The sequence below is a fragment of the Faecalibacterium sp. Marseille-Q3530 genome (assembly GCF_017377625.1).
Taxonomy (GTDB): domain Bacteria; phylum Bacillota; class Clostridia; order Oscillospirales; family Ruminococcaceae; genus Faecalibacterium; species Faecalibacterium prausnitzii_E.
The window spans coordinates 1-57,671 of record NZ_JAFREH010000004.1; the positions used below are offsets into that span (position 1 = coordinate 1).

The window sequence follows — 57,671 nt, forward strand, 5'->3', positions numbered from 1 at the left end:
AGCGTTCGTCCTGAGCCAGGATCAAACTCTTTATAAATGATATTTATCACTTAAAAAGTGTTAAATCTTTTTCGCTCAGCACGCAATCGCTTGCGTCCTGTGTGAATTACTTTGTTTGGAATTGTTTTACGTGTTTTTCCAATACGAAAATAGGTTCCGTTACAAGTTTTTCGATATTGTTCAATTTTCAAGGTCCTGTCTCTCAACCTCAGCGGCTGACAGCTTAAACATTTTACCAGATTTGGTTTTGAATGTCAAGCATTTTTTTCAGAAGTTTTTGAATTTCTTGGAAGAACTCGTGGAACTTCGTACTTTTTCATCCGTTTTTGTTGAGATTTATCTGTCAGACGTCCGCCTGACAGTAATGTATTTTAGCACAGCCCCGGACAAAAAGCAAGCCCTTTTTTCAACTTTTTTCAAGAAAATCCAATTTTCTTACTCTTCCAGCAATTTTGCCCGCATCAGCTTGAGGAGCTTGCGCTCCCGCCGGGAGATCTGCACCTGGGTGGTGTGCAGGATCTTTGCCGTTTCGCTCTGGGTGCGGTTCGCATAAAAGCGCAGTCGGATGAGGCGCTGGTCTTCCTCCGGCAGCGTCCCCAGGACCTCTGCCAGACCGATCTTATCCGCCAGCGCCTCTTCGGGCGATTCTACCGGGATGTCGATCTGGCGGTCCGGTTCATCCCGATTCTCCGGCGTCAGGCTCATGACAGGCTGCGCTGCCTGAACGGCCAGTGTGATGTTCTCCACGCTCTCCCCCAGCTCTTCCGCCAGCTGCGAAAGCGTCGGCTCGGTGCCGCAGAGCTTCCGGTGATGCTCCCGCGCTGCGTTGATCCGCAGATTCAGTTCTTTCAGCGACCGGCTCACCTTGACCGTGCCCCCATCCCGGAACAGTTTTTTGATCTCGCCGAGGATGACCGGCACCGCGTAGGTAGAAAAGCAGACGCCGCGCTCCGGGTCAAAGGCATCGCAGGCTTTGACAAGCCCCATGCAGCCTGCGCTGTAAAGGTCGTCGTATTCGATGCCGCGCCCCCGGAAGCGTCCGGCGCAGGAATGCACCAGCCCCAGGTTCTGTTCGATAAATTCACTGCGCCGGGTCTTGTCCGTTACCATCGTATCCCCTCGTTTTCTTTTTTATGTAGAGGGCTTTTCCTCCAGTCGCTTGGTCAGGGTGACGCGGGTGCCGTGCCCCGGCGTGGAGCTGACCCGCACCTTATCCATAAAGCTCTGCATGACCGCGAAGCCAAGGCCGGACCGCTCTTCGGGGTTTCCGGTGGTGAACAGCGGCTCCATCGCCTTGGGGATATCCGGAATGCCGACGCCCCTGTCTGCCACCGTGATCTTCACCAGCCGCCCCGGATAGACCGCCAGCGTCATCACGATCGGGCCGACCCGGTCCGGGTAGGCGTGAACGATGCAGTTGGTGACCGCCTCGGACACGGCCGTCTTCAGGTCTGCCAGCTGGGGCACAGTAGGGTCGTACCGGGCCAGAAAGGCCGCCGCTGCGCCGCGGGCATAGGCCTCGTTGACGCTGAGAGAGTCAAATTGAATTTTTGTGGTGTTTTCCGCTTTCATCCTCATTCCTCCTGTTCTTCCCGGCCGGGCTCGTCCGCACACGGAATGCCCGCAAGCCGCAGCACACGGCGCAGCTGTTCCGGGGCGTGCTGGATGCGCAGGATCCCGCCGAGGCTCCGCGCACAGCGCTGCCGCCCCAGAATGAGCCCCACGCCGGACGAATCCATAAAGCCCACCCCGCCCAGATCCAGCACCAGCGTGTGGGGTGTGCGGGTGAGCAGCGCATCGTCCAATTGGATGCGAAGGTCCTGCGCGGCATCGTGGTCGATCTCGCCCGCCAGATAGGCATAGAGCAGATCGTCCGCCGCGCTGAAGGTCACAGTCGCCATGTTATCAACTCCTTGATGGCATAAAAAAGAGCCTGTACACAGCTTCAGTGTACAGGCTCTTCGGGGTAGATTTTAGAAAACGGTGTCGCTCAGCGGACTTCCAGCTTCTGTTCGGCTTCCAGCGCGATGGCTTCGCTGCCGCAGATCAGAAGACCGCGGCGGCTGTTGGCTCTGGCCAGACCGATGGCTTCGTCCAGGCTCGTGCAGCGCTCGGCGTCGAAGTGATACCGGGCCTTTTCCAGCAGGCGCTCGGTCAGGGCGTCGTCGATGCCCTGCGGCGTGACGAGGAACACCTTATCAAAGGGGCTGTCGCTCATGCCAGGCATGGACTGTTTGTCCTTCTTCTGCTCATCCGGGGTCAGGCCGGTCTCCAGCGCAGTGAAGAACGCCTCAGCGCCTTCTTCCTCGGTCAGGCCGATGACGGCGCTCAGATGGCGCACCTTGGCCATATTGAGGACGCGGAGCAGGGCCATGGCCTGCTGCGGGGTGCGGCAGGCGTCCAGAATGATGAGCGGGCGCTGCGACAGCACCCGGATGCTGCTGCGGTTCTCGACGGCAGCAAGGCCTTCGAGGATGGCTTCGTCCGGGATGTCGAGGCCCTTTTTGCAGAGGGCCAGCGCCGTCTCGACTGCAATGGCCGCGCTGCCCGCCGCATGACGGCCCAGAAAGGCCAGCGGCACGGTATAGCCGCCGTAATCCACCCTGCTCGTGAATTTCTCGGCTTCGAGGAAGGTGATGTCGTCCGGGTCCGGCACGACCAGTTCACAGTCCTCGCGGCCAGCCGCCACGATGAGCTCGCTCAACGCGGCCTTGGGCTGCTCCGGTGCGGTGACGCAGATGGCACCTTCCCGCATGACGCCCGCAGCCAGAGCCGCCGAGCGCTCCACCGAGCGGCTCACGCCGTCCGGGCCGATGGAGGTCACCACGCAGACCGGCATGTGGGAGAGCGCTTCGGCCAGACCGGCATCCGGCAGCTCCACCACAGCCAGCCTGCAGCCCGCAGCCCCAAAGCAGGCGGCTGCTGCGGCCAGCTCTGCCGCCGCGCGGGGCAGCGGCTTTGCACGGCTCAGCGTTTCCGCTGCGGCGCAGAGCAGGGCATCTGCCACCGGCTCGCCGTTGATGCGGACCCGCTGTTCCAGCGGCTCACAGCCTGCACGGTACAGGCCGGTGACGAAACCGGCAGCCCGAAGCACGGCTGCCGTCAGGGCGGCGGCAGCGGTCTTGCCCGCCGTGCCGGCCACGCCCACATAGGCCACCTGCTGCGCCGCTGCGGGCAGCGCCGCGCGCAGTTCTTCCGCCGGGGCGAACCCCTCCGGCAGAGCAGCAAAATATTGATTTGCCTGTTCGATGGTCATTGCGTCAATCCTCGTTTCGATGTTTATAGAGCAGGATGCACATCCGGATGAGCCCCAGCAGGATCAGCCCCACGATGAGGCCGGTCATCACGCCGGAAAAATCGATCCAGACGTCTGTCACCTGGCTGCTGCGCCCCGGCACGAACAGCTGGATGGTCTCATCGGTCAGCGCCGTGAGCAGGCCGCCCAGGATGGGCCACGAGACATGCTTGAGCACATGTTTGGTGTAGACCCGCAGGCAGAGCATGAACAGGAAGCCCTCCAGCAGATATTCCGAGAAGTGCGCCAGCTTGCGGATGATGTGCATCGTGAGATGGTTTGCCGCGCCGGGCATGCCCAGCTTGCGCAGGACCTTCTGCATGAAGTCCAGCACCCGTCCGCTGGCTCCCTCGGAGACAGCCGCCACCTGCATCGAGTTCGAGAAGATGAAGACGATGCAGCCGATGAGCGCAAAGGTAAAGATGACCCGCCAGGCGATGAGCCAGGGCGAGGTGCGATTTGATGTTTCTGCCATTGTATTTAACCCAGCGCCTGGATGCTCTGCTCGATGTTGGCCAGCTTATCCTGGCTCTTTGCGTGCTTTGCACGGATATCCTCGACCAGAGCCGCCGGGGCGCGCTCCACGAACTTAGGGTTGTTGAGCTGGTTTTCGAACATGGCCAGTTCCTTTTCGGCCTTGGCCTTTTCCTTGTTCAGGCGGGCCAGCTCCTTCTCGCGGTCGATGAGCTCCATCATGGGGATAAAGCCGCGGGCCGCGTGGGTGGAGACCTGCACCATGCCGTCGGTGCTGCCCTCGTACTTGGCGGTGAAGGTCACCTCGGTGGCAAAAGCGAACTTTGCCAGATAGACCTGTGCGTTCTGGAACGGGGTCGCGTCGGCGGTCTCGATGATCATGCTGGTCTTCTTGGCGGGGTGGACGTTCATCTCGGTGCGCATGGTACGCACCGCCTTGATGTAGTCCATGACCTTCTCAAAGGCTTCCTCTTCCTCCGGCCAGTTGTGGGCCTCGTCCACGGTCGGCCAGGCCTGGGTCATGATGGTCTCGGCAGAGCCGGGCAGCGCCTGATACAGCTCCTCGGTGACGAAGGGCATGAAGGGATGCAGCAGCTTGAGGGCCTTGTCCAGCACATACACCAGCACACGGCGGGCGGTGTCAGCCTGCTCGGCATCACCGGAATTCAGGCGGGGCTTTGCGATCTCGATGAACCAGTCGCAATAGACATCCCAGATGAAGCTGTTGATCTTGGCAGCGGCCAGACCCATCTCGTAGTGGTCGAGGTTGTCGGTCATGGCACCGGCCACCTGGTTCAGTTTGGTCAGGACCCACTTGTCGCTCATGTCCAGCCGGTCGTCGGCGGGCAGGCCCGGCTCAAAGTCTTCGGGCAGGTTCATCAGCACGAAGCGGGTGGCGTTCCACAGCTTGTTTGCAAAGTTGCGGGCAGCCTCCACCTTCTTCTCGCTGTAACGCATATCGTTGCCGGGGGTGGAGCCGTCCAGCAGCATGAAGCGCAGGGCGTCCGCGCCGTACTTGGCGATGACCTCCAGCGGGTCGATGCCGTTGCCCAGGCTCTTGGACATCTTGCGGCCCTGGCTGTCGCGGACGATGCCGTGGATGCAGACGGTGTCGAACGGTGCCTTGCCGGTATAGGCCAGACCGGAGAAGATCATGCGGCTGACCCAGAACCCGATGATGTCGTAGCCGGTGACGAGGGTGTTGGTGGGGTAGAAATACTTCAGGTCGGCGCTGTCCTCATCGGGCCAGCCCAGCGTGCTGAAGGGCCACAGCGCAGAGGAGAACCAGGTATCCAGAGTATCCGGGTCCTGGGTGAACTTGCTGCCGCCGCACTTGGGGCAGGTGCAGGGGGCGTCCTTGGCGACCACGGTCTCGCCGCAGTCATCGCAGTAATACGCCGGGATCTGGTGGCCCCACCACAGCTGGCGGCTGATGCACCAGTCGCGGGTGCCCTTCATCCAGTTCATATAGTTCTTGGTGAAGCGCTCCGGCACGAACTTGATCTCGCCCTTTTCCACGCTTTCGATGGCGGGCTTTGCCAGCGGCTCCATCTTGACGAACCATTGCTTGGAGACCATCGGCTCGATGGTGGAGTGGCAGCGGTAGCAGGTGCCGACCTCGTGCTTCAGAGGCTCGATCTCCTTCAGGAAGCCGCCCTCCTTCAGGTCGGCCAGAATGGCCTTGCGGGCTTCGAGGGTGGTCATACCGGCATACTTGCCGCAGTCCAGCACTTCCGGCTCGTTCACGGTGTTCTTGCCTGCGGCGAAGATGGCATCGGCCGCCGCCTTGTCGGCAGCGCCGGTCATGCGGCCGTCGTAGGTGAAGACGCGGACGATGGGCAGGTCATGGCGGAGGCCGACCTCAAAGTCGTTGGGGTCGTGGGCCGGGGTGATCTTGACGACACCGGTGCCCTTGGTCATGTCGGCGTGTTCGTCGCAGACGATGGGGATCTCCTTGTTCAGCAGCGGCAGGATGACATGGCAGCCGTGCAGGTGCGCATAGCGGGGGTCCTCACCGTTGATGGCGACGGCGGTATCGCCCAGCATGGTCTCCGGGCGGGTGGTAGCCAGCTCCAGCATCTCGCCGGTCTCCTTGACCGGGTAGAGCAGGTGCCAGAAGCTGCCGTCCTTCTCCTCATACTCGACCTCAGCGTCCGAGATGGAGGTGTTGCAGTGCGGGCACCAGTTGACCATGCGGTTGCCGCGGTAGATCAGCTGCTTGTCGTACAGGCGGACGAACACTTCCTTGACGGCATCCGAGCAGCCTTCGTCCATGGTGAAGCGTTCCCGCTGCCAGTCGCAGCTGGTGCCGAGCTTCTTCAGCTGGCTGACGATGCGGTTGCCGTACTTGGTCTTCCAATCCCAGGCGCGCTCCAAAAAGCCGTCGCGGCCGACCATCTCCTTGGTCAGGCCCTCGGCGCGCATGGCCTCCACGACCTTGGCCTCGGTGGCGATGGACGCATGGTCGGTGCCGGGCACCCACAGGGCAGCGTAGCCCTGCATCCGCTTGGTGCGGATGAGGACATCCTGCATGGTGTTATCCAGTGCATGGCCCATGTGCAGCTGGCCGGTCACGTTCGGCGGCGGCATCACGATGGTATAGGGTTTCTTGTCGGGGTCTGCTTCCGTGTGGAAGTAGCCGCCGTCCAGCCAGAACTGGTAGATGCGGTCTTCCACCTGGCTGGGGTCGTACTGTTTTGCGAGTTCTTTCATAGGGGTTCCTCCCAAACTGTTGATGACGTGGGACGAAAAAAGCCGTCCCACGGAACGTTCCATGGGACGGCTGTAAATCAATTACACCGCGGTACCACCCAAATTGCACAAAAAGCGCCTTGCATTTTTGTGCCCCTTGATGCCCCGATAACGTGGGACAGGCCCGGAGGCGACTACTGATTTCCCCGCCTCTGCTCAAAAGCGACAGCGCATCCCCGCACACTTACCGGCTTTCACCTGCCCCGGCTCTCTGGAAAGCTGCCTGCGATGCACACTCTTTTTCATTGCATTTATACAAAGAATATAGCCGTTTTTGGGCGTTTTGTCAATCTCTTTTTTCAGAAACCGATCTTGTTCATCCAGCTTTTGGTCAGCAGCGCCGCACGGTACAGCGTTGGAGAGCAGAGGAACAACCGGAACTTGATCCGGTCGGCCCGCGAGCCGCCCCCGCTTTTCAGCAGAGTCTTTGCCAGCGCGTTCATCCGGCCGCGCATCTCTGCGCACCACCGCCGCTGCGCCGGCTGCAGGTCCTTCCGCCTGTGGGCCTGCGCAAACACCAGCATCGACGTCTTGGCTGCTTCTATGGCAAGCCTGGTGAGCTGCTGCTCCTGCTCGAAGCAGGCCCGCTGGAAAATGCCTTCTGCCAGATTCATCGTTTTCTGGGGCGAATCGGTATGGATGATGCTGCCGCCCCGCTGCACATAAAAATACAGCGGCTTTGCTGCAATCGTGATCCGTTCACACTGCCAGTAGAACTGATGCGCCGTGTATTCATCCTCGTGGATCTTCCCCACCGGAAAGCGCACCGTTTCAAAGAGCTCCCGCCGGTACAGCCGGTTCCATGCCACTTTGAAGTGGCCCCGGTTCATCTGTTCCAGCGCCCCCACACGGTCGAGCACCTTGTCTTCCTCCAGACGATACGACGACGGAAGCGGTTCTCCGGCTTCCGTCACCAGCAGGTAATCGCAGACCGCGATCTGTGCCCCGTCCCGCCGGGCGTAGGTGAGCAGTGTCTCGTACATCTCCGGGGCGATGCTGTCATCGCTGTCCACAAAACCGATCCATTCCCCGCGCGCAGCCTCCACCCCGGTGTTCCGCGCAGCGGAAAGTCCGGCGTTCTTCTGGTGGATGACCCGGATGCGCGGGTCGCGCGCTGCTGCTTCCTCGCACAGCGCCGGGCAGTTGTCCGGGGAGCCGTCGTCTATGAGAAGGAGTTCAAAGTCCCGGAAGGTCTGCGCCAGAATGGAATCCACACATTTTTCGAGGTAGGCTTCCGTTTTATAGACCGGGACAATGATGCTGATGGTCGGTTCTGCCATAGACTGTCGCTCCTTTCATCGAATCGTTTTGCCGTTTTCCTCTTCAGGACTCCTGCAGCACCTCGGTGCGGAGCCGGGCGATGAGCCGTTCCATCAGGGCGACCCGGTTGAAGGGGGTCATCAGATAAAAGCCGTCGGCATAGGGCAGGGCCTCCCGCGCCATCTTCAGCGAGATGGCAAGGCCCAGCTCCTCGCCCTGAGCGCGGTCCAGCCCAGCAAACTGCCGGATGATGTCCTCCTCCACATGGATGCCGTTGATCTCGTTCTCCATGAAGATGGCGTTCCGCTGGCTGACCACCGGCATGATGCCCGCCAGGATCCTGGCCCGGCTGCCCAGCACCTCCCGCGCATGGCGGAGGTTCTCCACCGCCTGCCCGGACAGCACCGGCTGGGTCAGGAAGCCGGACATGCCGTGTTCCAGCTTCTCACCCGCCCGGCGCAGTTCCACTTCAAAGTTGCGGGCATTCAGGTTCAGCGCACCAAAGACGGTCATCGCCGACGGCATCTCGCGTCCCTCGCCTGCCAGCGAGACGATGTACTGCGCCAGCTTGCGGGAGTTGAACTGATAGACGTTCTTCACCTCGTCCCGCTCTGCCGTGGGGATGGGGTCGCCGGTGATGGCCAGCACCTCCCGCACCCCCTCGGCATACAGCCCCAGCAGCAGCGCCTTGGTGGCGTTCAGGTTGCGGTCCCGGCAGGTCATGTGGGGCAGGGTGCACATCCCCAGCTCCCGGTGCACCCGGCAGGCCACCAGTGAGGAATCCATCCGGGCCTGCGCGATGGGGCAGTCCGCAATGGTCAGCAGGTCTGCGCCCGCCGCCTGCAGCTTCCGTGCCCCCTCCAGATAAGCCGTCAGGTCTGCATTGCGGGGGGAGTCCAGCTCAATGGCAATGACCTTTTCGCCCGCGTTCAGCTTGCGCAGGAAGGCGTCCTCGTTTTCCACCAGTTTTGCCTCCGGTGTGGAAAATTCTTTCGTTCGCGCCGGAGCCGCCGTTTCGGGCAGGGCGTCCAGCGCAGCCCGCAGGGCCGCGATGTGGGCCGGTGTCGTGCCGCAGCAGCCGCCCAGAATGCGGACCACGCCGTCCGCCGCCAGCCCGCTCAGTTCCTGCGCAAAGTAGTCCGGCTTGCCCTGATACCGCACCTGCGTCCGGGTCACGACCGGGTAGCCCGCATTCGGCATCACCGACAGCGGCAGTGCACTGCTCAGGCTCCGGGCCAGCGTGCGCATCGCGCCGGGAGCCGACACACAGTTCAGGCCCACCGCATCCACGCAGCCGCTCTCGCTCATCCGGCGGACAAGGTCTTTGCAATACAGACCTTCGCGGGTGTAGCCGTCCGGCAGCACCGCAAACGAGACGAGCACAAAGGCGTCCGGCTCCGCGGCCTTGAGTGTGCGCACAGCCTCCAGAATGCCCGCATCCGAGCTCAGCGTCTCGAACAGGAAGTTCTTTGCCCCCAGCTTCCGGAACTGCTCGGCCACTGCCGTGTAGACCTGCGCCGCCGGGAGTGCTTCGGTCTCCGGAGCCGGGCCAAGGTCTGCAAACACGAAGGCACCGGCCGGTGCCGCTGCCGCCTCGGCCAGCTTCCAGCCCGCTTCGGCCAGCGCTTCCCAGCCCGGCGTATGCGCCGCCGCCATCCGGGGCAGGCCGAAGGTATTGGTCTTGATGGCATCCGCCCCGGCTTCCAGATATTCCCGGTGGACTGCCTGCACCCCGGCCGGGTCGGTCTGGTTCGCCCGTTCGCACTCAATGCCCGGTGCCGCTCTATAATAGGTACCCATGCCGCCATCGAACAGCAGCGGCCTGCGGGATAAGAATTCTCGAATATCGTTCATATAAAAGCCCCTTTTTCCTATTTCGCTTGCTTTTGTACAAAAATTCAGATATAATTTTGTTATAAGGGAGGTGTATTCTATGCCCAAGATCCGTTCCAGCGCAGACCTGCGCAACAACTACAACGATATTTCCACGTTCTGCCACACCTATGCCGAACCCGTGTTCATCACGAAAAACGGCAAGGGAGATCTGGCCGTGATGAGCATCGAGACCTACGAAGAGATGGTCGGCCGTTTTGAATTGTACGGCAAACTTCAGGAAGGCCTTGACGATGTCGCCGCCGGGCGGACGCGCCCACTGGAAGATGTTATTTCCGATCTGCGCAGCCGGAGGAATTTCCGATGAATTATTTCGTCCATGTAACCGACAAGGCCGACCAGGACTTGGGAGAGTCATTCGACTATATTGACCTTACTCTGAAAAATCCATTGGCTGCCGATGTTCTTGTCGATACCGCCGAAAAGAAGCTGGCACAGCTTTCCACTTTTCCCAAACGCTATCCCGTTGTCCGTGACCCATTTCTGGCCAGCCTTGGCATCCGGTTTGTGCCTGTGCAAAGCTACCTGGCCTTTTATCAGGTCGATGAAACTGCACAGACCGTCCATATCCTTCGGTTCCTTTACGGCAAAAGCAGTTGGGAATCCATCCTGAAGACCGATCTTGCACCTCATTGAACCCTCTCCCCGATCCTTCGGGGATTTTTTTCGTTCTCTCTTCAGTTTAATGAAGTTTTCGCCCTTGTCAAGCATTTTTTCGGCGCATGGGACGGTTTTTGCTTGCACCGGGGGCAATTTTGTGCTATCCTATGCGTAACTTTTATGGATGGGAGTGGAAGAACCATGCGCCATGCAGGCACACAGGAGATCGAAACGGAGCGGCTGATCTTGCGCCGCCTGACCCCGGAAGATGCCGGGATGATGTACACGAACTGGGCCAACGACCCACAGGTGACCAAATACCTGCGGTGGGAGCCGCACAAAAACGCCGAAGAGACCCGCGAACTGCTGACCGCATGGGCACTGCTCTACCCGAATGTAGATTACTATGAGTGGGGCATTGTGGAAAAGGCCACCGGGCAGGTGTTTGGGTCCATCGGTATTTTCACATCCAGTTCCGCCGAACCGGAGCGCGACCCCTGGCCCGGTTTCGACCACACGAACGGCGTGTGGGAAGTGGGCTACTGCATCGGCAGAGCGTGGTGGAACAAAGGGTTTACCACCGAAGCCCTCCGTGCAGTTGTAGAATACTGGTTCAAAAATACAGACAGTAACTGGCTGGCCTGCGCACACGCATTCGAGAACCCCGCCAGCGGCCGGGTACAGCAGAAGGCCGGCTTCGTCTACGACCATGATTCCGTATACCACAAATTCGACGGCACCCCGGTCCCCTGCAAGTGCTATGCTTTGACAAGAGAACATTACAACACCCTTGCCTGCCGGTAAGGGCAGCATTTTCTGCCCGTTTTTCGCAACATTTTGTTGAGTGAACGAGCAATTCAACAGAGAGGAACTATTTTGAGCGAACTTTACGATATTTTAGTCGAAACACCCCCGGCGAAGGTCATCCTTCTGGCACTGGATCAGGGCCTGTGGGACTGCGAGCGCAGCCTTGCCGAGCTGTCGGCCCTGTGCGAAGCCAACCACATGGAGGCCGTGGCTGAAGTGACCCAGAAGCGCCAGACCCCGGAGACCGGCATCGTGCTGGGCAGCGGCAAGCTGGAAGAAGCCCATCTCGCCGCCGAGGAGCTGGGTGCCGTGTGCGCCGTCTTTGACGGCGAGCTGACCGGCAGCCAGATCCGCAACATCTCCACCGCGCTGGGCGGGCTGGAAGTCATCGACCGCACCATGCTGATTTTGGAGATCTTCCGCAGCCGCGCTGTGACCAACGAAGGCAAACTGCAGACTGAACTGGCCCTGCTGCGCTACCGTCTGCCCCGCCTGCAGGGCATGGGCGAGAGCCTGAGCCGCCAGGGCGGCGGTGGCGGCGGCGGCGGCGGTGCCCGCCGCGGTGCCGGTGAGACCAAGCTGGAGCTGGACCGCCGCCACGTCCACGCCCGCATCGACGCATTGGCTGAGAAGCTGGCCGAGATGGAGAAGCGCCGGGGCGAGAGCCGGAAGGCCCGCGCCAAGACCGGGATGCCGGTGGTCAGTCTGGTGGGCTACACCAATGTGGGCAAATCCAGCCTGATGAACGCCCTGTGCGGCCCCAGCGTCGCCGAGGCCGACATGCTGTTCGCTACACTGGACCCCACCAGCCGGAAACTGGTGCTCCCCAGCGGCATGGCGGTGCTGCTGGTGGATACGGTCGGCTTCGTCTCCCGTCTGCCCCACAACCTGGTCGAGGCGTTCAAATCCACGCTGGAAGAAGCCGCCTGGTCGGACGTCATCGTCCGGGTGGCCGATGCTGGCGACGAACAGCGCGAAGAGCAGCTGGCCGTCACCGACGAAGTTCTGGACGGGCTGGACTGCGCCGACATCCCCCGCCTGACCGTCTACAACAAGTGCGACAAGCCCGGTGCCCTGTCCTTTGACCCGGATATCCTGCTGACCAGCGCCAAGACCGGCTATGGTCTGGACAAGCTGCTGCAAAAGCTGGATGAGACCCTCAGCGACCGGGTCCATACCCTCAAGGTCCTGCTCCCCTACGACAAACTCGGCCTCGCCGCCCCCATGCGGGAGCGCGGCAGCGTGCAGGTGGAGGAGTACCGGGAAGACGGCCTTTATCTGGAAGGCATCGTCAAGACCGAAGACCTCCACTGCTTCGAAGGGTATCTCGTCTGACGAACGGTTCTGTAGAAAGTAAAATAGGTACGGTCTGCCGGACCGTACGGACCGCAAAGCGCGGAGTTTTTGGCCGAAAGGCTGAAAACTCCGCGCTTTTTTCGTGTAATTGGAGGAGCCAAAGTGTGTCAGAATTGTAAAAGATAAAATATTTTAACTATTTTTCTTGACTTATCCAACGATTTGGGTATAATGGTCGTGTTCGCAAAAAAACTCAAATTATTTAGATAATCATTGAAACAATAAAGGAGAAACCTACCATGACGTTTGAAGAGATGAAGAAGATCGTTGTTGACACCCTGAACTGCGATGCCGACAAGGTGACCATGGAAGCCAGCCTGACCGAGGACCTCGAAGCCGACAGCCTGGACGCTGTGGAGCTGAACATGGCGCTGGAGGATGCCTGCGGCGTCTCCATCCCGGACGAGGAGCTGGCAAAGCTCAAGACCGTGGGCGACATCTACAACTACATCACCGCACACGTCTGAGGCTGAACGCTATGAACGATATCCGAGACCTGCTCCCCGGCCGGATGCGGGAGCGCACCTTTCAGCTGAAGGCCAAACGGGATGCCGGAGCCATCTGGCACGAACCGCAGTTCGTGGAGTGCAAGCAGTGCGGCCGCCGCGCCGCCCGCACCCTGTGGACGAAAAGCCTTTATGTCTGCCCCAACTGCGGCTATCACATGCCCATCGGCGGGTATTACCGGCTCAGCCTGGTGCTGGACCACGGCAGCTTCCGGGAGCTGGATGCAGATCTGGCCCCGCAGGATGTGCTGCATTTTCCGGAATATGAGGAAAAGCTGACCGCCGCCCAGAACAAGACCGGCCTGCGCGAAGCTGCTGTCACGGCAACGGGCCGCATCGGCGGGGTCGCCTGTGTGGCCGCCGTGCTGGACAGCCGGGTCTTCATGGGCAGCATGAGCACCGCTGTGGGCGATAAGATCACCCGCGCCGTAGAGTATGCCACCGCCAAGCGCCTGCCGCTGGTCATCTTTTCTGCCAGCGGCGGCGCCCGGATGCAGGAGGGCATCTTCAGCCTGATGCAGATGGCAAAGACCTCGGCCGCCATCCAGCGCTTTTCCGCCAAAGGCGGGCTGTACGTCAGTGTGCTGACCCACCCCACCACCGGCGGTGTGACGGCCAGCTTCGCCAGCTTGGGCGACATCATGCTGGCCGAGCCAGGCGCCCTCATCGGCTTTGCCGGGCCGCGCGTCATTGAACAGACCATCGGCGAAAAGCTGCCTGCCGGGTTCCAGCGCAGTGAATTTCAGATGGAGCATGGCTTTGTGGACCAGGTGGTGCCCCGCAGTCAGCTGCGGGATACCCTGATCCAGGTCTTGCAGCTCCATGCAGGAGGAAAACACGCATGATCAAAGAGATTTTAGAGCAGCTGGCCCCGCTGGATGCCCAGATCGCCGCGCTGAAAGGCAGCGGCAATGACATGGAGGCCATCACGGCCCATGCGTCCGAACTGGCCGAGCTGGCCGTGGAAGAGGACGAGATCCTGCGCTCCTGCGGCCCGCTGACCGCCGAGGACCGGGTCTTTCTGGCCCGGCACCCGGAGCGTCCCCACATCGACGAAACGGTCTCGGCTCTGTTCACCGATTTCTTCGAGCAGCGGGGCGACCGCCAGTGCAAGGAGGACAGCGCCATCCTGGGCGGCGTGGCCCGGTTCCATGGGCTGCCGGTGACCGTCATCGGCCACCGCAAGGGTTCCACGCTGGAAGAGAATCTGGCCTGCAACTTCGGGATGCCCGGCCCGGAAGGGTACCGCAAGGCCCTGCGTCTGATGAAGCAGGCTGAAAAGTTCGGCCGCCCCATCATCACCTTCATCGACACGCCGGGCGCATACCCCGGCAAGGATGCCGAGGAGCGCGGGCAGGGCGAAGCCATTGCGCGGAACCTGATGGAGATGAGCGGCCTGACCGTTCCGGTCATTGCCGTCGTCACCGGCGAGGGGTCTTCCGGCGGTGCACTGGCACTGGGCGTGGCCAACCACATCCTGATGCTGGAAAACGCCGTCTACTCGGTGCTCAGCCCGGAGGGCTTTGCCAGCATCCTGTGGAAGGATGCCTCCCGCAGCGGCGAAGCCTGCGAGATGATGAAGCTGACCGCGCAGGACCTGTACCACGACGGCATCGTGGAAGAAGTGATCCCGGAGCCGCTGGGCGGCGCACAGCGCGGCCATGCGGCCCTGTTTGAACACCTGGATACTGCTCTGCGCAACCACCTGCGGGAGCTGTGCCGCATGAATGGCCGGCAGCTGGCCGACCAGCGCTACAAAAAATACCGCCAGATCGGAGAAACGAGGAACGCATGAAGGGTTTGCAGCTGATCGCCACCGGCGGAGCACTGCCGGGCCGGACGGTCACAAACGAGGACTTGAGCCGCATGGTGGACACCAGCGATGAATGGATCACCAGCCGCACGGGCATCCGCACTCGGCACTGGTGTACAGATGAAGAATCGGCTGCAACGCTGGCCGTCCGGGCGGCAAAACAGGCATTGGAGCGCAGCGGCCTTGCCCCGGCGGACATTGCCTGCTGCATCTGCGCCACGCTGTCTGCGCCGGACGCCACCCCCAGTGTGGCCTGCCAGGTGCAGGCGGCGCTGGGCCTGCCCGAAGACCGGCCTGCGCTGGACGTCAACGCGGCCTGCTCCGGCTTCCTCTACGGCATGGGCGTGGCGCGGGGCCTGCTGGCAACACTGGGCGGGCAGTATGCGCTGGTCATCGGGTGCGAAGCACTTTCCCGCCTGATGGACCCGGCCGACCGCTCCACCTGTGTGCTGTTCGGAGATGGAGCCGGTGCCGCAGTCTTCCAGCTGGCGGACACCCCCTTTGCGCTCACGCTGGGCGCGCGCGGCAGCGATGTGCTCCACGCCGGCGGGCCGTCCCGCGCAGGCTCCGCACCCATCACGATGGATGGAAAGGCCGTCTTCCGTTTTGCCGTGGAGGCGCTACCCCACTGTCTGCACACCGTGCTGGACGAAACGCAGCGCACCCTCGACGATCTGTCGTGGGTGGTCTGCCATCAGGCCAACAGCCGCATCATCGACCACTGCGTCAAGGCGCTGCGGGCCGACCCGGCAAAGTTTTATAAGAACATGGACCGTCACGGCAACACCAGCGCCGCCAGCATCCCGGTCGCTCTCAACGAGCTGGCCGAAAGCGGGCAGCTGAAGCCCGGCCAGCTGCTGGCCTGCATCGGCTTCGGCGGCGGGCTGACCTGGGGCGGCGCGATTTTTCAATACAAAGAGTGCGTATGAAACTGTTGAATGAAATTTTAGGCACAAAATACCCCATCATCCAGGGCGGCATGGCCAACATCGCCACCGGCGAGTTTGCCGCTGCCTGCTCCAACGCAGGTGCGCTGGGCATCATCGGCGCAGGCGGCATGAACGCCGACACCCTGCGTGAGAACATCCGCCGCTGCAAGCAGCTGACGGACAAGCCCTTCGGCGTGAACATCATGCTGATGCACCCGCAGGCCGATGAATTTGCAAAGATCGTGGTGGAAGAGGGCGTGCAGGTGGTCACCACCGGCGCAGGCAATCCGGGCAAATATGTGCCCGCATGGAAAGCCGCCGGCATCAAGGTGATCCCCGTGGTCGCCGCCGCCGTTCTGGCAAAGCATCTGGAGCCGCTGGGCATTGACGCCGTGATCGCCGAAGGCACCGAAAGCGGCGGCCATGTGGGCGAAATGGCCACCATGGCGCTGGTCCCGCAGGTCGTGGACGCCGTCAATGTGCCCGTGATCGCAGCGGGCGGCATCGCCGACGGCCGTCAGCTGGCCGCCGCACTGGCACTGGGTGCCTGTGGTGTGCAGGTGGGCACCTGCCTGCTCGTGAGCGAGGAGTGCCCCATCCACGAAAACTATAAAGCGGCCCTGCTCAAGGCCAAGGACAGCGATACCATCGTGACGGGCCGCATCGGCGGCTCGCCGGTGCGTGTGCTGAAAAACCGGATGAGCCGGGAATATGTCCGGCAGGAAAAGGCCGGAGCCGACAGGATGGAGCTGGAAAAGTACACGCTGGGCAGTCTGCGCCGCGCCGTTTTTGAGGGCGACACCGCCACCGGCAGCCTGATGGCCGGTCAGGTAGCCGGTATGCTCCACGAGGTGCGCCCGGTGGCAGACATCCTCGACGACCTGTGGAACAGCGGGAGGCAGCGCATCGCCGCGCTGAACGAGGAATGCTGACCCTCGGCAAAAAGACTCTGTCCGTCCCCATCCTGCAGGGCGGCATGGGCGTAGGCGTTTCGCTGGGCGGGCTGGCCGGGGCCGTGGCGGCCTGCGGCGGCATGGGGTGCATCTCCACCGCCGATGCAGGCTACCGGGAACCGGATTTTGCCCGCGACCCGGTCCGCGCCAACCACCGCGCGCTGGCGGCAGAGATCCGAAAGGCCAAAGACCTCGCCAAGGGCGCTGGCATGGTGGCCATCAACGCGATGGTAGCCACGCAGGACTATGCCGCCGCCATCCGCACAGCGGTCGAAGCCGGTGTGGACGCCGTGGTGTCCGGTGCGGGTCTGCCGCTGGAACTGCCCGGCCTTGTGGATACGCCGGACGTGGCCATCGCCCCCATCGTATCCAGCGGCCGGGCGGCAAAGCTCATCCTGCGCCGCTGGGCCAAGGCCTTTGGCCGGACCGCCGACTTTGTGGTGATCGAAGGCTGCAAGGCGGGCGGGCACCTCGGCTTTTCGGAAGAAGAGCTTCTTGCCGGGGCCTGCCAGACACTGGACGACATCCTGCCGGAGGTCCTGGCCGAAGTCCGGCCCTATGAGGCACAGTTCGGCCACCCCATCCCGGTCTTCGTGGCGGGCGGCGTCTACACTGGTGCCGACATGGCCCATTTTACGAAGCTGGGGGCCGCAGGCGTCCAGCTGGCCACCCGCTTTATCCCAACGGTGGAGTGCGATGCTTCGCAGGGGTACAAGGACGTTCTGCTGAAGGCCCGCCCCGAAGATGTGCGCATCATCCACAGCCCGGTGGGGATGCCGGGCCGGGCACTGAACACGCCGCTGGTGCAGGCGCTGGCGGAGGGCCGACGCTTTCCGCCCCGGCACTGCGCCCGCTGCCTGAAGACCTGCGACCCCGCCTGTGTGCCCTACTGCATCACCCATGCACTGATCGAAGCGGTCAAGGGCAATGTGGAGGAAGGTCTTTTCTTCTGCGGGGACAATGTGGGCCGGCTGGACCGGATGTACACCGTCCGTGAACTGATGGACGAACTTGTGACCGAATGGAGGCAGAACGCATGAAACTTGCCGTGTTGTATGCCGGCCAGGGTGCGCAGCACCCCGGCATGGGCAAAGAATTTTATGAAGCATCGCCCGCTTTCCGGGCCGCATTCGACAGCGCCGTGCTGGATTTTGACCTGCACCGCGTCTGCTTCGAGGACCCGGACGGCGTTTTGGGGCAGACCCAATACACCCAGCCCTGCATGGTGGCCTTTGCCTGCGGCGTGACCGCAGTGCTGGCCGAAAAGGGCGTACAGCCCGCATACACCGCCGGGCTTTCCCTCGGCGAATATTCCGCGCTGGAAGCAGCCGGGGTGTTCACCGCGAAACAGGCCATCGAGCTGGCCGCCTACCGCGGCAAAGCCATGGCCGATGCCGCCAACGGCATCGACTGCGGCATGACCGCCGTGCTGAACCTGGACCGCGAGACCCTTGCGCAGTGCTGCGAACAGGCTTCGGCTCTGGGCTGTGTCCAGATCTGCAACTACAACTGTCCGGGTCAGCTGGTCATCGGCGGCGAAAAGGCTGCGGTGGAGCAGGCTGCCGCGCTGGCGAAAGCCGCCGGTGCCCGCCGCTGCATCCCGCTCAACGTGAGCGGCCCCTTCCATACCCGGCTCATGGCCCCCGCCGGGGACGCCCTCGCCCGCCGGTTCGAGACCGAATCCTTCGGCGAAATGCGCGTTCCGGTGCTGTTCAACTGCCTGGGCCGCGAAAAGGCTGCGGAGGACAGCATCCCGGCCCTGCTGGTCCGGCAGGTGCAGAGCAGCGTCTACATGGAAGATACCCTGCGCCGTCTGGGCGAGCTGGGCGTGGACCACATTCTGGAAGTCGGCCCCGGCAAGGCCCTGAGCGGTTTTGTGAAAAAGACTCTGCCCGGCGTCGAATGCGCTGCGGTGGAGACCCCGGAAGAACTGGACGCCGTGCTGGACGCATGGAAAAAGGAGACCGTATGAGCGAACAGACTCTGACCCGCGCCGCCGTCGTGACCGGCGGGAGCCGCGGCATCGGCCGCGCCGTCTGCACGGCACTGGCAAAACAGGGCGTGAACGTGGTGGTCAACTACTGCCACGGCGAAGCCGCTGCGTCCGAGACCGTCGCGCTGTGCAAAGCCGCAGGCACAGACGCCGTGGCCGTGCAGGCCGATGTTTCCACCGCCGCAGGCTGCAAGGCACTGTTTGACGCCGCCGCGGCCGCCTTTGGCCGGGTGGATATCCTGGTGAACAACGCGGGCATCACCCGCGACAACCTCATCCTCCGCCTGACCGAAGAGGACTTTGACGCCGTGCTGGACGCCAACCTCAAGGGTGCTTTCCTCTGCTGTAAGGAAGCCGCCCGCCGCATGGTGCGCCAGCGCTATGGCCGCATCGTGAACCTTTCCAGCGTTGTGGCGCTGCGGGGCAATGCCGGCCAGACCAACTATGCCGCCAGCAAGGCCGGCCTCATCGGCCTGACCAAGAGTCTGGCGCGGGAGCTGGCCAGCCGGAACGTCACGGTGAATGCCGTTGCGCCCGGCTTTATTGAGACCGATATGACCGCCGCTCTGCCGGAAGCCGTCCGCGCCGAAATGGCCAAAGGCATCCCGGCGGGCCGGGCCGGCAGCCCGGAGGATGTGGCGAACGTGGTGGCATTCTTCACCGCTGAACAAAGCAGCTATCTCACCGGGCAGGTGCTCTGTGTGGATGGCGGCATGGCAATGTAAAAGGAGAACTTTCGCATGGAAAAACGCAGAGTCGTGATCACCGGCCTTGGCACTGTGAACCCGCTGGGCAACAACGTTTCCGCAAGCTGGGATGCTGCCATGGCAGGCAAATGCGGTATCGGGCCCATCACCCAGTTCGATGCCAGCGAATTCAAGTGCAAGCTGGCGGGCGAAGTCAAGAACTTTGACCCGGAGACCGTCGTAGACAAAAAAGAAGCCCGCAAGATGGCCCGTTTCACCCTGCTGGCGCTGGCTGCGGCCGCCGAAGCCATTGCGGACAGCGGCCTGGACACCGAAGCGGAAGCCCGCCAGATCGGCGTCATCCTTTCCAGCGGCATCGGCGGTCTGCCCACCATCGAAGAGCAGCACACCCGCGGCGAGGAGAAAGGGATGGAGAAGGTCAGCCCCTACTTCGTCCCCATGTCCATCGCGAACATGGCCGCAGCGCAGATCGCCATCCGCTTCGGGCTGAAGGGGATGTGCACCTGCCCGGTGACTGCCTGTGCAGGCGGCACCAATGCCGTGGGCGATGCTTTCCACCGCATCCGTGATGGCTATGAGCCGGTCATGGTCTGCGGCGGTGCCGAAAGCTGCATCAGCCCGCTGGGCATCGGCGGCTTCACCAGCATGAAGGCACTTTCCACGGCTTCCGACCCGGATGCCGCCAGCCTGCCCTTCGACGCCCGCCGCGGCGGCTTCGTCATGGGCGAGGGCAGCGGTGTGCTGGTGCTGGAAGAACTGGAGCACGCGAAGGCGCGCGGTGCGCACATCTATGCCGAAGTGGTGGGCTACGGTGCCAACTGCGACGCCTACCACTTCACCGCACCGGCCCCCGGCGGCGCAGGTGCCATCGACTGCATGAAGCTGGCGCTGGCTGACGGTCAGGTCGCTCCGGAAGCCATCGACCACATCAACGCCCACGGCACCGGCACCCACATGAACGACAGCTGCGAGACCGCCGCCATCCATGCGGTGTTCGGTGCCCATGCCGGGGACATCGCCGTCGTTTCGACCAAGAGCATGACCGGCCACCTGCTGGGCGGTGCAGGCGGCGTGGAAGCCGTGTTCACCGCGCTGGCGCTGCGCGACCAGTTTGCGCCGCCCACCATCCACTACGAGCAGCCCGACCCGGAATGCGACCTGGATTACGTTCCCAACACCGGCCGCTCCATGAAGATGGAATACGCGCTCAGCAACAGTCTGGGCTTTGGCGGGCACAATGCCTGCCTCGTGTTCCGGAAATGGGAGGGCTAAGCCATGGCTGAACCCCGCATCGTGCGCGAAACGCCCCATGCCCTCACGGCAGAGCAGATCGCAGCCATTCTCCCGCACCGCTACCCCTTCGCCCTCGTGGACCGCATCCTGGACTACGAGCCGGGCCAGTGGGCCATCGGCCGCAAATGCGTGACCCGCAACGAAGAATTTTTCAACGGCCATTTCCCCGGTGCGCCCGTCATGCCCGGTGTCCTCATCCTCGAAGCACTGGCCCAGACCGGCGCTGTGGCGGCGCTCAGCCTGCCGGAGAATCAGGGCAAGCTCGCCCTTTTCGGCGGCATCAAAAACGCCCGCTTCCGCAAACAGGTCACACCCGGCGATGTGCTCACCCTCCACTGCGAGCTGGTGGAGCAGCACGGCCCGGTGGGCATCGGCAAAGCCTCGGCCTATGTGGACGGCAAGTGCGCCGCCACCGCAGAGCTGACCTTTGTGCTGACCGAAAAGGCAGACGCCTGACATCCGTTTTTTCAAGCGAATAAAATACGCAAAAACAGCAGCCGCCGGGAATCTCTTCCCGGCGGCTGCTGCTATTAGGAGGACCAAAAGCGATCCCTGGAAAAACTTAGTTCAGGATGGTCTGCTCGGTCTCGACATCGAAGACATGGACCTTGTGCGGATCGAAGGCGACTCTGACGGTGTCTCCGTTGCGAGCCTTGGAGGTGGGAGCCACACGAGCGGTCATCTTGTTGCCCTTGTACTCCAGGTACAGGTAGATCTCAGCGCCCATCATCTCGGAGACGTCGACCTGAGTTTCCAGGTGGCAGTCCGGATGCTTTGCCATAAATTCGGGCTCGTCGTCGATGTCCTCAGGACGGATGCCCATCTTGACCTTCTTGCCGACATAGGAGTCCAGCTTGCCGTCTGCCGTCTTCTCCTTGGGCAGGGGGATGGAATCGCCGCCCAGGTCGATGGCATACTGGTCACCATTCTTGGTCACGGTGCCGTCCAGGAAGTTCATCTGGGGGCTGCCGATGAAGCCTGCGACGAACATGTTGCAGGGCATGTCATACAGGTTCTGCGGGGTATCGACCTGCTGGATGATGCCGTCCTTCATAACGACGATGCGGTCGCCCATGGTCATAGCCTCGGTCTGGTCGTGGGTAACGTAGATGAAGGTGGTAGCCAGCTTCTTGTGCAGCTTGATGATCTCGGTGCGCATGCTGGTACGCAGCTTTGCATCCAGGTTGGACAGAGGCTCGTCCAGCAGGAAGACGGCCGGGTTACGGACCATTGCGCGGCCCAGAGCAACACGCTGGCGCTGGCCGCCGGACAGAGCCTTCGGCTTACGGTCGAGCAGGTGCTCGATCTCCAGGATCTTGGCAGCCTCGTGGACGCGGCGGTCGATCTCATCCTTCGGGGTCTTGCGCAGCTCCAGACCGAATGCGATGTTCTTGTAAACGGTCATGTGGGGATACAGAGCGTAGCTCTGGAACACCATGGCGATATCGCGGTCCTTCGGGGGGACGTCGTTGATCAGACGGCCGCCGATGTACATCTCGCCCTTGGAGATCTCCTCCAGGCCGGCGATCATGCGCAGGGTGGTGGACTTGCCGCAGCCAGAGGGGCCGACGAAGATGATGAATTCCTTATCCTGGATCTCCAGGTTGAAGTCGGTAACAGAAGGAGCGGTAGCGCCCGGATAGATCTTGTAAATGTGCTGGCAGCTAATCGAAGCCATAGGTCATTTGCCTCCATTATGTTTTATCAGGTTCGCACCGCTTCTTGACGAGGGGTGCTTTCGTTGTTATTATAATAGCAGATTATTTTGTGATATAAAATAGCATTTTATTGATTTGAGGTGTCAGATATTGATTTTTGATTGGAGCACCACCGCAGCGCTGGCCTCGGTGCAGGATGTCCAGCCCGAAAGCCCCCTCACGCTGGCGGGCGAAGGGCTGTGGGTGTGCCTGGTCTCCAGCGGAAAATGCACGGCTTCCCTGCCCGCTGCCGGGCCGTCCCCGGCGGGGTCGGCTCTCGTCCTGCCGCCCCAGAGTGTGTCTGCCGGCCATCTGATCCTGAGCCGCGCCCCGCTGGCCCTTGCCCCGGAGGGCGGCTGCCATCTGCTCTGCATCCAGCTCACCGGGCAGGCGGCGGCGCAGTTCCTCGCCGGGCTGACCGAGCTGCCCTTTCTGGCCCGCGGCGAGACCTGCCCTGCCGCCGCCGAACTGATGGGGCGGCTGGCCGCAGAGGCCGGAGCAGAGCTTCTCGGCACCCCGCACAGCCGTGCCGTCAGCCAGCTCGCCTTTGCACTGCTGTGTGAGCTGTCGGGGGCCGACAGCGCTGCGCCCTCCCTGCCGCCCCTCGTCACCGCCGCCATCGAGGACATCCGCCAGAACTACGCGGGCCTCTACGGCGTAGAAGAACTCAGCGAGCGGCTGGGCGTCTCGAAAAGCCACCTCGTCCGCACCTTCACGGCCGCAGTGGGGGTGCCGCCGGGGCGGTATCTGACCACCGTCCGCATCGAAGCGGCCATGCGTCTGCTCCTCCACCGGGAATACACGCTGGACGTCATCGCCAGCCTGTGCGGCTTTTCCGGGGCGAACTACCTCTGCCGCGTCTTCAAAAAAGAGACCGGCCACTCCCCCGCGCAGTGGCGGGCCATGGCCGGTCAGGCAGTGCGCCCCCTCTCGCCCGCCGAAAGCAAACGGGAGCAGGAACTCTATATCTAATGTACCGGGGCTGCTCTGCCCCGCTTTTTTATGCCCTTCCGGCCTTCCGCTTCAGCAGGAAGACGGTCAGCGCCAACGTGATGGCCTCCGAGACCGGGAACGCCGCCCAGACGCCGTTCATCCCGAACAGTGCGCTCAGCACCAGCGAACAGACCACGATGGCCACCATGCCGCGGCACAGCGAGGTGATGGAGGCCTCCGCCGGGCGGTTGACGGCTCCCAGATAACCCGCCGCCACGATGTTGCAGCCCGCGAAGAAGTACCCCACGAAGTAGATGCGCATCCCGCTGTGGGCAAACTCAGCCATGAGCGCGGAGTTCTCGCTGTTGAAGAGGGCCGTCAGCGCATCGGTATACCCGAACACGACGCCGTACAGCAGCGCCGCCAGCCCCAGCGCCGTGCCGCAGCCCAGCAGCAGGAGCTTTCTGGCCCCGGCCATCTCATTTTTGCCGTAGCACTGGCTCACCAGCGGCTGAGCGCCCTGCGCCACACCGTTGAAGATGGCCGTTGCCACCAGCGCAAAGTTCGCCACGACGCCATAGGCCGCCACAGCCACATTGCCCGCCAGGCGCAGCAGCAGGAAGTTGAAAACGGTGGTCGTCACGCCGGAGGAAAGCTCCCCGACAAAGCCGGAGATGCCCAGCTGGCAGCTCTGGGCCAGCAGCCTGACGGACGGTGCCTTGCGCACAAAGGTGATGGTGTTGCTCTTCTTTATAAAGTGCGCGCTGCATACGGCAATGCTCAATATCGGCGAGATGGCCGTTGCCAGCGCCGCACCGGGCAGACCCAGGCCCATCGGGAAGATGAAGATGTAGTCGAACACCACATTGAACAGACTGCCGCTCAGCGTCGCCACCATGGCCAGCGAGGGGTCGCCGTCGTTGCGGACGAAGGACGCCACCACATAGTTGCACATAAAGAAGGGGGTGAACATCAGGAAGATGCGGGCATAGTTCATGCCCAGCGCCACGATGTCCGCATCGCCGCCCATCAGCCGCAGCAGGCCGTCCGGGCGGAAGATGCCCACCAGCATGAACGGCACCGCCAGGATGCAGACGCTGAAAATGGCATTGGAGAAATAGTACTGCGCTCGCGCATCCCCCTGCGCCCGCAGGATGGCATAGCGGGTGGCCGCGCCCAGACCGATCATCGAGCCGAAGGCAAAGATGAGATTATAGATGGGCAGGCAGAGGTTCAGCAGGGTCACGCCGTCGGTGCCCGCCGCCTGCGCAATGAAATAGGTATCCGCCAGGATGTAGCACGACGTTCCCAGCAGGCCGAAAATGTTCTGGGAAACATATTTGAAAAACTGCTTTGTCAGGTTCATGAAGCGTCCTTTCTGTCCATTCTTACACTTGTTCGCCAGTTTAGCACAGTTTTACGCAAAATGTCAATCTCGTGCGGCAGACCGCTCCCACCGGAACGGTTGCTTTTCCCCCCGCCGCACGAGGGGAGTTTTCCCGGAGATGCGGCTCATATAAAGCTCCCGCCAGATTTCCCGTTGACGAATCGCTTTTACCGGGTGTATACTTGTACCCTATTTTGATGGAAAGGAGGGAGCCGCCATGCCGGAAAAGCCCCTGCTCTGCCTGGGCGAAACCTGGCTGGAACTGACCGCCGACACTCCGCCGGAGCTTGCCGGACAGTTTCAGGTGCAGGTCGGCGGCTGGGGGGCCGGACTCTGCCGCGCCTACACCCGCTGCGGCGGGCGGGCGGTGCTTCTCTCCCAGCTGGGGGCCGACCCCTTTGGCCGCAAGGCAGCGGCCCAGCTGGCGGCAGACGGTGTGGACTGCTCCCGCCTCTGCTTCACGGATGCAGCCCCCACCCCGGTGGTCTTCTCCGGCGCGGGCGAGACGCTCCCCTATCGCACCCGCTCCTCCGAGCTTTGTTATGCCCCGGAACAGCTGGACGCCGACACTTTCCGGGACGCCTTTGCGCTCTGCTTCTCCTCCGCCTGCCTGCTGGACTCCCCCGCCCGGATGACCCATCTCAAGGCCATCGCCGCCGCGCGGGATGTCGGCACCTTCGTCTGCTATGCGCCCCGGATGGCCGAGTCTGCGCCTTTCTGGCCGGACGCTGCTTTTCTGCGGGAAACGGCCCGCGCATTTTTTCCACAGGCGGACGTTTTGTTGTTGAAAAACAGCGACCTTTTTCCGCTGTTTGGCTCTCATGAGCTGCGCACGGCCCTGTTTGCCCTTTTTTCCGGCCATGTCCAGCTGATTTTTTATGCCGATTCGGAAAATGTTCATCTTTTTACACGGAGCGTACTGCTTTCTGCGGCAAAAAACGCCCTTACCGAGGCCGAACTGCTCCACCGGCTCTGCCGCCTGAACACCTGGCCGGACAAGCTGGCCGGCCTGCGGGAAAGCACGCTCCGCAAGCTCTTATTCTGAACTGCCTTTCATCTGCCCCCCGTACAACGCACAAGACCCCCGGCCTGCGCCGGGGGTCTTGTGCTGCATTCTGCCAAAAATGCAAAAAAAGGCAGCGCCGTGGAAAGGAGGAGAAAGCGGCGCTGCCTGTCGTATGAGAACTCCCAAACATTTGCGGTTGTCAGGAGATGGTTGGTAGTCTGCCCGCCGCATTGGCTATTGCCTCGCATCAGCGGGGGACAGTGTTTTTTCAAAGGGGGCCGCAGCATCGGTTTTCTGCCGAGATGTGCGGTTTTCATTGCCTGCATTGGCATCCTGCGGGAGGATCGTTCGTTCCTCCCTGACTGCACCCTTATTGTACCGGATAAAAATGGAGTTTCTTTGTGAGGTTTTTGAACAAATTGAAAATATAAAAATCAGCCGCTCCGGGCAAAGCAAAAACCGGAGCGGCTGATTTCGAAGGAGGTAATTAGGTAAACGAATCGGATCGGAGAACATCCAGACGCTCATCCGAGGGTGCAGGCCCCGGACGGGCGGTCAGGCAAAGAAGGAGATGACCAGTGCCACCAGGAAGCCCACACCGCCGACCAGCGTTTCCATGATGGTCCAGGTCTTGAGGGTGGTCTTTTCATCCATGCCCACAAGGCTCTTGACCAGCCAGAAGCCGGAGTCGTTGAAGTGAGAGCAGACGGTGGAGCCGCCTGCGATGGCAGCGGTGACACAGGCGAGGTACAGCGGGCTTAACTCGCTGATGCCAGGCATGGCGGAGATGATGCCGGCGGCCATGGTCATGGCAACGGTGGAAGAACCGACCGAGATGCGGACCAGAGCGGCTACGATGAAGGCGACCAGCACCAGCGGCAGGCTGGCGTTTGCCACAGCGTTGCCGATGACATCGCCCAGGCCGGAGTTCTGCAGCATGTAGCGCAGCACACCGCCGCAGGCAGTGACCAGCAGGATCATGCCGGTGGGCTCCAGAGATTTGGTCATGATCTTTTCCAGCTGGGCGTTGCTGTAACCGTGGCGGGTGCCCAGAAGATACATGGCAGCGATGGTGGCCAGCAGCAGAGCCATGAACGGCTCGCCGAGGAAGGCCAGGACCGGCTGGATGCCAGCCAGAGCGGGCACGACCTTGGCCACGGAGTTTGCGATGATGAGGACCAGCGGGATCAGGATGATGCCCACGATGGTACCGAACTTGGGCAGCTTGCTCTCGTCGATGTCATCCTGCTGCGCCACATGTTCGGGGACTTCGATCCTGTATTTCCTGCCGCAGATGGAACCCCAGATGGGGCCGGCGGCGATCATGGCGAAGATGCCGCAGAAGATGCCGATGAGGATGACCCAGCCCAGGTCCACGCCCAGCATGGTCGCCACCAGCACAGGGCCCGGCGTGGGGGGAATGAACGCATGACCGACCGCCAGACCGGCCAGCAGGGGGATGACGTAGTACAGAACGGAGCGCTTGGTGCGCTTTGCCAGCGAGAACGCCAGCGGGATGAGGATGATCAGACCGGCATCGAAGAAGACCGGCATGGCCACCACCAGACCGGTGATGCCCAGTGCCCACGCGGCTTTTTCGTCGCCGAACTTCCGCACCATGGTCACGGCCAGCGTCTGTGCGCCGCCAGATTCTTCCAGAATGGCACCGAACATGGAGCCAAGGCCCACCAGAAGGGCGATGCCTTTCAGGGTGTTGCCGATGCCCTCATTGACCGAGCCAACGATGTCGGACAGGGGCATCCCGGCCATCAGGCCGATACCAACGGCACCCACCAGAATGGAGATCATGGCGTGGACTTTGAATTTGATGATGAGAATGAGCAACAGGATCAGGCCTGCTACGGCAGCAAATACCAGCCGTGCCGCATCGGGAGTCGCAACTGCTGTCATAATAGTTCCTCCATTTTTTGATTTTTGGTTGCACTTATCCAAGCCGTCCGGAAAAACGCACCGGGCAGTTTCCTTTTTGTTATTTCTTCGGAGTGTTTTACTCCATGTAAGCGCCCTTCATGGGGCTGACGGCATGCTGCGAGTAGAGCTTCAGCAGGCCCTTGGTGTACTTGGGAGCCTTGGGCTTCCAGTTGGCGCGGCGCTCGGCCAGGATGGCGTCCATCTCTTCGGGGGTCTTCGGCTCGCCCTTCACGCCCACGATGGCCAGCTTGCGGTTATGCACGTCGATCTGGATCAGGTCGTCCGGCTCCACCAGTGCGATGGGGCCGCCCACCGCAGCCTCCGGGCTGACATGGCCGATGACCGGGCCGCGGCTTGCGCCGGAGAAGCGGCCGTCGGTGATGAGGGCCACGCTGGAAGCCAGCTTCGGGTCGGCGCAGATGGCCTCGCCGGTGTAGAACATCTCCGGCATACCGCTGCCGCGGGGGCCTTCGTAGCGGATGAAGATGGCGTCGCCGGGCTTCACCTCGCCGTGCAGGACAGCGGAGATGCACTCTTCCTCGCTGTCGTAGGGCTTGGCGCGCAGGGTGGCTTCAAACATGTTCTTGGGGCAGGCCGTGTGCTTGATGACGCAGCCTTCCGGAGCCAGGTTGCCCTTCAGGATGGCGATGCTGCCGTCGGTGCCCTTGGCGTTGTCAAAGCTGTGGATGATGTCCTCGCGGCTGACCGGGCGGGCAAAACCGGCGGTCTTTTCGGCCAGGATGGCGTCGCAGTGCTCATAGAAGCCGTTCTTCTTCAGCTCTTCGAGGTTCTCGCCCAGCGTCTTGCCGGTGACGGTCATCACGTCCAGATGCAGCATGGACTTGATCTCCTCCATCACGCGGGGCACACCGCCTGCATAGTAGAAGTACTGTGCGGGCCAGTCGCCGGAGGGACGGATGTTCAGCAGGTAGTGCGCACCCCGGTGCATCCGGTCAAAGGTGTCGGCGTCGATCTCGATGCCGAACTCATGCGCGACAGCGGGCAGGTGCATGGTCGCGTTGGTGGAGCCGGAGATGGCGGCGTGGACCATGATGGCGTTCTCAAAGCTCTCCTTCGTCACGATGTCCTTGGCGGTGATGCCCTTCTTGACCAGCTCCATCAGCTGCTTGCCGGCGTCGTAGGCAGCCTGCTTCAGCTCCGGGGCGGTGGCGGGCATCAGGGCGGTGCCCGGCAGCATCAGACCCAGTGCCTCGGCCATGACCTGCATGGTGGAGGCGGTGCCCATGAAGGAGCAGGCACCGCAGCTGGGGCAGGCGTTGTGCTTGTAGTAGTCCAGCTGGCTGTTGGGGATGACGCCGGTCTTTTCCCAGGCGTCAAACTTGCCGATCTGCTCCAGCGTCAGCAGCTCGTTGATGGCGCAGGCGGGGTCGTTGACCACATACTCTTTCGGCAGGGTGTGGGCCTCCATGACGCCGCCGGTGACGACGATGGCGCTCATGTCCTTCAGGCGGCCGATGCTCATCAGCATGGCGGGCACGGACTTGTCGCAGCTGGCGATGAACACGCCGCCGTCGTAGACGCTGGCGTTGGCCTGTGCTTCCACCAGATTCACGATGGCGTCCCGGTGGGGCAGCGAGTAGTTGATGCCGTCATGACCCTGTGCGATGCCGTCGCACATATCGGTGGCAAAATAGCGGGCAGCCTTGCCGCCGTTCTCGTTGACCGCCTGCACGGCCTCTCTGACGAATTGATCCAGATGAGCGCTGCCAGGGTGGCTGTCGCCGAAGGTGCTCTCCACCAGGATCTGGGGCTTGGAAAGGTCCTCGACCTTCCAGCCCATCCCCATCTTCAGCGGGTCGTTTTCAGGTGCCAGCGTGCGGACTTCCTGTGAACGAAGTTCCATAATCCTTACCTCCAAATATCGCTTGCTTTCGTCCTTTTTTCCGTAGAGCCTTTTGTGATTTCATTGTAAATCTGCGGACATCTTTTTGCAAGTTGTTTCCTATACGTCCTGCTATTTGTGCAAAAAATCTGGGATACATCATGCACTTTGCCCAATTTTGGGCGACTTTTTCGTAAAATCCACCCTCACAGCCGGTTTTTGCAAACTGCCGGGGCAAAAAGTCGTCAGATGACTTTGGATATAAAAATACCCTGCACGGTATTTCGCCGTGCAGGGCCGGTATCATTTGAGAAATCCCGCCATTCCAACTGTCCCGTCATCGGGATCTTCGCCGTCGTAGATCTTCTTGATATAGGTGCGGTTGAAGTTCAGGTGCATCACCATGGCCGACTTTGCCCCGATGGGGTCGTGCTTGGCGATGGCCTCCGCGATCATCCGGTGGGTCATGATGGTCTCGTCGATGAGCTTTTTGTGGGTGACGTTCACGAACATCATCACCGCCGTATCAATAATGGGGATCAGCTGCCCCACCACCAGATTCTTGCTGCTCTCGGCAATGCAGGTGTGGAAGGCGATGTCGTCTTCAATGTAGCGGTCGCCATTGTGGATCTTGGTCTCGACCCGCTCACACAGCCGCCGCAGCCGCTCAATGTCCTCGTCGGTCGCGTTCTGGGCCGCGATCTCCGCGATGCCCGGTTCCAGCAGCAGCCGCAGGTTGACCAGATCAAAGGCCAGCGCATTCTTATCCTGCACACTGCGCAGATTCAGCGGGTCCGAAAGCCCTTTCACCGTTGTGACCACATAGGTGCCGGAACCTTGCCGCACCTCCACGATGCCCTTGCTGGACAGCAGCTTGACCGCCTCCCGGATGGTGCTGCGCCCCACCCGGAACTTTTCCGCCAGCGCAAACTCGTTGGGCAGCTTCGCCCCCGGCTCCAGCGGGGTATCCAGAATATAATGGTAGATCTGGTCTTCGACCTGCTCAGCCAGCAGCTTGTTTTTTAAGTGTGAAAATTCGCTCATGGCTTCCTCCCCTTTTGTACCGCCTATGGGTCAGGGCCTCCCACTTTCGGCCCTTTCCATTGCAGCCGCCGCAGCCTTCCGGGCCTTTTTGCAGCGGTACATCTCCCGGTCGGCCTGGTCTTTCACGGCCAGCAGGTCCTCCCCCGAAATGGGTGCCGACCCCAGGGACACTCTGGGCAGACAATGCACGACCTCACGCCGCAGTGCCAGCCAACGCTCAAATTCCTGCGCGCACCAGGCCTCCCGGTCTGCGTTTTCCAGCAGCACACAGAACTCGTCGCCGCCGATGCGGTAACAGTAGCCGCAGTGGGCATAGGCTTTTTTGATGCAGTGGGCGATCTCGGCCAGGCAGACGTCTCCCTGTAAGTGGCCGTAGCGGTCGTTGACCTGCTTGAAGTCGTCCACATCGAACACCACCAGCACCCCGCCGCTGCGGCGCATCTCTGCGGTGCGGTTCAGGTAGCTGTCCTGGTTCAGCAGCCCGGTGAGGGCATCCAGCTGGTTCCACATCTCACTGCAATAAATAAAGTACAGCACCGACAGCAGGGTAACGCACAGCCATGTAACGTGGAGGCTCGGCAGAGCCACCTGAATGATGGTCTCGATGGTCAGAAAGAGCATCAGGGGGTAGATCAGCACCCGGCTGCGGTTCTGAAACTCCCGCGCCGTGACGATGGTGGACGCCGAAAGGTACACGATGGCCGCAAGGTACATCAGGATGTAAATGCAAAAGTAAGGCCCGCGGGAATAGACGTTGTCTTCGCTGACGGAGAATACCAGCCCGGCGGGGATGGACAGGGCAAGGAACAGCAGGTAGCACCCCTCGCAGCACACGGCCGCCCGGAACCAGAAGTTCACCATTTTCTTCCGGTCCATGACGTACACCAGGCAGAGGGACACCGCCGGGGAGAGGCCGAACCCCAGATAGTTGGACAGGATGTTCAGCCAGCGGTAGCCCGCCGGTGCGCCATCCACCGCCAGCGTCACAACCTCCAGCACCGAGATCCCCGCAATCAGCGCAAAGGCCAGAAAAAATCCCCGTTTTTGCTTTTTGTTCAGGGATTCGCTGAACTTTGTGAGGATGCACATGAAGCTCAGCACAAAAAGGTCAATGGCCGTCAAGACATAAAAATAACCGTTCATTGTAAGACATTTCACCTTTGGATTTCTGTAATCAAGGCACGTATATACTATTTTAGTATATCACGTTGCAGTGTCTTTCTCAACCAGACCCCGCGTTCTTTCACATTTTCGCGGCCAAAGGCCCCGGAATGCTTCATCGGCGGCTTTGCTTCCGTTGCTCCTGTCGGGACAGGGCACAGACCACTTCAATATGTTCGCTGTTCGGGAACATATCGACCGGGGTGAAGCCCTCGGCCCGGTAGCCTTTTTTCGTCAGCAGGGCCAGGTCACGGGCCATGGTCTCCGGGTTGCAGCTGACGTAGACCACCCGTCTGGGGGCCATGCGGGCGACGCTCTCGATGAACTGGGGCGTCGAGCCTTCGCGGGGCGGGTCCATGAAGATGACGTCGGCCCGCTCCCCGGCGGCAGCGGCTTCGCAGATCCAGGCCGTGGCGTCGGCGGCAAAGAACCGGGCGTTTTTGACGCCGTTGTGCTTCGCGTTGCCGATGGCGTCGCGCACTGCGTCCCGGTTGAGCTCCACGCCCACCACCTGCTTTGCCCGGTCGGCGGCGGTCAGGCCGATGGTGCCGATGCCGCAGTAGGCATCCAGCACGACCTCTCTGCCGGTCAGCTGGGCGGCCTCCACGGCCAGACCGTAGAGCACCGCCGTCTGCACCGGGTTCACCTGATAGAAGCTGCGGGGGCTGAGCGCGTAGGTCTTGCCGCAGAGTTCATCCAGAATGAACCCCTTGCCGTAGAGCACCTTTTCCTGCTCGCCCAGCACAACGCTGGTGCGGCGGGGGTTGTAGTTCTGCACGATGGTCGTCACGGGGACCTTCCGCTTTTCAGCCTCTGCCAGCAGGGCGCGGACAAAGTTCTTTGCGCCGGGCAGAATGGGCTGGGCCGTGACCAGTACCACCATCACCTGCCCGGTAGCTACACCACGGCGCAGCAGGCAGTGGCGGATCAAGCCGGTGCCCTGGTCTTCCCGGAAAGGCTGATAACGGCAGGCCGCTGCCGCCGCGCGGACAGCTTCCAGCACGGTATCCAGTACCTCGTCTTCCAGCAGGCAGCGCTCCACCGGCAGCACCTTATGGGTCCCGGCGGCATAGATGCCGGACACGAGTTTTCCACTCTGCCCGGCGGCAAAGGTCGAGATCACCTTATTCCGATAGTGGTAGGGCGTCTCCATCCCCCGGATGGGGTGCACCGGGCCGTATCTGCCCAGCAGGGCGCGGACTTTTTCCTCCTTCTGCTTCAGCTGGTCTGCATAGGGCAGTTCCAGCAGCGGGCAGCCGCCGCAGTTCTTTGCACGATTTTTACAGTTCATTTTACTCTCCTTTATCTCTGCTCCAGCTGCCCAATCAGCGGAGCCCTGTCGTTCCTCATTTACAAAAGCCTTTTCACCCAGCACAACTTGACCGGCCTGCCAATGGCTCTCCCTTCGGGAGAGCTGGCACGCGAAGCGTGACTGAGAGGGCTCACCCATATGGGTCATACAGATCGTATTCTTCGGCCTCGGCGTGCTTTTCTTCCAGCACGGCCATCGCCTGTTCCAGCTGGCTCTGGGAGCAGCCGCTCTCACTGACAAGGGCGCGGACGGCCTCGGCCAAGTCGCCGCCAAAAACGGTATCCAGCCGCTGGCGCATGGTCCAGACGCCGTAGGCGCGTTTCGTGAGGGTGGGCGTGTAGGTGTTGCGGTTCTGCTCCTTGCCGCTCTTCACCCAGCCCTTGTCTTCCAGCCGGTAGAGAAAATTCAGCACGGTGGTCGGCCGCCAGCCTTTTGCGGCCAACTTCTCTCCGATGTCCCGCCGGGAGGCGGGCTGTTTGCAGCTCCACACGGCCAGCAGCACCTGTTCTTCCGCCGCCGAAAGCGGTCTCAGACGGTCCGGGATGCCATACATTGCAGGGGTCGCCCTCCTTTTTGATTTTACGTTTGTCTCTGTTTGTTTGATTCTACCGAAAAGTCCCGCTTTTTTCAAGGGCAGAATTTTGGCCGCTCTGCCCTGTTTTGCGGCCCATTTTACATTTGTCTCTGTTTCTGTATTTGTCTCAAACACATTTGTGCGTTCCGTGCTTTCAGTGCACGGTCAGACGCGCATCTTTGTGCAAAGATGCTCTTGTTTTCGCACCCTCAAAACCATTATACTACGGACAAAACCAGAGCACAATGCCGCCGGAGATTCGGGCGGCGCGGAATCAGGAAAGGGAGAGTAACATTATGGCACGAGTTTACAATTTCAGCGCAGGCCCCAGCATGCTGCCCGAAAAGGTCCTGAAGCAGGCCCAGGCCGAACTGCTTGAATACGGCAGCAGCGGCCAGAGCGTGATGGAGATGAGCCACCGCAGCAAGTGGTTCGATGCCATCATCACCGAGACCGAGGCCACGCTGCGCCGGGTGATGAACATCCCCGACAACTACAAGGTCGGCTTCTTCCAGGGCGGTGCGACCCAGCAGTTTGCCATGGTGCCGCTGAACTTCATGACCACCGGCAAGGCCGACTACCTTGTCACCGGCAACTTCTCGAATCTGGCCGCCAAGGAAGCCGCCAAGTTCGGCGAAGCCAACATCGTGGCCTCCAGCAAGGACAAAAACTTCACCTACATCCCGGATGTGAACGCCATCGCCTACGACAAGGATGCCAGCTACATCCACATCTGCCAGAACAACACCATCTTCGGCACCCAGTACGTCGAAGTCCCGCAGGTGGAGGGCATCCCGCTGGTGGCGGACATGAGCTCGATGATCCTTTCCAAGCCCGTGGACGTGACGAAGTACGGCTGCATCTACTTCGGTGTGCAGAAGAACGTTGCCCCCGCCGGCATGGCCATCGCCATCGTCCGGGACGACCTGCTGGGCCACGCTGCCGACACCGTGCCCACCATGATGAACTACACCACCCTGCTGGCCAAGGACAGCATGTACAACACACCCCCCTGCTGGTGCATCTACATGACCGGTCTGGTGCTTCAGTACCTCGAAAACGACATCGGCGGTCTGGCCAACATGCAGAAGATCAACGAAGCCAAGGCCAAGGTGCTGTACGATTACCTCGATGGGCAGGACTTCTTCACCAACCCCGTCGAGCACCGCTACCGCAGCACGATGAACGTCACCTTCACCAGCCCCAACGCCGATCTGGACAAAAAGTTCTGTGCCGAGGCTGCAGAGGCAGGCTTCGTCAACCTGAAGGGCCACCGCCTCGTCGGCGGAATGCGCGCCTCCATCTACAACGCCATGCCCGCCGAGGGCGTTGACAAGCTGGTCGATTTCATGGAGCAGTTCCGGAAGGAGAATGCGTAATGTTTACCATCAAAACCTTGAACGCCATCAGCCCGGTGGGCCTGGCGAAGCTGAACAAAAACCTTTTTGACGTCTCGGTGGGTGCCGACGCGCCGGACGGAATCCTCGTCCGTAGCGCCGACCTGCTGAACACCACCTTCAACGAGAATCTGCTGGCCATTGCCCGCGCCGGTGCCGGTGTGAACAACATCCCGCTGGACCGCTGCAGCGAGCAGGGCATCGTGGTCTTCAACACCCCCGGTGCCAACGCCAACGCCGTGGCTGAGCTGGTCATCGGGATGCTCATTGCCGGCAGCCGCAATGTGGCCGCCGCCGCCCAGTGGACGCAGGGCCTTGCGGGCGACCCTGCTCTGGCCAAGAGCGTGGAAAAGGGCAAAAAGCAGTTCGTGGGCAACGAGATCAAGGGCAAGACGCTGGGCGTCATCGGTCTGGGTGCCATCGGCTCCCGCGTGGCCAACTGCGCCATTGCGCTGGGCATGGAGGTCTACGGCTACGACCCCTACATCTCCATTGATGCCGCCTGGAACCTGAGCAGCCAGGTCCACCACTGCGTGAACCTGAACGACATGCTCCCCCTGTGCGACTACATCACCATCCATGTGCCCTATCTGCCCACCACCAAGGACACCATCAACGCCCAGACGCTGTCCCTGTGCAAGGACGGCGTGAAGATCCTGAACTACGCCCGCGGCGAACTGGTGAACACCCCCGCCCTGCTGGAGGCGTTGGAGAACGGCCGGGTCTCCGGCTACATGACCGACTTCCCCGCCGAAGCGCTGCTGGGCAGGCCGGGCGTCATCTGCACCCCGCATCTGGGCGCTTCCACCCCGGAAGCCGAAGACAACTGCGCCGTCATGGCCGCGCAGGAGATCAGCGATTACCTCAAGAACGGCAACATCACCCACTCGGTGAACCTGCCGGAGGTCGTCCAGCCCCGTGCAGGCGGCAGGCGCATCTGCATCATCCACAAGAACGAGCCTGGCATGATCAGCCAGATCACAGCGCTGACCACCGAGGCCGGTCTGAACATCGAAAACATGGTCAATAAGAGCAAAAAGAACATGGCCTATACCATGCTGGATGCCACCGGTGCCGTGAACGCGGCTCTGGCCGACAAGCTGGCGGCGATCCCCGCTGTCATCCGAGTGCGCATCCTGTAATTTTCTGCCATTCTCCATTTCCTATATTCCTGATCGCTGCATCCGCAGCCCAAAAAGCCTGAGGCCTTTTCTGCAAGGTCTCAGGCTTTTTGGGCTCTATTCTCCCGCAAAGAGGACGGTGCGGCCGTCCTCCTGCGCCGTCTGCATCGCAAAGCGGACGGCATCCCGCCCGGCCATCGGGTCCACGATGCCCAGCGTGATGCGCCGGTCCTGCTCCTCCCACCAGCGGCCCGGCACACCGGCCAGCTTCGTTTTCACGGTCTGGCAGCCGCCGGGCAGCAGATCCGGCAGAGAAAGCGCCAGCGGCTGGGCCTCCACGGTCGTGCCGTCCGCCTCCTCCACATAGACGTTTACGGGCCAGTCCCAGTAAAACGGGGCCGTGCCATCGTTCGTAAAAGTCAGGGTCAGCACCGTGCCGCCCGTCACCCGCCGCAGCGACGCTTCCGTGACCCGCAGCCGGTAGCCGAGAGCGGCCAATACGGCATCATACCCCTCCCGGAAAGCGGTCTCCGCCGTCTTCGGCCCCAGAAAGCTCATGTGCGACTGCCGGATGAGGGAAACGGTCCGGCTCAGGTCGGTGGTGAGCAGCTGCTCCATCGAAAGTCGGCTGGTCAGCTCCCCGCCGATGGGGGCCGTCTGCCAGGCGTCCGGCATGGGGACCAGCCCCTCCGGGTCGCCCTCATACCAGCCGCCGCAGGCGATCCAGCCCAGCCACTCTTCGGTGTCTTCGGGCAAGCCGGTCATGTCGTTGTAAAGGCCGAGCCCGTGTTCGGCCGCGAACCGGAAGGGCCGCCGCATCAGCAGCGCAGCCTGCGGGAATGCCTCCCGGTAAAGCGCCGCATAGCGGTCCCGGACAGCCTCATCGGGCATGGAGGGAAGCCCCTCCCCGGACTTGACGTGCCACTCGCCCCAGTGGCCGAGGCTCCCCAGCTCCACATAGCTGACGAAACCGTCGGCCCCCAGCCGCTCCCCCACCGCCCGCAGCAGCCGCTCGTGGGCGGCAAAAAACACAGGGTCGGTATAGTCCGGCGCATAGCCCTTTCCGTAGGCGATGTCGTACCAGCGGCCGGTGCCGGTCTGTTCATAGAGCCAGTCCGGGATGTCGAGATGTGCTTCGTCCCCCGGCTCGTCGCAGGAGATGCGCAGCACCAGATGGACACCCTGCGCCCGCAGTTCCGCCAGATGGCAGGTCTGCTCGATGGCCTCCCAGGCGTAGGCCCCCTCTTCGGGTTCCAGCTGCCGCCAGGTCAGGCCCAGATAGCGCAGGGTGGCACCCTCGGTGCCGCTGTCCAGCACACCAGGCGCATAGCCGATCTGCGCATTGGGGAAGGCGCTCTCGTCCGGCAGATAGGTCACGGTCCGCTTCCGCCCCGCCCAGACCAGGCACCCGGCCAGCAGCAGGCAGGCGGCCGCCGCAGCGGTGTGCCGCTTAGCCATGGTATTCTCCGTTGTACTGGATCATGGTTACGTCCTCCACGCCCTCGATCTCCTGCAACCGGTCGGTAACATCCCGGACATCGTCCCTGCAGCAGACCTCCACCGCCATCTCGACCGCCTCGCCCCGAAGCGTCTTCGATTTGACCGCGTACCGGTTCCGCCCCAGGGCACGGACGATTTCATCCCCCGGCTTTTCGCCCTGATAGTGCAGCACCGCCACATAGATGCGGCCTGCCGTCTGCCAGCGGGAGAGCAGGGCGAGGACCCCGATCATCACCGCAGACGCCGACGCGGCCAGCAGGTACATCCCCGCGCCGGTGGTGATGCCCGCCGTGATGGCCCAGAACAGATACAGCAGATCCAGCGGGTCCTTGACCGCCGTGCGGAACCGCACGATGGACAGTGCGCCCACCATGCCCAGTGAGATGACCACATTGGAGCTGATGGCCAGCGTGACCATGCAGGTGAGCACCGACATGCCCACCAGCGTCATTGCAAAACTGCGGGAAAAGAGGACCCCCGCATAGAACCGCTGGTAGACCCAGTAGATGAGCGCCCCCAGCAGCACAGCCGCCAGCAGAGCCGCCGCCATCTGCGGGACATTGTAGGGACTGAAATTTTCCAGCACCGATTTTTTGATGAAATCCTTCACACTCATAGCGTTGTTCCTTTCGCATTGGTTCAGCCCTGCCAGCCGGAACTGCCGTGGCAGTAGGCCGTTTTGTCGCAGCAGAGCACATATTTGGACACGGCCGTCCACTCCTGCGCTTTGGGCGGCAGCAGCTCCCGGAGGGTCTGGGGCAGAAATTCCGTAAACTTCACCTCCATCACCAGGGTGCCGGGGTCCAGCACCGGCAGGGTGGGCAGGTGCGGGTCGAACAGGTCCCAGCCGCCCACTGCCGCCCGGACGTCCCGGTCAAAGGTGATGCGCACCGTTCCCTCCTTCTGCACCCACGGTTCCCGCTCGTAGTCCACGACCACGCGGGGCCGCAGCAGGTTGGAGACGCACTCGAAGTAAAACTCCCGGCAGAGCGGCTGCGGCGAAGCGAGCAGGAAGCCGTAGTCCCCGCTCAGAAGTTTCTCCAGCTCCGCACGAGTGAGGGCGGCCTCCTCTTTGCAGATCCAGCTGCCCACTTTTTTCTTCCGCTCCAGCCGGATGACGGCATCGCTGCCGTTGTAGATGCGGATGCGGTATTTTTTGCGGGCCAGGATGCCCGCATCCTTTTCGGCATAGGCGGAGTTCCAGCAGTCGTCAAAATAAAGGCTCCGGATGAGATACCCGCCCGGCCCGGCGTGGGCGTCCCGCTGCAAAAGCGGCGCGAGCCGCAGCTCCAGCACCGCCTTTTCGCCGTACGAGATGCGGTACTTCAGCTCATGGCGGTAGCGTTCGCCGGTGCGGGTGCGCGGCTGCGTTTTTGCGTGGACCGGTGCGGGGAAGATGGTCTCACTCTTCATACAGGTCCTCCGTCACGCTGCCGTCGGCCTCCACAAAAAAGCTCTTCATGCCGTAGGCCTTGCCGGTCTCCATCACGTAGTAATCAAAGGCATCCTGCGTGTAGCCGGAGGCGTTCGTCGCCCGCACCCGCAGGAAATAGTGCCCCGTCGGGAGGGCATAGACCACCGTTTCCGGCAGCCGGATGTCCGCCTCCGACCAGAACGTTGTCGTGAACTGGTAGTCCTTCGCCAGCTCGGCGGTGTAGACGATGTCCTCGGCGTTCAGGTCGAACGAGGCATCCCACAGCAGCCTCAGCTGTTCACCGGCTGGCTCCGGCACCCCGATGTAGAACGGCATCGGCTTGTGCAGGCTCTCACGGTAGGCGTCCCGGTTCTCGGTGATCTCCCGGTGCAGCCCTCTGGCCACGGTGTCGTACTCCGTCCGGCTCAGCGGCTCGTGGAGGATATCCGGCTGCTGCCAGACGAAAGGCTCCACCACGCTGCGGTACTGCGCCGTCATCTCCCCGATTCGTTCCGCGCTGCAAAAGCGGAACAGTTCCTCCACGGCGGCGTCCAGCTCTTCCCGGAAGCACCGGGTCTGCAGACAGCGGCGGAAGAGCACGTTGCCCCAGTAGTTGCTCACGCCCCGCTCCCAGCTCAGGCTGTCGGAATAGTTTCGGAACGCCCACTCGGTGCGGGAAAGCATGGCGTCGTTGTCCCAGTCGAGGATATACCACCGCGCGCTGTTCAGCGGGCTGTAAAGGTACATGTTCCGGCTCTGGGTGTCGGTGTTGCCCATCAGGAGCTGAAACGCCATCCAGTAGGCGATGTTCTCGGTGTCGAAGGTCGTCTCAAAGAGTTCCTCCATCGGCACGGTCTCGTCGTTGAGCGCTTCCAGCATTTCGATGAGCTTTGTGTGGTCGTCGCTGCCCTTGATCTCCAGATGCTGTTCAAAGGCGACCGGGTCATAGGCCGGGTCGGTCTTCCGGCGGATGGCGTCCTCATACCGAAAAAACTCGAAGAAGTTCACCTTGTACAGCTGGCCGTTCTGGTCCAGCCCATGGGCCTTCAGGGCCGTCGGGTTCAGCTGCTCCACCTGGGTATAAAGCCCATAGTCCACAAAGGCCCCGCTGTCCGCCTGAGTCAGGTCCTTCACATACAGATGCACGAACTGGGTGCGCAGGCCCACCATCTGAGGGATGCCCCGGATGAGGTCATACGCCATCTTGTTGCGGAAGCGCAGGCCGTCGCCCTGATGCTTGTTCAGTGCAATGGTCCGCTGGCCCCGCCAGGTCCCCTTGTTCTTCTTCAGCTTGATCTTATAGTTTTTCTGGGCGTTCCGGCTGGACGTCTGGCCGCGGATCTGGACCGTCGCGTTCGGCACCGTCTCCCCATAGCCCACCTCCGAGAGGAGCGGGCCGTTCTCGTCTCCCACCTGCAGCAATGCCGCCGTCTGGTAGCGGGGCACCTGCATGTACTCGTAGTCGTAGACCGAATAGGAATTGATCTCCGCCCAGGTATGGTCGGTGTTCTCGGCTTCGTTCCCACGGGTAACGGTCAGATACATGGTCACGACGCCGCTGTCGTCATAGACCGTATACAGCCCGTCATTGTCCCGCAGGTGGATGCTGTCATCGGGCTGTTTTTCCACCGGCGTTCCCGAAATTGTGGAAATTTCCTCCGACGCCGCCGTTTCCTCCGCCGTGGGCAGAATGCTGCACCCCACGCAGAACCCCGCCAGTGCAGCCCCCAGGGCCAGCACCCTGCGGCGGGGGATCGTTTTTCCCTGCATCATGCTTCCTCCTTTTTCTGCAGGCTGTGCCGCTCCAGAAACAGCCCCAGCCGGGTGAATGCCCCGGCCTTTTCCTCGGCCACGACGGGCTGCTGGCCGAGGATGCGGTAGGGCAGGTTCCGGGTGAACCGGTCCAGCCGCAGCAGCGCCGTCAGGAACAGCACCGCTGCCCCGGCCAGGAACCCGAAGCCGTAATACGCCGGGTCAAAGCGCTGGGACAGGGCCGTCAGCCCCGCAGCCGCTCCCGCAAAGCTCAGCGCCGCCCCCAGCGCCCCTTTGTAATCCGTGAAATAGAGCAGGATGAGCAGCACCGTGTTGCCCACCGCATACAGCCCGTACCCCACGCAGAGGGTGCGGAAGTATCCGTGCATCAGGTCGTTGAAGCCGAGCGGCAGATACCCCATGACCAGCGCTTCCAGCGAGATGACCCCTGCCGTGGTGAACAGCTGCTTGAGGGCCGTGTAGAAGAGTTCCCGGTTCAGCACCGCCAGCATTTCTTCCCCGGCGGCGGTGATGTCGCCCACCACGCCGCCGTCGTTGAACAAGCTGTAATAGGTGCGGTAACGGGGGTAGAACTGCACTTCCACCGACACCACGAAGTTCACTGTGGTGACCAGGATGCTCAGAAAGGCCAGCAATGCCGGGACGTCGTAATACGGTGCCCCATAGAACAGCCCCTTCACCTGCACACCGATGGGGCCCAGCCAGACCAGCACAAGGTGGGCAAACAGCCCGATGTCGGTGCACAGGCCTGTCAGGGCCAGCGGCAGAAAGCGGTCCACCCAGCGCAGAAAGAGCCAGGGGCTGCCCTGCCGGTCCGGAAAATAGCGGCAGAGCCGCCAGACGTCCAGCATCAGCATGACGCCGTACCCCAGCGCCACTGCAAAGAGAAAGCCTTCCAGCGCCGGAGCGCGCGCCAGCAGCACCAGCAGCGCCCCGGCTGCGAAGGCCGTGCCCACCGCCGCCGCAAAGGCGATGAGGACGCTGCGGTAGTCCTTGAGGGCGGTCAGGAAGCTCATGGCGTTCCAGTTCACGATCATCTCCGCAAAGAGGGCCAGGCAAAGCAGCCCCTGCAAAAGCGTCGCACCGGACACCAGCAGAAACAGCCCGTACAGCCCACATCCGCCCGCCAGCAACAGAGCGTTCGCGCCCCAGAATGAGGGCAGCACCAGCTGCTCCTGCTCTTCATAGAGCATATCCGCCAGAAACCGGGTCACCGGCATGGCAAACAGGCTCGTCACGGTGAGCGAAGCCAGCAGTGTGTCCGTCACCATGCAGACCAGAAGGTCCTGCTCGGTCTTCGCCGCCCCGGCCCAGCCGCAGAGCACCAGGATGCCCAATTGCAGCAGCACACCCAGCAGCATCGGTCCGGTGCAGAGGATGCCCGCGCAGCCGTAGGCCCGCAGACCCGCCAGCAGCCCTTTGCGGCGGAACAGCTTTTTCAGTTCGAACCCAATTCCAGCCATAATTCCTCCGAATCCGTTTCATCCGGCAGACCGTGCGCCCGCGCGGTCTCTGCATACAGGGCACGGTACTGCTCCAGCATCTGTTCGTGGCGGTAATCCTGCGCCACCCGCTTCTGCCCGACTGCGCCCAGCTTCTCCCGCAGGGCACGGCTCGCGCAGAGCTTCTCCATCGCGTCCGCGAGGCCCTGCCGGTACATAGGCGGCACACAGTACCCGGCCCGGCCCAGTGTGTCACCGGGGGCTCCTTCCAGCAGCTCCCGGCAGCAGCCCACATCGGTGGTCACACAGGGGCGGCGGGCCGCCAGCGATTCCAGCACCGAGAGCGGCTGCCCCTCCGAAATGCTGGTCAGGACGGTGAAGTCCAGCCGGTGCAGGTACGCGGCGCTGTCCACCCGCCCGGTGAACCGGACGTTCTCCAGCCCCAGCTGCCGGGCCAGTGCCGTGCACTCGGCCGCGTACTCCGCATCGTCCACCCCGCCCAGGATGTGGAGCCGGACGTTCTTCCGCCGGGCGCTCAGTTCCCAAAAGGCATAGAGCAGGGTCTTGATGTCCTTGATGGGGGCCAGCCGCACCAGCGCCCCGATGTCCACCCAGCCGTCCTCCGCCTTGAGCGGGATGCCGCAGAAGGTCTCGTACGGGATGCCGTTCGGGATGACGACGCACTTTTCCGCCGGGCACCCCATCCCGATCTGGATGCTGCGGGCGCTCGTGAACAGGCTCGTCACCCGGAACGCCTGCCGGTAGATCTGCTCCGACAGCATGTAGAAGAATCGGATCCACCGCTCCTTGAAATCCGGCCGCACCCACTCGGCCCGGATGATCTCCTCCTCCCGCTCGCGGGTGTAGATGCCGTGTTCCGTCAGCAGCACCGGCCGGTGAAAGGTACTGCCGCCCCGGCAGGCCAGCAGCCCGCCGTAGCCGGTGCAGATGGCATGGTAGAGGTCCGCTTTGGGCACCTCCCCCGTGAGCAGATAGAGCACTGGCAGCAGCATGGACCGCACCGTGTGGAACGCATCCGCAAAGGCCGTGTAGGGGTACTCCTCCGCGCAGATCTTTGTGAACATCTGCATGAACGCCCGGCTCTGCAAAAAGGCCAGCGGGTGCGCCTTTTTTTCGCCGAACAGCCGGAACAGCACCGCCCAGTCCGGGCTGCCCAGCCGCACCAGCTCCTCCAGCGCGGCCTGCTCCTCTTCGGTGAACGGCTGCGGCTTTGCCTCCCCGCGCAGCCGCAGCGCGTCATCCAGAAATACTTCGTGCACTTCCACCACGTTGGGCGGCAGCGCATAGACGAAGCGGCCTCTGTCCTTCGCGTTCGCACCGATGACCCAGAGAACAAATTCGTGCTCCGGCATGGAGCGGATGCAGCTGTGCATCCAGGTGGATACCCCGCCATAGACATACGGGTAGGAACCTTCCAGTACCAGACAGATACGCATGATTCACCCCTCCTTTCGTTCGATGGTCACGACCGTGTTTTCCGCCTTGAGCAGGTAGAGTTCCCCGGTCAGGCAGGTCAGCTGCCCGCCGGTCACGCGGCCGGGCACCCCCTCGTTCGCGCGGAACAGCAGCCACGCTTCGTCGGTGAAATTGCCCAGCGTCAGGGTCCAGGCGTCAGCGGCGCTCTGCAGCGTCACATTCACGCCCGAAAACCGCTGGATGGCCCCGGCGCACTCGCTGGCCGTCTGCATCCGCAGGCCGGGCGCTGCCGTCGAGAGCCAGGTCAGGTAGCGTTCCAGCCCGCCCTTGTAGACCTCCCAGCCTTCCGCTGCGCCGCGGTCCACGTCCAGCAGGTCATCCGGGTGCATGAAGTGGGTGCTGACGAAGTGGAAGTTCAGCTCGCTCAGCGCGGCCAGCTGCATATAAGGCTCGTTCACCATGCCGCCGGACACGATGCGCGGTTCTTCCACGATGCCGTCCGCTGCCACGCCAAATTCCTGCACATAGGGCAGGTCGGTGCCGTCTTCGAGGTAGGAGCTGGCGATGGTGCGCACCTGCGGCACCCGCTGGCCTAAGATCGCCCGCCCGGAGGCCGACAGGATGTTGGACGGCGGCACATACACCGAACCGGCGGCATAGGGCAGGACCTCCCGCTGGAACGCCGTCAGCTCGTCCATGGCTGCGACGATGGCGTCGGCGCTGGGCCATGGGTTGTAGTCGTACAGACCGGCGTAATCGGTCTGTGGCAGAACGAGGGGCTGGTGGTTGTAGCCGTGGAAGCCCACTTCCCCGCCCTGCCGCAGCAGCAGCCCGCCAAAATAGCGGAACGGCTGGGTGTCGCTCTGGCGGAGGGGCGGGTCGGTGGTGTCGTCCTCATAGTTCTCGATCATGACGCCCGTGTACCGGATGCTGAACCGCTCGGCCAGCTGGACGAGGTCCGGCCACCAGACCTTGGCGTAGAAATCCGCGATGCTCAGGCCGTAATCCTGCCGGATGTACTGGCCGTCGCCCTCCGGCACCGGCGAGGGAAAGTCGTCCAGAAAAAAGACGGCGCTGTTGAGCACCGGGTAGGCACAGGCCTCCCCCAGCAGGCTGTACGAGGCCGCATAAAAGCCTCGCATGACCTTGTCGTAGACGCCGATGTTGTCCACCACCACCCGGCCCTCGCCGAGTTCGGTGCTCCAAATCAGCGGGACGCCCTCGTCCCCGGTGACGGCATACACCGCCGCATCGTCCCGCAGCTGCACCGCCATGGAAGATTCGAACGGGTCGCTCAGCTCATACCGCTGCCCGCCGCCCAGCAGGAAGCCCTCGGCCGGCACGATGCTCTCGGCCGTTTTGCAGTTCCACGCCGAGGCCAGCACCCCAAGTTTCTGGGCCACCACATCGAACGCCCCGCACTTTTCGGGCGTCATCGCAAAGAGGACATTGCCGCCCTGCTCCACCCAGTCCATCAGGTCGAGCAGGCGCAGGCCCAGCGGCTCGAAGTTCGGCACCAGCACCACGATGGTCTCGTAGTTTTCAAAGGCCGGAAGTGCTTCCGGGGCGGTGTCGGCAAGGTCTGCGGCCTCGGCGGGGACCTTCATATCCTGCAGGATCTGTTCCAACTGTTCTTTTGCCTCTGCCACGCTCACCTGGCGGCTGTCGCAGAGCAGCAGGCAGACGGGGGCCTGCCCCGCCAGTGCTTCTTCCTTGGTCAGGGCATGGTCGAGCGCCCCGATCTGAACATGGGCCGCGGTGTACTGCACCCCGCTGCGCTCCGCAAACAAAGCCCCTGCCAGCAACAGGAACACCAGCCAGACCAGCAGCAGCCTGCCCCACCGGAACCGCCCCTTCCACAGCCGGTTCATGCGGCACCTCCTTTCCAGAACGCCAGTTCCTGCCGCCCCGCAGCGCTCAGGTAGACCTGGGTGCGCTCCATCTGCTGCAGGATGCTCCGCACTTCGGCACCGCTTTTCCGGGCGGCGGCGCTGCGCAGCCGCAGCAGCCAGGGCGTTTCCCGCACCGGCCAGCGGCGGACCAGCTCTTCGAGCGTCTGCTCCGCAGCCTTGTACTCCTGCAATTGCAGCTGCACCTCTGCCAACCGGCAGCCGAGGCTGTAGCCCTCCTCTCTGGGGCTGTCGGCCAGCTGCAGCTTGAGCAGCCGCTCCAGCTGTCGGCGCTGCAGTTCGGCTGCGCGGCCCTGCGCCAGCCCCAGCTTCAGCGAGCGTTCCAGCGCGTTAGCGTAAGCCGCCAGCACCTCCCGGTCGTTCGGGTCGTCGGCAAAGCGGCGGGCGTCCTGTTGCAAGGCAAGGTCCGCCTGCTTGGAGATCTGTGCCATGGCCGTGGCCGCGTAGTGCACCACCTCGCTGTCGTCGTTCATGCGGGCCTGCTGCAGCAGGTCGTAATACTGCACCGGGTCCTCCGTGAGCACCGACAGGATCAGCTTCCGCCGCTGCTCGGCAGTGTCCAGGATCAGCGCCTCTTCCAGCGGCACCGTTGCCGCCGTGCCGGCCCGGTCTTCGACCCGGATGCTGCGGTGGAGCTCATCGTCTACCCGCAGTTTTTCCACAAGGTCTGCGTGCAGTCCGTTCCGTCTCATACCCGCACCTCCTGCTTTGCTGCGGGCTTCGTTCCGGCCCGCACCATGGCCGTTTCGGCCAGCCCGCAGAGGATGCGGAACATGTTCTGGTAATAGAGCGACAGCTGCTCCCCTGCCGCATCGTGCAGCAGGATCAGCGCCCGCAGCTCCCCGTTTTCTCGCACGGCCGCGCCGAACATGGGCAGGCCGGGCGTCAGTTCCCGGTTCACCCACAGCCCGTCCTGCTCGATGCCACGCAGCACCGGGCCAAGGCCCGTGCCTTCCAACAATTGCGGGCAGCGGGCGGCAAAGTCCGCGCTGCAGGCGGCCCGCCGGGCCAGATGCCGCCGGGCGTCCACGCGGTAGACCGCCGCGCTGTGATTTTCGAGCATATCTTCCAGCACCTCCACGATCTTCCGGGGCAGCTCCTGCGCCGGGGCCGCGTCCAGCGCTTTGGTCACGGCATACACCTTGCCGAAACTGTCTCTCCGGCCCAGGATCTGCCGCCGGAACGAGCGCTTGTCCTCCAATGTATCCTGATACAGCTGCCGCACGAACCGCAGCCGCTCTTCCAGCAGTTTCTGCTCCTCCTCGGCAAAGCGGAGGTCCTCGGCGCTGCGCAGCTGCACATAGCCGCACACCGCCCCCACCACGAAATACACGAGGAAGGCCAGCCAGTTGGACGGCTCGTAGAAGAGCAGCAGCGGCGACGCGCCCTCGGCCCAATAGCCCGCCGCCAGCGAGAGCGACGCCAGAAACGCCGCCGCCACGCCTGCGTTCAGGCCGTAGACATCGGCGATGAGCACGATGAACGCCAGCCGGAAATCCACCACCCGGAACTGCGCCTGGGTGCTGGTCATCCGCACCAGCAGTTCGGATACGCCCCAGGCCCCCAGCAGTTCCAGCACCGGGACCAGCAGCCGGTGCCGCGCGGCAAAGCCGCTGAGCCGTTCCGGCCATTTTTTGCGGCGGGGCTGCTTTTCCTGCCGGAAGAACCGGGGCAGGTCGTCCAGCAGGTCGTACCGGGGGAACCACCCATACGCCCGGCGCAGCTGGCCGTCGTCGGGCGGGTACTCCCGGATCAGGTCGCTGCCGTAGGTCACGGTCAGGCCGGGGCAGAGGGCTTTCCACGCCTCGCCCAGCTGCTCATAGTTCCAGTGGAAGACCACCGGGGCGGTCAGGCTCTCCCACTCCGGCGTCCAGTTGTCGAACACCCGCAGCACCAGCTCGGACAGGTCTTCCATGCACAGAGCCGCCACCGGGGCAAGGGCCTGCTCTTCAAAATGCAGTTCCCCGCTCTTCGGGCGGGTCAGCAGCTGCGCGATGCCCACCGGCGCACCGGTGCAGTCGGTGCCGTAGAGATAGGGCAGGTGCAGCACCTTGATCTGCACCCTGCTCGTCTCGGCGTAATGGCGGCAGAGAGCCTCCGCCGCCTGCGCCAGCACCGATTTGCCGATGAACGGCGTCAGCACGGCTTCCGGCCCAGCCAGATAAAGCAGCTGGCTGGGCCGCTCCCGGTTGGCCTGCAAAACACGGCGCAGGCGGTCCAGTTCGCCCTCCTGCTCGCTGTGCGGGGTCAGATACTCCGAGAAATAGACGATGCGGTCAAACTCGTAGCTGTCCACCAGCTGGCCGATGCGCTCCTTGCTGTCCAGCGTGATGGTCCGGATGCGCGGCGGGTGCGGCTGGCCCCGTGCGCAGGGAATGAGGACATGGTCCTCTGGGAACGCCATCTCCACCCAGGCAGGGGTCACGAAACAGGTGTTCCCGGTCAATAGAATCTCCACAGCAGTTCCTCACTCATCCTCAACGTTCTACCGGCCCGCCCCCTCTCCGGCAGGGGCGTTCCGCTAGGGCAATTATAAGCGGTATCCGCCGCAAGGTCAAGAAAAAAGATGCGACAATACGTTTGTTTTTGCTTACTGTTTCGATTTACTTCGGATGCTTGCCCGCGCATTCTGCAGCATCCGACAGCCTTTTGGGCGCAGCATTTTCACACAAGTCGGAGGCGCACGTCTTCTTTCGGGTCGCTCCACTGTGCCGCATTTCGCCAAAATCCGCATGGGTTTGCGGAAATATTAACGAATTTTATGTTGCGTTTGTTCCAACTTTGCTGTAAAATGAAGAAATGACAACTATGGAAATATCAGGAAACTGTGAGAACGATATTATGATGAAAAAGATCTCCCGCCGCTCGTTTATACAGGCCACCGGTGTGCTGGCAGCCATGGCGGCTCTGACCGCCTGCGGCGGCAGCCAGACCGAGACCGGCAAAACAGCGGATGCGCACGAAGCCGTCACCTTTATGGCACCTTATAAGGAGATAGAAGCCTTTATTGAGCAGGTGCACAGCGTTTACCCGGAAGTGAACATCGAGGTCGTGCCCTACAGCGGCGATAACACCACCACCTGTTTGCAGAATATGTTTGCGGCGGGCGACCTGCCGGACGTCTGCACCTTGACCTACTACGACCCCCGGATCGATCTGGTCTCCGACAAACTGCTGGACCTTTCCGGTTACGATTTTACCGACAACTATGTGGAGTCCCGTCTGCAGGACGTGTTCGACAACGGTGCCATCTACCTGCTGCCCTCGACCTACAACTGCTACGGCATCACCTACAACAAGACCCTGCTGAAGAAATACGGCTGGGAACTGCCCAATTCTTTCACGGAGCTGGAAGAACTGGCTGCAAAGGCAAAGGAAGCCGGGGTCGATCTCTGTCTGCCGCAGATCCAGTATCCGGGCTACGGTTTCCAGTATCTGTTCAACATTGCAGAGGCCGATTTCCTTGGCACACTGGACGGCAGGCTGTGGCAGCGGGATTATCTGTCCGGTAAGGCGAATGTCAGCAATACCCCCGGCATGATGCAGGCGATGGCCTATGTCCAGAAGTGGAAGGACATTGGGATGCTGAACGACACCGGCGATGCTCTTGACGATAACGTGACCCGGCAGAGGATGGCCGAGGGGAACACCCTGTTTTTGATTGGAAACACCAACGGCATTGTGGAGGCAGACGGCAACGCCGATAAATTCGGCCTGATGCCGTTTCTCTCGGAGGACGGCACCCAGAACGTTTTTGTGCTGAATGTGAACCGCTTCTACGGTCTGAATAAAAAGCTGGAGCAGGACCCCCAAAAGCTGGAAGATGCGCTCAAGGTGATGCGTGTGCTTTCCACCGTTGCAGGCACCAGCGCTCTGCAGCCCGTAACGACGCTGAAAAGCAGCCTGCTGCCCTTCAAGGACGCAAAAGCGGACGGCACCTACTACGCCGATGTTGCCGATGCCCTGAACGCAGGCAACACCGCGCCCTTTATCTATTCCGGCTGGGAAAACACCATCTTGACCACCGGCCTTAAAATGCTGGACTTCATGAAGGGCAACGCCACCATGGAGGATGTGATCCGGCAGCTGGACGAGGATCAGGACAGTGTGGTGAACAATACCCCGGATGTCATCACTACCGTTACGGAGGAGCTTTCGCAGGAGGATTGCGCCATGCTGGTGGGTCGCTGCTTTGCACAGGCTACCGGCAGCGACCTTGCGCTGGTCTCGCTAAGCACCTGGATCCCCGGCAACCCCACCGATCAGAACCACTACGGCGTAGCTGCCAAACTGTACGCCAAGGATATTACAGATTACGACCTTTCTGTCATCCTGCCCACCGGCTGGAACCGCACCATCCAGACCGTTGCCCTGACCGGGCAGCAGATCAACGACCTGCTGGCTTCTGGTTACGATGCCTACGGCAACGGCAAGGGCTACCCCTATGTGCTGGTCAGCCCCACGGAACCGGAGGCGGGCAAGACCTATCAGGTGGCCATCTGCGGCGTGAGCGAGCAGCTGGCAGCCGAGGCCGATGTCGTGGACAGCGGCGTGGTGGGCATGGATGCCGCAAAAACCTTCTTTGGTGCTTACACCACCATCAGCCGGGCAGACACCGCATGGAGTTGAATAAAACGGACAGGAGATACTGGATGTGAACAACAAAATCTATAAAAAGCTGTTTGTGGGCTTCGGCTTTGTCATCATCGTGTTGATCCTGACCCTTTTTGTCATGAGCCAGACCTACATCCAAAACCTTGTCTACCACGAGCGACTGAGCCAGATGGAGGAAGTCACCCACCAGATGTTCCGTAGTCTGGAGGATGTGATCGACAACCACTGGGACGATGTGGACGTGCAGTGCAATTATCTGGCCTATACGTCCATGGAGACGACCGATGATCTGTTTTCCTATCTGGAAAAGCTGTCCGAGCTTGCCAATTACAAAGAAAAGCAGATCGAGCTGGTTGCCGTGGATGCTGCCGGACATTATTATACCGCGCATGGCCGCATGGGGCTGCTGCGAGGAATTACCTATCTGGAAAGCGCACCGGAGCGGGTCAGCTACGTTTCCAACTCCCTGACTGCGGACGATTCCCGCATGGTGTTTCTGGAACAGCTCTCCACTCCCCTCACCCTGCAAAGCGAGACCGGCGAGATCACCCTGCGCTACTTTGGCATTTCGCAGAGCATGACCCAGCTGAACGATTATTTCCGCTGCGACGCCTACGAAAATAACAACAGCGTCTATGTGCTGGACAACGACGGCTTCAAGCTGTTCAACGCCAACGATGCCGAGCTGCTGAAGGGGCACAACGTATACACCGTGCTCTCCCAGATGTCCTATCTGCACGGTTCTTCCTTTGCGGTGGCAAAGGAGCGGCTCGCCCGCACAGGCTCCTGCTATTCCAACGCCGTGCTGGACGGGACTGAGTATTACTACGCGCTCAAGCAGATGGAAAACGCCCAGTGGACGCTGGCGTTCCTCGTCCCGGCAGAGTACGTGGCCGTCAACACCCAAAAGCTGGTCCATCTCGTCACACTCGTCATCGTCAGCTTTGCCGTGGTGTTCTCGGTCACAGCGGTTTTCGTCGGCTGGTTTCTCCTGCGGCAAAAGCAGAAGCGGGAGCTGCAAGCAGAAAAAGAAGCGAACCTCCGTCTGGAGCAGTATAACATCCAGTTGACGCAGGCAAACGACGAGATGCGGCGGGCGCAGGCCGTTGCCGCCGAGGCGCTGCACGCGGCCGAGCGCGCCAGCCAGGCCAAGACCGACTTTCTTTCCAACATGAGCCACGATATCCGCACCCCCATGAACGCCATCGTCGGGTTGACGACCCTGATGGAGAACGAGCTGGACCAGCCGGAAAAGCTGGCCGAGCACCTGCACAAGCTGGAAAGCTCCGGCCAGCTGCTGCTGGGCATCATCAACAACATTCTGGATATGAGCCGCATCGAGAGTGGCAAGACCACCCTGAGCGTTGAGCCGATGCACCTTTCCCAACAGCTCGACCAGCTCAGCACGATGATCCGCGCACAGGCCAGCGAAAAGGCACAGACCTTCACCGTCTCCACCCATCTTTGGCACGAAAACCTGCTGGCCGACCCCACCCGCCTGAATCAGGTGCTGATGAACATCCTCTCCAATGCGGTCAAGTATACCCCCCGCGGCGGGCACATCCGGTTCGAGGTCGAAGAGCTGCCCCGGAACGAGCACTACGCCAAATACCGCTTTGTGGTGCAGGATGACGGCATCGGCATGAGCGAGGCTTACCAGAAGACCCTTTTTGACCCCTTTACCCGCGAAGAGCGCTCCGGCACCAACAAGGTGCAGGGCACGGGTCTGGGCATGGCCATCACCAAGAACATCGTGGACCTGATGGGCGGCTCCATCAGCGTGGAGAGTGCCACCGGCAAGGGCACCCGCTTTGAGGTCGTGCTGGAATTCCCCATCGACACCGAAGCGGACGCGGTGCCAAAGGCGCAGGCGCTCCCGGAGGAGCCGGAGGACGTTTCTCCCCTGTGCGGGATGAACTTCCTCTGCGCTGAGGACAACGCCATCAACGCCGAGATCCTGGAGCTGCTGCTGGAATCCAAGGGCGCACACTGCAAAATTTACCCCAATGGACAGGAGCTTGTGGATGCGTTTGTCCGCGTCAAGCCCGGCGAGTATGACATCATCCTGATGGACGTGCAGATGCCGGTGATGGATGGCTTGGAGGCCACCCGCCGCATCCGCAGCAGCGAAAACCCGCTGGGCCGGGTCATCCCCATCCTCGCCATGACGGCCAACGCCTTTTTGGAAGATATGCAGAAGAGCAAGGAAGCCGGGATGGACGAGCATCTGTCCAAGCCCGTGGACATCGACGCGCTGGAACAGACCGTCAAGCGCTTCCGCGTTACCCCCCCCCCGAAAATAAATAGTGGAATCGCACGGTTTCGCAGATGACCGACACCCACGACCTGGCAGGGCCGCCCATTTGCGGCCCTGCTCTTTTTTATGAGAGAGCAATCATGATGAATCAAAGGATTGGATGGTATTGCGTATGGAACAACAGCCAAATAAAATTCAGCCTATGTTGTTATCGGCACTTGCCCAACTGAGCGCCTGCCTGATCGTCTGGAATTTTCATATTCCAAATCCAAATATCGTGCTTTTTGTTGTTCTTTCTGCTGTGCTCGTGAAATGCGGCTATGCAGCAGGAATCGTAAGCGGCCTCATTGCATTCCTATACTCCGCGTTTTTCTTTTCTACCGACCACAGCTTTTTTCTTTACACCTCTTTGAACCTTCAAAAGCTCATCGTGATCGGCCTTGGTATCGCTGCGAACATTCTGCTGATCGGTCACCTGCAAAGGCAGTTCGAGCGCTCCAACACGGAAAAGATGCAGGCCGAAACCGAGGAAAAGCTTCAAGAAACAACAGAGAGCTACCGTGCAAAACTTTACCACGATGTCTTGACTGGCACATACAACCGCCGCTACTATGAGGATATCGCATCCCGTATCGTCGGCCCCGCAGGCATCGCGCTGATCGATGTGGACGATTTCAAGATCTGCAACGACACCTATGGGCATCACGCCGGAGATTTGGCGCTGGAAGCAGCGGCAAATGCCATCCGCTCCTGCATCCGAAACGCCGACCTGCTCATCCGCTACGGCGGGGATGAATTTCTGCTGGTGCTGCCCGGCATTCCGAGCGACATCCTGCAAGCCAAGCTGGAGCAGATCCGAGCCGCCGTGCAGCAGGCTACTGTACCCGGTTATTCGCATTTTCGCCTCTCACTGAGCATCGGCGGAACGATGCAGGCCATCACCGACCCGATGGAGAATGCGGTTCGCCGGGCAGACCGGCTGATGTATCAGGCAAAGGGCCGCAAGAATGCCGTCATGGTGGAGGTTCCGGGGCATAGTCTGGCAGCGCTGGAAAAACTTTTACAGAAGAAGTCGCAGATCTTACTTGTGGATGACTCCGCAATGAACCGCATGATACTAAAGGAGATCCTGGGCGGCGATTACAGCATTCTTGAAGCAGAAAACGGACAAGAATGCCTGGAAAAAATGCAGGCGGAGGCCGGGAACATCGCGCTGGTGCTGCTGGACATCAACATGCCGGTCATGGATGGTTTCGAGGTGCTCAAGGCCATGAACGCCAACCACACCATCGAGGACATCCCGGTCATCATGATCTCCAGCGACGACTCCGACGACGCGATCCGGCGCTCCTATGAGCTGGGAGCCAGCGATTACGTCAACCGCCCCTTCGATGCTCGCATCGTCTACCGCCGCGTGACCAACACCATCAAGCTGTACGCCAAGCAGCGGCGGCTGGTGCAGATGGTGTCGGACCAGATCCGCGCTCGTGAAAATAATACGGATACGCTGGTGGGTGTGCTGAGCCATATCGTGGAGTTCCGCAACGGCGAAAGCGGCGCCCATGTGCTGCACATCCGCATCATCACCGAGCTGCTGCTCCATCGCCTGCTGGAGATCAGCAGCCAGTACCCCATCACCGCCGAGCAGCAGGACAACATCCCGCTGGCCTCCGCCCTGCACGACATCGGCAAGATCGGCATCGACGAAAAGATCCTCAACAAACCCGGCAAGCTGACCCCGGAAGAATACGAGGTCATCAAGACCCACAGTATGCTGGGGGCCGAGATGCTGCACCAGCTGGAAAACTTCAACGAGCAGCCGCTGCTGCAGACCGCCTACGAGATCACCCGCTGGCACCACGAGCGCTGGGACGGGCGCGGCTACCCGGATGGGCTGAAGGGCGATGAGATTCCCATCAGCGCACAGCTGGTCGCGCTGGCCGACGTGTACGATGCACTGACCAGCGAACGCTGCTACAAAAAAGCCTTCTCCCACGAAAAAGCCGTGCAGATGATCCTGAACAGCGAGTGCGGAGCGTTCAACCCTTTGCTGCTGCAATGCCTGACGGATATGCAGACCGACCTGAAAGTCCAGTTGCAGCAGCGGACGCAATAACAACAGGAGAACGAAAGCCCCCATGAAACACATCCTCTCACGCCGTGCATTCCTGAACGGATGCACCCTGCTGGCGGCCTCGGCGGCCCTCGGCGGCCTGACTGCCTGCGGCGGAACGGACGCGACGAACAGCGATCTGCCGCAGATCCTCATCGGAAGCGACACCTACCCGCCCTATATTTATCTGAACAATGACGGCACCCCGGCCGGGATCGATGTGGAGATCGCCACCGAGGCATTCCGCCGCATGGGATACTCTGCACGATTTGAAGTCATCGACTGGGAGCAGAAGACCGCCCTTGTGGAAAGCGGCACCATCGACTGCATCTGGGGCTGCTTTTCCATGCAGGGCCGCGAAACGCTCTACCGGTGGGCCGGGCCTTACATGGTGAGCCGTCAGGTCGTGGCCGTGAACGCCGACAGCAGCATCCAGTCCCTCAGCGACCTTGCCGGGAAGACCGTTATGGTGCAGAGCACCTCCAAGCCAGAGGGCATCTTCCTCAGCGGCTCCGACCCGCGCATCCCGCAGACCGTCGAGGTGTTCAGCATCGAAGACCGCAGTGTGCAGTATGCCATGCTGGCCTACGGCTATGTGGACGCCATCGCCGCCCACGAGACGGCCATCCTGCAATACATGAAAGACAGCAACGCAGCATTCCGCATCCTCGAAGAGCCGCTGCTGGTCACCGGGCTGGGCGTCGCCTTTGCCAAAAACGACAGCCGCGGGCTGGACCTCCAGCTGAACGATACCTTCGCGCAGATGCGCGAGGACGGCACACTGGAACGAATCGTCGGCAAATACCTGGAACATGCTTCGCAGTATCTGGAGGTGGACACCATTGACGCGTAACAACAAAGCCACTCCGAACACGCGGACCTGGGTGCTCTACGTTCTCGTCGGTGTGCTCCTCATGGCGGGGGTCGTCCTGGCCTCCGGCTGGAAAGCCCTGCATGTGACCGAAGAGCATTTCCGCCAGACGATCGCGTTCGTCAAATCGCAGTCCACCAGTTTTGAGCAGTACAACGATACCGTCACGGCCAAAACGCTCCGCCGCACGGCGGTCTCGGTGCACCAGCTGGCCGGTGACGCCGCACTCGACCTCTCCGATCCGCACTGCCTGAAACAGCAGACTGAGACGCTCTGGCTCACCGGCATTTCCGTGCTGCGCCCGGACGGCACGCTCCTGTGTGAGTACACAGCGAACGGCATCGGCTATGCCCAGCTGGAAGACCAGCTCAAAAAGGAGACCGCGCTGGACGTCTTCCGCTTCCCGCAGAAGACCTACCTGAAGCGCGTTCTGCTGGCAGACGGGTCTGCCGTGGATGTAGCGGCACACCGGGCCGACCACCAGGAGGTCATCCTGCTGGCCTATCGCTGCACCCCGACCAAATTTGTCGAGGGGACGGCACTGTCGGTCCAGAGCATTCTGGACGGCTACCCAGAAGAGACCAGCGGCACCCTGTTCATCGTGCAGAGCAATCAGGTCATTGCGTCCAACCGCCCGGAGCTGATCGGGCAGGACACCACCGACAGCCCGCCGGTGCAGGAGATCCGCAGCACCGGGCTTGCGGAAAAACTGACGCACACCCACGGCTGGAACGGCTCCGGCTGCTATTTCGGCATGTACAGCCACGGCCAGTCGTTCGACCTCTATGCGTACATGGATGAAAAAGCCGTGTTCCACGAGTCGCTCACGCTGATCTTAACAGCATTGGTCTGTTACATCCTGCTCGTTTCGGTCTTGCAGATGCTGCGCCGACGCTCGGTGCAGGAGATGGAGCAGCAGAAAAAGGAGCAGGAGAAGAAGTATCAGACCCAGCTGGAAGAGCAGAACCGCAAGCTGGAGATCGCGCTCCGGCACGAGGGTGCGGCCAACCGCGCCAAGCGGGAGTTTCTGTTCAACATGAGCCACGATATCCGCACCCCGATGAACGCCATCATCGGCTTCACCTCGCTGGCGGCGACCCACATCGACAACCGCGAGCAGGTGCTGGACTACCTGAAAAAGATCTCCACCTCCAGCCAGCATCTGCTCTCCCTCATCAACGATGTGCTGGATATGAGCCGCATCGAGAGCGGCAAGGTCAAGATCGAGGAAAAGGCGGTGCATCTGCCCGACCTTGTCCACGATGTGCGCTCCATCATCCAGCCCAATGTCGCGGCCAAACGGCTGTCGCTCTTCATTGATACCATGGACATCGAGGATGAGGACATCATCACCGACCCGCTGCGGCTGAACCAGATCCTGCTGAACATCCTGTCCAACGCCATCAAGTTCACCCCCACCGGCGGCATGATCAGCATCCGCATCGCCCAGAAGAACGGTGCGCCCAAGGGCTGCGTCTGCTATGAGTTCCGCATCAAGGACAACGGCATCGGCATGAGCGAAGAGTTCCAGAAGCACATCTTCGAGGAGTTCAGCCGGGAGGAAAGCTCCACCGTCAGCGGCATTCAGGGCACCGGCCTGGGAATGTCCATCACCAAGAACATCGTGGATCTGATGGGCGGCACCATCGCCCTCACGAGCGAGCCGGGCAAGGGCAGCGAGTTCATCGTGACCCTCTGCTTCACACGCAGCGGGCAGAAGGCGGAGCCCAAGCAGCTCCCCCAGCTGGAAGGGCTGCGCGCCCTGGTGGCAGACGACGATACCAACACCTGCCTGAACGTCAGCACCATGCTGTCCAAGATCGGGATGCGGCCGGAGTGGACGATCTCCGGCAAAGAAGCGGTCATCCGCACCAAATATGCGGTGGAGCAGGGCGATGAGTTCAGCGTCTACATCATCGACTGGCTGATCCCCGACATGAACGGCATCGAGATCGTGCGCCAGATCCGCAAGGTGATCGGGAACCGCTGCCCCATCATCATCCTGACCGCCTACGACTGGGCGGACATCGAGGACGAGGCCCGTGCCGCCGGAGTGACCGCGTTCTGCGAAAAGCCGCTCTTCCTCTCGGAGCTGCGCCGCGTTCTGGCCGAACCGTTCCGTGCAGAGCCTGCCTCCAAGCCCGCTCAACCCACTGCGGCCGACCTCAAGGGGAAGAAGCTCCTGCTGGTGGAAGACAACGAGCTGAACCGCGAGATCGCACTGGAGATCCTGAAAGAAGCCGGTTTTGTGGTGGATACCGCCGAGGACGGCGCGGTCGCCGTCCAAAAGATAAAGCAGGCGG

Annotated in this window: 48 protein-coding genes and 1 other annotated feature (1 of these 49 running past the window's edge); of the genes, 23 read left to right on the top strand and 25 right to left on the bottom strand. The window is 61.8% G+C overall.

Annotation, left to right across the window (positions count from 1 at the left end; translation table 11 throughout):
• Positions 1–435: 435 nt before the first annotated feature.
• From J3350_RS05165 to J3350_RS05200, 8 genes are all read right to left on the bottom strand, one after another.
• Positions 436–1,110, bottom strand: a complete 675-nt coding sequence (locus J3350_RS05165) for a sigma-70 family RNA polymerase sigma factor (protein ID WP_097791706.1) — start codon at positions 1,108–1,110, stop codon at positions 436–438.
• A 21-nt stretch (positions 1,111–1,131) separates the two neighbouring features.
• On the bottom strand, positions 1,132–1,572 hold the full coding sequence (gene spoIIAB, locus J3350_RS05170; RefSeq protein ID WP_097791705.1) for an anti-sigma F factor: 441 nt from the start codon (positions 1,570–1,572) through the stop codon (positions 1,132–1,134).
• Between the two features lie 2 nt (positions 1,573–1,574).
• Positions 1,575–1,901: an anti-sigma factor antagonist gene (locus J3350_RS05175; protein WP_207685937.1), complete on the bottom strand. Its 327-nt coding sequence runs from the start codon at positions 1,899–1,901 to the stop codon at positions 1,575–1,577.
• An 89-nt stretch (positions 1,902–1,990) separates the two neighbouring features.
• A complete protein-coding gene (locus tag J3350_RS05180) occupies positions 1,991–3,256 on the bottom strand; it encodes a folylpolyglutamate synthase (protein ID WP_207685938.1) in 1,266 nt (421 codons plus the stop codon).
• A gap of 4 nt (positions 3,257–3,260) precedes the next feature.
• Positions 3,261–3,770 (bottom strand): VanZ family protein, encoded by a 510-nt coding sequence (locus J3350_RS05185; protein WP_207685939.1) that lies wholly within the window; start codon positions 3,768–3,770, stop codon positions 3,261–3,263.
• A 5-nt stretch (positions 3,771–3,775) separates the two neighbouring features.
• On the bottom strand, positions 3,776–6,481 hold the full coding sequence (locus tag J3350_RS05190) for a valine--tRNA ligase (RefSeq protein WP_207685940.1): 2,706 nt from the start codon (positions 6,479–6,481) through the stop codon (positions 3,776–3,778).
• Positions 6,482–6,540: 59 nt separating this feature from the next.
• Positions 6,541–6,775: a binding site (T-box leader), on the bottom strand.
• A 44-nt stretch (positions 6,776–6,819) separates the two neighbouring features.
• Positions 6,820–7,800: a glycosyltransferase gene (locus tag J3350_RS05195; protein ID WP_207685941.1), complete on the bottom strand. Its 981-nt coding sequence runs from the start codon at positions 7,798–7,800 to the stop codon at positions 6,820–6,822.
• Between the two features lie 43 nt (positions 7,801–7,843).
• Positions 7,844–9,634 carry a bifunctional homocysteine S-methyltransferase/methylenetetrahydrofolate reductase gene (locus J3350_RS05200; protein ID WP_207685942.1) on the bottom strand — a complete coding sequence of 597 codons (1,791 nt, stop codon included), beginning with the start codon at positions 9,632–9,634 and terminating at the stop codon, positions 7,844–7,846.
• A 79-nt stretch (positions 9,635–9,713) separates the two neighbouring features.
• On the opposite strand from J3350_RS05200, the gene J3350_RS05205 reads away from it, so the two are divergent.
• The 14 genes from J3350_RS05205 to fabZ all read left to right on the top strand — a co-directional run bounded on the left by J3350_RS05205 (position 9,714) and on the right by fabZ (position 21,086).
• Positions 9,714–9,980, top strand: a complete 267-nt coding sequence (locus J3350_RS05205) for a type II toxin-antitoxin system prevent-host-death family antitoxin (RefSeq protein ID WP_097791698.1) — start codon at positions 9,714–9,716, stop codon at positions 9,978–9,980.
• Positions 9,977–10,309: a type II toxin-antitoxin system RelE/ParE family toxin gene (locus tag J3350_RS05210; protein ID WP_207685943.1), complete on the top strand. Its 333-nt coding sequence runs from the start codon at positions 9,977–9,979 to the stop codon at positions 10,307–10,309. The genes J3350_RS05205 and J3350_RS05210 overlap by 4 nt, the downstream gene beginning before the upstream one ends.
• A gap of 165 nt (positions 10,310–10,474) precedes the next feature.
• Positions 10,475–11,077 (top strand): GNAT family N-acetyltransferase, encoded by a 603-nt coding sequence (locus J3350_RS05215; protein WP_207685944.1) that lies wholly within the window; start codon positions 10,475–10,477, stop codon positions 11,075–11,077.
• A 72-nt stretch (positions 11,078–11,149) separates the two neighbouring features.
• Positions 11,150–12,415: a GTPase HflX gene (hflX, locus tag J3350_RS05220; RefSeq protein ID WP_118552520.1), complete on the top strand. Its 1,266-nt coding sequence runs from the start codon at positions 11,150–11,152 to the stop codon at positions 12,413–12,415.
• A 260-nt stretch (positions 12,416–12,675) separates the two neighbouring features.
• A complete protein-coding gene (gene acpP / locus J3350_RS05225; protein ID WP_097791694.1) occupies positions 12,676–12,903 on the top strand; it encodes an acyl carrier protein in 228 nt (75 codons plus the stop codon).
• A gap of 11 nt (positions 12,904–12,914) precedes the next feature.
• Positions 12,915–13,787 (top strand): acetyl-CoA carboxylase, carboxyltransferase subunit beta, encoded by an 873-nt coding sequence (accD, locus tag J3350_RS05230; protein ID WP_207685945.1) that lies wholly within the window; start codon positions 12,915–12,917, stop codon positions 13,785–13,787.
• Positions 13,784–14,737, top strand: a complete 954-nt coding sequence (locus tag J3350_RS05235; RefSeq protein ID WP_207685946.1) for an acetyl-CoA carboxylase carboxyltransferase subunit alpha — start codon at positions 13,784–13,786, stop codon at positions 14,735–14,737. Before accD ends, J3350_RS05235 begins: the two co-directional genes overlap by 4 nt.
• Positions 14,734–15,684 carry a beta-ketoacyl-ACP synthase III gene (locus tag J3350_RS05240; protein ID WP_118552517.1) on the top strand — a complete coding sequence of 317 codons (951 nt, stop codon included), beginning with the start codon at positions 14,734–14,736 and terminating at the stop codon, positions 15,682–15,684. The genes J3350_RS05235 and J3350_RS05240 overlap by 4 nt, the downstream gene beginning before the upstream one ends.
• Positions 15,681–16,616, top strand: coding sequence for a DUF561 domain-containing protein (locus J3350_RS05245; protein WP_207685947.1), 936 nt, complete (start codon positions 15,681–15,683; stop codon positions 16,614–16,616). Before J3350_RS05240 ends, J3350_RS05245 begins: the two co-directional genes overlap by 4 nt.
• Positions 16,610–17,677, top strand: coding sequence for a nitronate monooxygenase family protein (locus tag J3350_RS05250; protein WP_207686017.1), 1,068 nt, complete (start codon positions 16,610–16,612; stop codon positions 17,675–17,677). The genes J3350_RS05245 and J3350_RS05250 overlap by 7 nt, the downstream gene beginning before the upstream one ends.
• Complete coding sequence (locus J3350_RS05255) at positions 17,674–18,609, top strand: ACP S-malonyltransferase (protein WP_207685948.1); 936 nt, start codon at positions 17,674–17,676, stop codon at positions 18,607–18,609. Before J3350_RS05250 ends, J3350_RS05255 begins: the two co-directional genes overlap by 4 nt.
• Entirely contained in the window at positions 18,606–19,355 is a 750-nt protein-coding gene (fabG, locus tag J3350_RS05260) for a 3-oxoacyl-[acyl-carrier-protein] reductase (protein WP_207685949.1), read from the top strand. The genes J3350_RS05255 and fabG overlap by 4 nt, the downstream gene beginning before the upstream one ends.
• Positions 19,356–19,370: 15 nt before the next feature.
• Positions 19,371–20,609: a beta-ketoacyl-ACP synthase II gene (fabF, locus tag J3350_RS05265; protein ID WP_118552513.1), complete on the top strand. Its 1,239-nt coding sequence runs from the start codon at positions 19,371–19,373 to the stop codon at positions 20,607–20,609.
• Between the two features lie 3 nt (positions 20,610–20,612).
• Positions 20,613–21,086 carry a 3-hydroxyacyl-ACP dehydratase FabZ gene (gene fabZ / locus J3350_RS05270; RefSeq protein ID WP_179859470.1) on the top strand — a complete coding sequence of 158 codons (474 nt, stop codon included), beginning with the start codon at positions 20,613–20,615 and terminating at the stop codon, positions 21,084–21,086.
• Positions 21,087–21,192: 106 nt separating this feature from the next.
• Here the strand turns inward: fabZ and J3350_RS05275 are convergent, their stop codons facing one another.
• The gene (locus J3350_RS05275) at positions 21,193–22,308 is read right to left on the bottom strand and encodes an ABC transporter ATP-binding protein (protein ID WP_097791685.1); all 1,116 of its coding nucleotides are present in this window, start codon (positions 22,306–22,308) and stop codon (positions 21,193–21,195) included.
• A gap of 130 nt (positions 22,309–22,438) precedes the next feature.
• Between J3350_RS05275 and J3350_RS05280 the strand changes: the two genes are divergently transcribed.
• Positions 22,439–23,299, top strand: coding sequence for a helix-turn-helix domain-containing protein (locus J3350_RS05280; RefSeq protein WP_207685950.1), 861 nt, complete (start codon positions 22,439–22,441; stop codon positions 23,297–23,299).
• 28 nt (positions 23,300–23,327) lie between these two features.
• Here the strand turns inward: J3350_RS05280 and J3350_RS05285 are convergent, their stop codons facing one another.
• Positions 23,328–24,626 (bottom strand): MATE family efflux transporter, encoded by a 1,299-nt coding sequence (locus tag J3350_RS05285; RefSeq protein WP_207685951.1) that lies wholly within the window; start codon positions 24,624–24,626, stop codon positions 23,328–23,330.
• Positions 24,627–24,864: 238 nt separating this feature from the next.
• Here J3350_RS05285 and J3350_RS05290 point away from each other — a divergent pair, with 238 nt between their 5' ends.
• Positions 24,865–25,692 (top strand): carbohydrate kinase family protein, encoded by an 828-nt coding sequence (locus J3350_RS05290; protein ID WP_207685952.1) that lies wholly within the window; start codon positions 24,865–24,867, stop codon positions 25,690–25,692.
• A gap of 516 nt (positions 25,693–26,208) precedes the next feature.
• Here J3350_RS05290 and J3350_RS05295 read toward each other — a convergent pair.
• The 6 genes from J3350_RS05295 to J3350_RS05320 form a co-directional block, all read right to left on the bottom strand.
• Positions 26,209–27,564: a GntP family permease gene (locus J3350_RS05295; protein ID WP_118552508.1), complete on the bottom strand. Its 1,356-nt coding sequence runs from the start codon at positions 27,562–27,564 to the stop codon at positions 26,209–26,211.
• Positions 27,565–27,661: 97 nt separating this feature from the next.
• Positions 27,662–29,449 (bottom strand): dihydroxy-acid dehydratase, encoded by a 1,788-nt coding sequence (ilvD, locus tag J3350_RS05300; protein ID WP_207685953.1) that lies wholly within the window; start codon positions 29,447–29,449, stop codon positions 27,662–27,664.
• A 282-nt stretch (positions 29,450–29,731) separates the two neighbouring features.
• Positions 29,732–30,472 carry a FadR/GntR family transcriptional regulator gene (locus J3350_RS05305; protein WP_207685954.1) on the bottom strand — a complete coding sequence of 247 codons (741 nt, stop codon included), beginning with the start codon at positions 30,470–30,472 and terminating at the stop codon, positions 29,732–29,734.
• A 30-nt stretch (positions 30,473–30,502) separates the two neighbouring features.
• Complete coding sequence (locus J3350_RS05310) at positions 30,503–31,615, bottom strand: GGDEF domain-containing protein (protein ID WP_207685955.1); 1,113 nt, start codon at positions 31,613–31,615, stop codon at positions 30,503–30,505.
• 133 nt (positions 31,616–31,748) lie between these two features.
• Positions 31,749–32,924 (bottom strand): 23S rRNA (uracil(1939)-C(5))-methyltransferase RlmD, encoded by a 1,176-nt coding sequence (gene rlmD, locus J3350_RS05315; RefSeq protein WP_207685956.1) that lies wholly within the window; start codon positions 32,922–32,924, stop codon positions 31,749–31,751.
• A gap of 151 nt (positions 32,925–33,075) precedes the next feature.
• Positions 33,076–33,498 (bottom strand): BlaI/MecI/CopY family transcriptional regulator, encoded by a 423-nt coding sequence (locus J3350_RS05320; protein ID WP_207685957.1) that lies wholly within the window; start codon positions 33,496–33,498, stop codon positions 33,076–33,078.
• 317 nt (positions 33,499–33,815) lie between these two features.
• Between J3350_RS05320 and serC the strand changes: the two genes are divergently transcribed.
• On the top strand, positions 33,816–34,898 hold the full coding sequence (serC, locus tag J3350_RS05325; protein WP_207685958.1) for a 3-phosphoserine/phosphohydroxythreonine transaminase: 1,083 nt from the start codon (positions 33,816–33,818) through the stop codon (positions 34,896–34,898).
• Positions 34,898–36,058, top strand: a complete 1,161-nt coding sequence (locus J3350_RS05330) for a phosphoglycerate dehydrogenase (protein ID WP_207685959.1) — start codon at positions 34,898–34,900, stop codon at positions 36,056–36,058. The genes serC and J3350_RS05330 overlap by 1 nt, the downstream gene beginning before the upstream one ends.
• A 96-nt stretch (positions 36,059–36,154) precedes the next feature.
• Here J3350_RS05330 and J3350_RS05335 read toward each other — a convergent pair whose 3' ends face one another.
• The 9 genes from J3350_RS05335 to J3350_RS05375 are packed head-to-tail and all read right to left on the bottom strand — an operon-like array spanning position 36,155 to position 47,971.
• Positions 36,155–37,495 carry a DUF4832 domain-containing protein gene (locus tag J3350_RS05335; RefSeq protein WP_207685960.1) on the bottom strand — a complete coding sequence of 447 codons (1,341 nt, stop codon included), beginning with the start codon at positions 37,493–37,495 and terminating at the stop codon, positions 36,155–36,157.
• Positions 37,488–38,153: a DUF4956 domain-containing protein gene (locus J3350_RS05340; RefSeq protein WP_097791672.1), complete on the bottom strand. Its 666-nt coding sequence runs from the start codon at positions 38,151–38,153 to the stop codon at positions 37,488–37,490. Before J3350_RS05340 ends, J3350_RS05335 begins: the two co-directional genes overlap by 8 nt.
• Positions 38,154–38,176: 23 nt before the next feature.
• On the bottom strand, positions 38,177–38,950 hold the full coding sequence (locus J3350_RS05345) for a polyphosphate polymerase domain-containing protein (protein ID WP_207685961.1): 774 nt from the start codon (positions 38,948–38,950) through the stop codon (positions 38,177–38,179).
• Positions 38,940–40,724, bottom strand: coding sequence for a CotH kinase family protein (locus tag J3350_RS05350; RefSeq protein WP_207685962.1), 1,785 nt, complete (start codon positions 40,722–40,724; stop codon positions 38,940–38,942). The genes J3350_RS05345 and J3350_RS05350 overlap by 11 nt, the downstream gene beginning before the upstream one ends.
• Positions 40,721–42,187, bottom strand: a complete 1,467-nt coding sequence (gene pelG, locus J3350_RS05355; RefSeq protein ID WP_207685963.1) for an exopolysaccharide Pel transporter PelG — start codon at positions 42,185–42,187, stop codon at positions 40,721–40,723. Before pelG ends, J3350_RS05350 begins: the two co-directional genes overlap by 4 nt.
• Positions 42,163–43,623, bottom strand: coding sequence for a GT4 family glycosyltransferase PelF (gene pelF, locus J3350_RS05360; RefSeq protein ID WP_207685964.1), 1,461 nt, complete (start codon positions 43,621–43,623; stop codon positions 42,163–42,165). Before pelF ends, pelG begins: the two co-directional genes overlap by 25 nt.
• 3 nt (positions 43,624–43,626) lie before the next feature.
• Positions 43,627–45,474, bottom strand: coding sequence for a DUF2194 domain-containing protein (locus tag J3350_RS05365; protein WP_207685965.1), 1,848 nt, complete (start codon positions 45,472–45,474; stop codon positions 43,627–43,629).
• Positions 45,471–46,205, bottom strand: a complete 735-nt coding sequence (locus tag J3350_RS05370) for a hypothetical protein (RefSeq protein ID WP_207685966.1) — start codon at positions 46,203–46,205, stop codon at positions 45,471–45,473. Before J3350_RS05370 ends, J3350_RS05365 begins: the two co-directional genes overlap by 4 nt.
• Positions 46,202–47,971: a hypothetical protein gene (locus tag J3350_RS05375; RefSeq protein WP_207685967.1), complete on the bottom strand. Its 1,770-nt coding sequence runs from the start codon at positions 47,969–47,971 to the stop codon at positions 46,202–46,204. The genes J3350_RS05370 and J3350_RS05375 overlap by 4 nt, the downstream gene beginning before the upstream one ends.
• A gap of 383 nt (positions 47,972–48,354) precedes the next feature.
• On the opposite strand from J3350_RS05375, the gene J3350_RS05380 reads away from it, so the two are divergent.
• The 5 genes from J3350_RS05380 to J3350_RS05400 form a co-directional block, all read left to right on the top strand.
• Complete coding sequence (locus J3350_RS05380; protein ID WP_207685968.1) at positions 48,355–50,142, top strand: ABC transporter substrate-binding protein; 1,788 nt, start codon at positions 48,355–48,357, stop codon at positions 50,140–50,142.
• Between the two features lie 25 nt (positions 50,143–50,167).
• Complete coding sequence (locus tag J3350_RS05385) at positions 50,168–52,459, top strand: ATP-binding protein (RefSeq protein WP_207685969.1); 2,292 nt, start codon at positions 50,168–50,170, stop codon at positions 52,457–52,459.
• A 355-nt stretch (positions 52,460–52,814) separates the two neighbouring features.
• Positions 52,815–54,500, top strand: a complete 1,686-nt coding sequence (locus tag J3350_RS05390; protein WP_370569266.1) for a diguanylate cyclase — start codon at positions 52,815–52,817, stop codon at positions 54,498–54,500.
• A gap of 22 nt (positions 54,501–54,522) precedes the next feature.
• On the top strand, positions 54,523–55,350 hold the full coding sequence (locus tag J3350_RS05395) for a transporter substrate-binding domain-containing protein (protein WP_207685970.1): 828 nt from the start codon (positions 54,523–54,525) through the stop codon (positions 55,348–55,350).
• Positions 55,340–57,671 carry the 5' portion of a response regulator gene (locus tag J3350_RS05400; RefSeq protein ID WP_207685971.1) on the top strand. 248 nt of this gene lie beyond the right edge of the window, so 2,332 of the gene's 2,580 nt are visible here — the first part of the coding sequence; its start codon is at positions 55,340–55,342; the stop codon falls past the right edge of the window. The genes J3350_RS05395 and J3350_RS05400 overlap by 11 nt, the downstream gene beginning before the upstream one ends.

Bases quoted from the DNA above. Each gene is read 5' to 3' on its own strand.
- J3350_RS05165 (WP_097791706.1), bottom strand. From the start codon at position 1,110: ATGGTAACGGACAAGACCCGGCGCAGTGAATTTATCGAACAGAACCTG.
- spoIIAB (WP_097791705.1), bottom strand. From the start codon at position 1,572: ATGAAAGCGGAAAACACCACAAAAATTCAATTTGACTCTCTCAGCGTC.
- J3350_RS05175 (WP_207685937.1), bottom strand. From the start codon at position 1,901: ATGGCGACTGTGACCTTCAGCGCGGCGGACGATCTGCTCTATGCCTAT.
- J3350_RS05180 (WP_207685938.1), bottom strand. From the start codon at position 3,256: ATGACCATCGAACAGGCAAATCAATATTTTGCTGCTCTGCCGGAGGGG.
- J3350_RS05185 (WP_207685939.1), bottom strand. From the start codon at position 3,770: ATGGCAGAAACATCAAATCGCACCTCGCCCTGGCTCATCGCCTGGCGG.
- J3350_RS05190 (WP_207685940.1), bottom strand. From the start codon at position 6,481: ATGAAAGAACTCGCAAAACAGTACGACCCCAGCCAGGTGGAAGACCGC.
- J3350_RS05195 (WP_207685941.1), bottom strand. From the start codon at position 7,800: ATGGCAGAACCGACCATCAGCATCATTGTCCCGGTCTATAAAACGGAA.
- J3350_RS05200 (WP_207685942.1), bottom strand. From the start codon at position 9,634: ATGAACGATATTCGAGAATTCTTATCCCGCAGGCCGCTGCTGTTCGAT.
- J3350_RS05205 (WP_097791698.1), top strand. From the start codon at position 9,714: ATGCCCAAGATCCGTTCCAGCGCAGACCTGCGCAACAACTACAACGAT.
- J3350_RS05210 (WP_207685943.1), top strand. From the start codon at position 9,977: ATGAATTATTTCGTCCATGTAACCGACAAGGCCGACCAGGACTTGGGA.
- J3350_RS05215 (WP_207685944.1), top strand. From the start codon at position 10,475: ATGCGCCATGCAGGCACACAGGAGATCGAAACGGAGCGGCTGATCTTG.
- acpP (WP_097791694.1), top strand. From the start codon at position 12,676: ATGACGTTTGAAGAGATGAAGAAGATCGTTGTTGACACCCTGAACTGC.
- accD (WP_207685945.1), top strand. From the start codon at position 12,915: ATGAACGATATCCGAGACCTGCTCCCCGGCCGGATGCGGGAGCGCACC.
- J3350_RS05235 (WP_207685946.1), top strand. From the start codon at position 13,784: ATGATCAAAGAGATTTTAGAGCAGCTGGCCCCGCTGGATGCCCAGATC.
- J3350_RS05240 (WP_118552517.1), top strand. From the start codon at position 14,734: ATGAAGGGTTTGCAGCTGATCGCCACCGGCGGAGCACTGCCGGGCCGG.
- J3350_RS05245 (WP_207685947.1), top strand. From the start codon at position 15,681: ATGAAACTGTTGAATGAAATTTTAGGCACAAAATACCCCATCATCCAG.
- J3350_RS05250 (WP_207686017.1), top strand. From the start codon at position 16,610: ATGCTGACCCTCGGCAAAAAGACTCTGTCCGTCCCCATCCTGCAGGGC.
- J3350_RS05255 (WP_207685948.1), top strand. From the start codon at position 17,674: ATGAAACTTGCCGTGTTGTATGCCGGCCAGGGTGCGCAGCACCCCGGC.
- fabG (WP_207685949.1), top strand. From the start codon at position 18,606: ATGAGCGAACAGACTCTGACCCGCGCCGCCGTCGTGACCGGCGGGAGC.
- fabF (WP_118552513.1), top strand. From the start codon at position 19,371: ATGGAAAAACGCAGAGTCGTGATCACCGGCCTTGGCACTGTGAACCCG.
- fabZ (WP_179859470.1), top strand. From the start codon at position 20,613: ATGGCTGAACCCCGCATCGTGCGCGAAACGCCCCATGCCCTCACGGCA.
- J3350_RS05275 (WP_097791685.1), bottom strand. From the start codon at position 22,308: ATGGCTTCGATTAGCTGCCAGCACATTTACAAGATCTATCCGGGCGCT.
- J3350_RS05285 (WP_207685951.1), bottom strand. From the start codon at position 24,626: ATGAACCTGACAAAGCAGTTTTTCAAATATGTTTCCCAGAACATTTTC.
- J3350_RS05290 (WP_207685952.1), top strand. From the start codon at position 24,865: ATGCCGGAAAAGCCCCTGCTCTGCCTGGGCGAAACCTGGCTGGAACTG.
- J3350_RS05295 (WP_118552508.1), bottom strand. From the start codon at position 27,564: ATGACAGCAGTTGCGACTCCCGATGCGGCACGGCTGGTATTTGCTGCC.
- ilvD (WP_207685953.1), bottom strand. From the start codon at position 29,449: ATGGAACTTCGTTCACAGGAAGTCCGCACGCTGGCACCTGAAAACGAC.
- J3350_RS05305 (WP_207685954.1), bottom strand. From the start codon at position 30,472: ATGAGCGAATTTTCACACTTAAAAAACAAGCTGCTGGCTGAGCAGGTC.
- J3350_RS05310 (WP_207685955.1), bottom strand. From the start codon at position 31,615: ATGAACGGTTATTTTTATGTCTTGACGGCCATTGACCTTTTTGTGCTG.
- rlmD (WP_207685956.1), bottom strand. From the start codon at position 32,924: ATGAACTGTAAAAATCGTGCAAAGAACTGCGGCGGCTGCCCGCTGCTG.
- J3350_RS05320 (WP_207685957.1), bottom strand. From the start codon at position 33,498: ATGTATGGCATCCCGGACCGTCTGAGACCGCTTTCGGCGGCGGAAGAA.
- serC (WP_207685958.1), top strand. From the start codon at position 33,816: ATGGCACGAGTTTACAATTTCAGCGCAGGCCCCAGCATGCTGCCCGAA.
- J3350_RS05330 (WP_207685959.1), top strand. From the start codon at position 34,898: ATGTTTACCATCAAAACCTTGAACGCCATCAGCCCGGTGGGCCTGGCG.
- J3350_RS05335 (WP_207685960.1), bottom strand. From the start codon at position 37,495: ATGGCTAAGCGGCACACCGCTGCGGCGGCCGCCTGCCTGCTGCTGGCC.
- J3350_RS05340 (WP_097791672.1), bottom strand. From the start codon at position 38,153: ATGAGTGTGAAGGATTTCATCAAAAAATCGGTGCTGGAAAATTTCAGT.
- J3350_RS05345 (WP_207685961.1), bottom strand. From the start codon at position 38,950: ATGAAGAGTGAGACCATCTTCCCCGCACCGGTCCACGCAAAAACGCAG.
- J3350_RS05350 (WP_207685962.1), bottom strand. From the start codon at position 40,724: ATGATGCAGGGAAAAACGATCCCCCGCCGCAGGGTGCTGGCCCTGGGG.
- pelG (WP_207685963.1), bottom strand. From the start codon at position 42,187: ATGGCTGGAATTGGGTTCGAACTGAAAAAGCTGTTCCGCCGCAAAGGG.
- pelF (WP_207685964.1), bottom strand. From the start codon at position 43,623: ATGCGTATCTGTCTGGTACTGGAAGGTTCCTACCCGTATGTCTATGGC.
- J3350_RS05365 (WP_207685965.1), bottom strand. From the start codon at position 45,474: ATGAACCGGCTGTGGAAGGGGCGGTTCCGGTGGGGCAGGCTGCTGCTG.
- J3350_RS05370 (WP_207685966.1), bottom strand. From the start codon at position 46,205: ATGAGACGGAACGGACTGCACGCAGACCTTGTGGAAAAACTGCGGGTA.
- J3350_RS05380 (WP_207685968.1), top strand. From the start codon at position 48,355: ATGATGAAAAAGATCTCCCGCCGCTCGTTTATACAGGCCACCGGTGTG.
- J3350_RS05395 (WP_207685970.1), top strand. From the start codon at position 54,523: ATGAAACACATCCTCTCACGCCGTGCATTCCTGAACGGATGCACCCTG.